At 33.5% G+C, this 57,671-nt stretch carries 57 protein-coding genes (2 of these 57 cut by a window edge); 33 read left to right on the plus strand and 24 right to left on the minus strand.

Going from position 1 to position 57,671, the window contains the following annotated elements; genetic code table 11:
* Nucleotides 1-828 carry the 5' portion of an OmpA family protein gene (locus tag OZP10_RS08160; RefSeq protein ID WP_281634230.1) on the minus strand. It extends 117 nt beyond the left edge of the window, so only the first 828 of its 945 coding nucleotides appear in the window; it begins with the start codon at nucleotides 826-828; the stop codon falls past the left edge of the window.
* A gap of 110 nt (nucleotides 829-938) precedes the next feature.
* Nucleotides 939-1,700, minus strand: coding sequence for an exodeoxyribonuclease III (locus tag OZP10_RS08165; protein WP_281634231.1), 762 nt, complete (start codon nucleotides 1,698-1,700; stop codon nucleotides 939-941).
* 118 nt (nucleotides 1,701-1,818) lie between these two features.
* Between OZP10_RS08165 and OZP10_RS08170 the strand changes: the two genes are divergently transcribed.
* Nucleotides 1,819-3,621 (plus strand): GNAT family N-acyltransferase, encoded by a 1,803-nt coding sequence (locus OZP10_RS08170; protein ID WP_095930306.1) that lies wholly within the window; start codon nucleotides 1,819-1,821, stop codon nucleotides 3,619-3,621.
* An 86-nt stretch (nucleotides 3,622-3,707) separates the two neighbouring features.
* Here the strand turns inward: OZP10_RS08170 and OZP10_RS08175 are convergent, their stop codons facing one another.
* The 4 genes from OZP10_RS08175 to OZP10_RS08190 form a co-directional block, all read right to left on the minus strand.
* Nucleotides 3,708-4,073, minus strand: a complete 366-nt coding sequence (locus OZP10_RS08175) for a DUF805 domain-containing protein (protein ID WP_281634232.1) — start codon at nucleotides 4,071-4,073, stop codon at nucleotides 3,708-3,710.
* A 197-nt stretch (nucleotides 4,074-4,270) separates the two neighbouring features.
* Entirely contained in the window at nucleotides 4,271-4,549 is a 279-nt protein-coding gene (locus OZP10_RS08180; RefSeq protein ID WP_095930301.1) for a TM2 domain-containing protein, read from the minus strand.
* A gap of 15 nt (nucleotides 4,550-4,564) precedes the next feature.
* On the minus strand, nucleotides 4,565-4,981 hold the full coding sequence (locus OZP10_RS08185) for a DUF805 domain-containing protein (RefSeq protein WP_281634233.1): 417 nt from the start codon (nucleotides 4,979-4,981) through the stop codon (nucleotides 4,565-4,567).
* 190 nt (nucleotides 4,982-5,171) lie between these two features.
* Complete coding sequence (locus OZP10_RS08190) at nucleotides 5,172-6,122, minus strand: 2-hydroxyacid dehydrogenase (RefSeq protein WP_281634234.1); 951 nt, start codon at nucleotides 6,120-6,122, stop codon at nucleotides 5,172-5,174.
* Between the two features lie 211 nt (nucleotides 6,123-6,333).
* On the opposite strand from OZP10_RS08190, the gene nhaA reads away from it, so the two are divergent.
* Nucleotides 6,334-7,473, plus strand: coding sequence for a Na+/H+ antiporter NhaA (gene nhaA / locus OZP10_RS08195; RefSeq protein ID WP_281634235.1), 1,140 nt, complete (start codon nucleotides 6,334-6,336; stop codon nucleotides 7,471-7,473).
* A 78-nt stretch (nucleotides 7,474-7,551) separates the two neighbouring features.
* Here nhaA and proC read toward each other — a convergent pair whose 3' ends face one another.
* The 10 genes from proC to OZP10_RS08245 form a co-directional block, all read right to left on the minus strand.
* Nucleotides 7,552-8,328 carry a pyrroline-5-carboxylate reductase gene (gene proC / locus OZP10_RS08200; protein ID WP_111425314.1) on the minus strand — a complete coding sequence of 259 codons (777 nt, stop codon included), beginning with the start codon at nucleotides 8,326-8,328 and terminating at the stop codon, nucleotides 7,552-7,554.
* A 110-nt stretch (nucleotides 8,329-8,438) separates the two neighbouring features.
* Nucleotides 8,439-9,788 (minus strand): magnesium transporter, encoded by a 1,350-nt coding sequence (gene mgtE / locus OZP10_RS08205; RefSeq protein ID WP_095930296.1) that lies wholly within the window; start codon nucleotides 9,786-9,788, stop codon nucleotides 8,439-8,441.
* Nucleotides 9,772-10,557: a 16S rRNA (adenine(1518)-N(6)/adenine(1519)-N(6))-dimethyltransferase RsmA gene (rsmA, locus tag OZP10_RS08210; protein WP_177211655.1), complete on the minus strand. Its 786-nt coding sequence runs from the start codon at nucleotides 10,555-10,557 to the stop codon at nucleotides 9,772-9,774. The genes mgtE and rsmA overlap by 17 nt, the downstream gene beginning before the upstream one ends.
* A 22-nt stretch (nucleotides 10,558-10,579) precedes the next feature.
* Entirely contained in the window at nucleotides 10,580-11,230 is a 651-nt protein-coding gene (locus OZP10_RS08215; RefSeq protein ID WP_281634236.1) for a hypothetical protein, read from the minus strand.
* A 179-nt stretch (nucleotides 11,231-11,409) separates the two neighbouring features.
* Nucleotides 11,410-11,721 carry a DUF4286 family protein gene (locus OZP10_RS08220; RefSeq protein WP_008465514.1) on the minus strand — a complete coding sequence of 104 codons (312 nt, stop codon included), beginning with the start codon at nucleotides 11,719-11,721 and terminating at the stop codon, nucleotides 11,410-11,412.
* A 132-nt stretch (nucleotides 11,722-11,853) separates the two neighbouring features.
* The gene (locus OZP10_RS08225) at nucleotides 11,854-13,635 is read right to left on the minus strand and encodes a tetratricopeptide repeat protein (RefSeq protein WP_281634237.1); all 1,782 of its coding nucleotides are present in this window, start codon (nucleotides 13,633-13,635) and stop codon (nucleotides 11,854-11,856) included.
* Nucleotides 13,636-13,712: 77 nt separating this feature from the next.
* Nucleotides 13,713-14,555, minus strand: coding sequence for a prolipoprotein diacylglyceryl transferase (gene lgt / locus OZP10_RS08230; RefSeq protein ID WP_281634238.1), 843 nt, complete (start codon nucleotides 14,553-14,555; stop codon nucleotides 13,713-13,715).
* 84 nt (nucleotides 14,556-14,639) lie between these two features.
* Nucleotides 14,640-15,911 carry a serine--tRNA ligase gene (serS, locus tag OZP10_RS08235; protein WP_281634239.1) on the minus strand — a complete coding sequence of 424 codons (1,272 nt, stop codon included), beginning with the start codon at nucleotides 15,909-15,911 and terminating at the stop codon, nucleotides 14,640-14,642.
* A gap of 160 nt (nucleotides 15,912-16,071) precedes the next feature.
* Complete coding sequence (locus tag OZP10_RS08240; RefSeq protein ID WP_281634240.1) at nucleotides 16,072-16,989, minus strand: hypothetical protein; 918 nt, start codon at nucleotides 16,987-16,989, stop codon at nucleotides 16,072-16,074.
* Between the two features lie 76 nt (nucleotides 16,990-17,065).
* Nucleotides 17,066-17,605, minus strand: coding sequence for a DMP19 family protein (locus tag OZP10_RS08245; protein ID WP_281634241.1), 540 nt, complete (start codon nucleotides 17,603-17,605; stop codon nucleotides 17,066-17,068).
* 307 nt (nucleotides 17,606-17,912) lie between these two features.
* Between OZP10_RS08245 and OZP10_RS08250 the strand changes: the two genes are divergently transcribed.
* Nucleotides 17,913-18,362, plus strand: coding sequence for a protease complex subunit PrcB family protein (locus tag OZP10_RS08250; RefSeq protein WP_281634242.1), 450 nt, complete (start codon nucleotides 17,913-17,915; stop codon nucleotides 18,360-18,362).
* 40 nt (nucleotides 18,363-18,402) lie between these two features.
* Here OZP10_RS08250 and OZP10_RS08255 read toward each other — a convergent pair whose 3' ends face one another.
* Nucleotides 18,403-19,959, minus strand: coding sequence for a patatin-like phospholipase family protein (locus OZP10_RS08255; RefSeq protein ID WP_281634243.1), 1,557 nt, complete (start codon nucleotides 19,957-19,959; stop codon nucleotides 18,403-18,405).
* Nucleotides 19,960-19,981: 22 nt separating this feature from the next.
* Entirely contained in the window at nucleotides 19,982-20,548 is a 567-nt protein-coding gene (locus OZP10_RS08260) for a hypothetical protein (RefSeq protein ID WP_281634244.1), read from the minus strand.
* A gap of 227 nt (nucleotides 20,549-20,775) precedes the next feature.
* Here OZP10_RS08260 and OZP10_RS08265 point away from each other — a divergent pair, with 227 nt between their 5' ends.
* The gene (locus OZP10_RS08265) at nucleotides 20,776-21,678 is read left to right on the plus strand and encodes a PhzF family phenazine biosynthesis protein (RefSeq protein ID WP_281634245.1); all 903 of its coding nucleotides are present in this window, start codon (nucleotides 20,776-20,778) and stop codon (nucleotides 21,676-21,678) included.
* 56 nt (nucleotides 21,679-21,734) lie between these two features.
* Here the strand turns inward: OZP10_RS08265 and OZP10_RS08270 are convergent, their stop codons facing one another.
* A complete protein-coding gene (locus tag OZP10_RS08270; protein ID WP_111377641.1) occupies nucleotides 21,735-21,962 on the minus strand; it encodes a CDGSH iron-sulfur domain-containing protein in 228 nt (75 codons plus the stop codon).
* 251 nt (nucleotides 21,963-22,213) lie between these two features.
* A complete protein-coding gene (locus tag OZP10_RS08275) occupies nucleotides 22,214-23,713 on the minus strand; it encodes a family 43 glycosylhydrolase (RefSeq protein ID WP_281634246.1) in 1,500 nt (499 codons plus the stop codon).
* Nucleotides 23,714-24,120: 407 nt separating this feature from the next.
* Here OZP10_RS08275 and metG point away from each other — a divergent pair, with 407 nt between their 5' ends.
* The 14 genes from metG to OZP10_RS08345 all read left to right on the plus strand — a co-directional run bounded on the left by metG (nucleotide 24,121) and on the right by OZP10_RS08345 (nucleotide 38,774).
* Entirely contained in the window at nucleotides 24,121-26,256 is a 2,136-nt protein-coding gene (metG, locus tag OZP10_RS08280; RefSeq protein ID WP_281634247.1) for a methionine--tRNA ligase, read from the plus strand.
* A 35-nt stretch (nucleotides 26,257-26,291) separates the two neighbouring features.
* Entirely contained in the window at nucleotides 26,292-27,614 is a 1,323-nt protein-coding gene (locus OZP10_RS08285) for an AAA family ATPase (protein ID WP_281634248.1), read from the plus strand.
* Nucleotides 27,604-28,152 (plus strand): hypothetical protein, encoded by a 549-nt coding sequence (locus tag OZP10_RS08290; RefSeq protein WP_281634249.1) that lies wholly within the window; start codon nucleotides 27,604-27,606, stop codon nucleotides 28,150-28,152. The genes OZP10_RS08285 and OZP10_RS08290 overlap by 11 nt, the downstream gene beginning before the upstream one ends.
* Nucleotides 28,153-28,361: 209 nt before the next feature.
* Nucleotides 28,362-28,640 (plus strand): hypothetical protein, encoded by a 279-nt coding sequence (locus OZP10_RS08295; RefSeq protein ID WP_281634250.1) that lies wholly within the window; start codon nucleotides 28,362-28,364, stop codon nucleotides 28,638-28,640.
* A 144-nt stretch (nucleotides 28,641-28,784) separates the two neighbouring features.
* Nucleotides 28,785-30,221, plus strand: a complete 1,437-nt coding sequence (locus tag OZP10_RS08300; protein WP_281634251.1) for a hypothetical protein — start codon at nucleotides 28,785-28,787, stop codon at nucleotides 30,219-30,221.
* A gap of 128 nt (nucleotides 30,222-30,349) precedes the next feature.
* On the plus strand, nucleotides 30,350-31,234 hold the full coding sequence (locus OZP10_RS08305) for a DMT family transporter (RefSeq protein WP_281634252.1): 885 nt from the start codon (nucleotides 30,350-30,352) through the stop codon (nucleotides 31,232-31,234).
* Nucleotides 31,235-31,477: 243 nt separating this feature from the next.
* Nucleotides 31,478-32,185, plus strand: coding sequence for an HAD family hydrolase (locus OZP10_RS08310; RefSeq protein WP_281634253.1), 708 nt, complete (start codon nucleotides 31,478-31,480; stop codon nucleotides 32,183-32,185).
* Nucleotides 32,185-32,814 (plus strand): chloramphenicol acetyltransferase, encoded by a 630-nt coding sequence (locus tag OZP10_RS08315; protein WP_281634254.1) that lies wholly within the window; start codon nucleotides 32,185-32,187, stop codon nucleotides 32,812-32,814. Before OZP10_RS08310 ends, OZP10_RS08315 begins: the two co-directional genes overlap by 1 nt.
* Nucleotides 32,815-32,845: 31 nt before the next feature.
* Nucleotides 32,846-34,240 carry a hypothetical protein gene (locus OZP10_RS08320; protein ID WP_281634255.1) on the plus strand — a complete coding sequence of 465 codons (1,395 nt, stop codon included), beginning with the start codon at nucleotides 32,846-32,848 and terminating at the stop codon, nucleotides 34,238-34,240.
* Between the two features lie 166 nt (nucleotides 34,241-34,406).
* Nucleotides 34,407-35,537, plus strand: a complete 1,131-nt coding sequence (locus tag OZP10_RS08325) for an OmpA family protein (RefSeq protein WP_281634256.1) — start codon at nucleotides 34,407-34,409, stop codon at nucleotides 35,535-35,537.
* Between the two features lie 137 nt (nucleotides 35,538-35,674).
* A complete protein-coding gene (locus OZP10_RS08330; protein WP_281634257.1) occupies nucleotides 35,675-37,132 on the plus strand; it encodes a hypothetical protein in 1,458 nt (485 codons plus the stop codon).
* Between the two features lie 79 nt (nucleotides 37,133-37,211).
* Nucleotides 37,212-37,730, plus strand: coding sequence for a ferritin (locus tag OZP10_RS08335; RefSeq protein ID WP_008465537.1), 519 nt, complete (start codon nucleotides 37,212-37,214; stop codon nucleotides 37,728-37,730).
* Nucleotides 37,731-37,812: 82 nt separating this feature from the next.
* Nucleotides 37,813-37,998, plus strand: coding sequence for a hypothetical protein (locus OZP10_RS08340; protein ID WP_177211633.1), 186 nt, complete (start codon nucleotides 37,813-37,815; stop codon nucleotides 37,996-37,998).
* Between the two features lie 83 nt (nucleotides 37,999-38,081).
* The gene (locus OZP10_RS08345) at nucleotides 38,082-38,774 is read left to right on the plus strand and encodes a DUF2461 domain-containing protein (RefSeq protein ID WP_281634258.1); all 693 of its coding nucleotides are present in this window, start codon (nucleotides 38,082-38,084) and stop codon (nucleotides 38,772-38,774) included.
* A gap of 79 nt (nucleotides 38,775-38,853) precedes the next feature.
* Here OZP10_RS08345 and OZP10_RS08350 read toward each other — a convergent pair whose 3' ends face one another.
* Nucleotides 38,854-39,186 (minus strand): single-stranded DNA-binding protein, encoded by a 333-nt coding sequence (locus OZP10_RS08350; protein WP_281634259.1) that lies wholly within the window; start codon nucleotides 39,184-39,186, stop codon nucleotides 38,854-38,856.
* Between the two features lie 177 nt (nucleotides 39,187-39,363).
* Here OZP10_RS08350 and OZP10_RS08355 point away from each other — a divergent pair, with 177 nt between their 5' ends.
* The 8 genes from OZP10_RS08355 to OZP10_RS08390 all read left to right on the plus strand — a co-directional run bounded on the left by OZP10_RS08355 (nucleotide 39,364) and on the right by OZP10_RS08390 (nucleotide 48,400).
* Nucleotides 39,364-40,893, plus strand: coding sequence for a bifunctional GNAT family N-acetyltransferase/carbon-nitrogen hydrolase family protein (locus OZP10_RS08355; RefSeq protein ID WP_281634260.1), 1,530 nt, complete (start codon nucleotides 39,364-39,366; stop codon nucleotides 40,891-40,893).
* Nucleotides 40,890-41,237, plus strand: a complete 348-nt coding sequence (locus tag OZP10_RS08360) for a hypothetical protein (RefSeq protein ID WP_008465546.1) — start codon at nucleotides 40,890-40,892, stop codon at nucleotides 41,235-41,237. Before OZP10_RS08355 ends, OZP10_RS08360 begins: the two co-directional genes overlap by 4 nt.
* A gap of 15 nt (nucleotides 41,238-41,252) precedes the next feature.
* Nucleotides 41,253-43,649, plus strand: a complete 2,397-nt coding sequence (locus tag OZP10_RS08365) for a M28 family peptidase (RefSeq protein WP_281634261.1) — start codon at nucleotides 41,253-41,255, stop codon at nucleotides 43,647-43,649.
* Between the two features lie 32 nt (nucleotides 43,650-43,681).
* The gene (locus OZP10_RS08370) at nucleotides 43,682-44,551 is read left to right on the plus strand and encodes a tetratricopeptide repeat protein (protein WP_281634262.1); all 870 of its coding nucleotides are present in this window, start codon (nucleotides 43,682-43,684) and stop codon (nucleotides 44,549-44,551) included.
* Nucleotides 44,552-44,579: 28 nt separating this feature from the next.
* The gene (locus tag OZP10_RS08375; RefSeq protein ID WP_281634263.1) at nucleotides 44,580-44,972 is read left to right on the plus strand and encodes an SRPBCC family protein; all 393 of its coding nucleotides are present in this window, start codon (nucleotides 44,580-44,582) and stop codon (nucleotides 44,970-44,972) included.
* A 96-nt stretch (nucleotides 44,973-45,068) separates the two neighbouring features.
* The gene (locus OZP10_RS08380; RefSeq protein ID WP_281634264.1) at nucleotides 45,069-45,884 is read left to right on the plus strand and encodes an NAD-dependent epimerase/dehydratase family protein; all 816 of its coding nucleotides are present in this window, start codon (nucleotides 45,069-45,071) and stop codon (nucleotides 45,882-45,884) included.
* 67 nt (nucleotides 45,885-45,951) lie between these two features.
* Nucleotides 45,952-47,832, plus strand: a complete 1,881-nt coding sequence (locus OZP10_RS08385; RefSeq protein ID WP_281634265.1) for a DUF2207 domain-containing protein — start codon at nucleotides 45,952-45,954, stop codon at nucleotides 47,830-47,832.
* Between the two features lie 91 nt (nucleotides 47,833-47,923).
* Nucleotides 47,924-48,400, plus strand: coding sequence for a methylated-DNA--[protein]-cysteine S-methyltransferase (locus tag OZP10_RS08390; protein WP_281634266.1), 477 nt, complete (start codon nucleotides 47,924-47,926; stop codon nucleotides 48,398-48,400).
* A 3-nt stretch (nucleotides 48,401-48,403) separates the two neighbouring features.
* Here the strand turns inward: OZP10_RS08390 and OZP10_RS08395 are convergent, their stop codons facing one another.
* Nucleotides 48,404-48,760 (minus strand): winged helix-turn-helix transcriptional regulator, encoded by a 357-nt coding sequence (locus OZP10_RS08395; RefSeq protein ID WP_281634267.1) that lies wholly within the window; start codon nucleotides 48,758-48,760, stop codon nucleotides 48,404-48,406.
* Between the two features lie 115 nt (nucleotides 48,761-48,875).
* On the opposite strand from OZP10_RS08395, the gene OZP10_RS08400 reads away from it, so the two are divergent.
* The 7 genes from OZP10_RS08400 to OZP10_RS08430 all read left to right on the plus strand — a co-directional run bounded on the left by OZP10_RS08400 (nucleotide 48,876) and on the right by OZP10_RS08430 (nucleotide 56,051).
* Nucleotides 48,876-49,292, plus strand: coding sequence for a carboxymuconolactone decarboxylase family protein (locus OZP10_RS08400; protein WP_281634268.1), 417 nt, complete (start codon nucleotides 48,876-48,878; stop codon nucleotides 49,290-49,292).
* 38 nt (nucleotides 49,293-49,330) lie between these two features.
* Entirely contained in the window at nucleotides 49,331-50,044 is a 714-nt protein-coding gene (locus tag OZP10_RS08405) for a 3'-5' exonuclease (protein ID WP_281634269.1), read from the plus strand.
* 64 nt (nucleotides 50,045-50,108) lie between these two features.
* Nucleotides 50,109-51,182 carry a winged helix DNA-binding domain-containing protein gene (locus OZP10_RS08410; RefSeq protein WP_281634270.1) on the plus strand — a complete coding sequence of 358 codons (1,074 nt, stop codon included), beginning with the start codon at nucleotides 50,109-50,111 and terminating at the stop codon, nucleotides 51,180-51,182.
* A 108-nt stretch (nucleotides 51,183-51,290) separates the two neighbouring features.
* Nucleotides 51,291-52,730 (plus strand): nucleoside recognition domain-containing protein, encoded by a 1,440-nt coding sequence (locus OZP10_RS08415; RefSeq protein ID WP_281634271.1) that lies wholly within the window; start codon nucleotides 51,291-51,293, stop codon nucleotides 52,728-52,730.
* 216 nt (nucleotides 52,731-52,946) lie between these two features.
* On the plus strand, nucleotides 52,947-53,603 hold the full coding sequence (locus tag OZP10_RS08420) for a hypothetical protein (RefSeq protein ID WP_281634272.1): 657 nt from the start codon (nucleotides 52,947-52,949) through the stop codon (nucleotides 53,601-53,603).
* 21 nt (nucleotides 53,604-53,624) lie between these two features.
* Nucleotides 53,625-54,365, plus strand: a complete 741-nt coding sequence (locus tag OZP10_RS08425; protein WP_281634273.1) for a hypothetical protein — start codon at nucleotides 53,625-53,627, stop codon at nucleotides 54,363-54,365.
* Between the two features lie 81 nt (nucleotides 54,366-54,446).
* The gene (locus OZP10_RS08430) at nucleotides 54,447-56,051 is read left to right on the plus strand and encodes a fumarate hydratase (protein WP_177211619.1); all 1,605 of its coding nucleotides are present in this window, start codon (nucleotides 54,447-54,449) and stop codon (nucleotides 56,049-56,051) included.
* Nucleotides 56,052-56,197: 146 nt separating this feature from the next.
* On the opposite strand, the gene OZP10_RS08435 is transcribed toward OZP10_RS08430, so the two are convergent.
* Together OZP10_RS08435 and dinB are read right to left on the minus strand one after the other, a co-directional pair.
* Complete coding sequence (locus OZP10_RS08435) at nucleotides 56,198-56,698, minus strand: PAS domain-containing protein (RefSeq protein ID WP_281634274.1); 501 nt, start codon at nucleotides 56,696-56,698, stop codon at nucleotides 56,198-56,200.
* A 103-nt stretch (nucleotides 56,699-56,801) separates the two neighbouring features.
* Nucleotides 56,802-57,671 carry the 3' portion of a DNA polymerase IV gene (gene dinB, locus OZP10_RS08440; protein WP_281634275.1) on the minus strand. Its footprint extends 213 nt past the window's final position, so the window shows 870 of its 1,083 coding nt (coding positions 214-1,083); its start codon lies beyond the right edge, outside the window; it ends in the stop codon at nucleotides 56,802-56,804.

The following is a 57,671-nucleotide window of genomic DNA, read 5'->3' on the forward strand; positions in this document are numbered from 1 at the left end:
TTCACTTCTTCCAGCAGCAGTTAATTTTTGTTTGTTGATTTTTGGATTTTCGCTTAAAATAGCTACAATTGCAGTTGCTCTTTTAGTCGATAAATCCCAGTTGTTTGCAATTGGCCCAGAACCTGCGTATGGATCGTCGTCTGTATGTCCTTCGATTAAAACAGAAAGATCTGGATTATCGCCTAAAACTTTTCCAAGTTCTACAACGGCTTTTCTACCTTCTGCACCAACAGCCCAGCTTCCTGAATTGAAAAGCAATTTGTTTTCCATAGAAACATATACTTTTCCATTTTTCTGCTCCACCGTTAAACCTTTACCTTCAAAACCATTTAAGGCTTTAGATAATGTTTCTTTTAGTTTGCGCATTGCCTCTTCTTTCGCTGCAATCATATTTTCCAATTCTTTCAAACGATTAGCCGTTTTATCCAAACGTGCTTGTTCATCTGCAAGAGCTTTTCCTTTTGCCTCTAATTGCGCTAAAAGCTCACGGTTCTTAGCCATGTTTTTCTCTAAAGCATCATTGCTGTTTTTCTCCAATGCATTATACGAATCCTGAAGCACTTTATATTTCTTTTGTTCAGCAGCTAGATCGGCTTTTTGTTTTGCCAAATCATCATTAGCATTTGCTAAATCTTTAGTCAATTTATCACGATCGGTTTCTAACTGATTCTTCGCTTTCTTTAAACTTTCGTTTTCATCAGCGATAGAACGGTTTTCTTTTTTTAAATCTGAATATTTTGTTTCCAGATCATTGTAAATTTTCTTAGAAACGCATGACGTTGTGGACAAGGCTAATGCCAATAATCCGATGGAGGCTTTTTTAATCATCTTACTTTAATTGGTTTTTATTTTAGGCGTTTAAAATCTCACAATTTCAAAATTCAAAATCAATTCTTGAATTTAAACCACCTTTCTCTCAACAAGAACAATACCAAAAATTAGTCAATTTCGACTAAAATAGGGCAATGATCTGAATGCATAGCGTCTGGAAGTATAACGGCTCTTTTTAATCTATTTTCTAACGCATTGCTTACCAAATTATAATCGATACGCCAACCTTTGTTATTTCCTCTTGCCCCCGCACGGTAACTCCACCAAGAATAATGGTGCGGATCTTTATTAAAATGACGGAAACTGTCAATAAAACCAGATTTCATAAATGCATCCAGCCAAGCACGTTCTGCAGGAAGAAATCCTGAAACCGTTTTATTACGAACTGGGTCGTGAATATCAATCGCTTCATGACAGATATTATAATCTCCGCATATTATCAGATTTGGAACCGTAAGTTTCAATTCATTAATATAATTTTGAAAATCATCCATGAACATGAATTTGTGATCCAATCTTTCAATATTTGTTCCAGACGGAAGGTATAAACTCATTACAGAAACATCATCAAAATCTGCACGAAGATTTCTTCCTTCAAAATCCATGTGGTGAATTCCTGTTCCGTAAACAATATTGTTTGGCTTTGTTTTAGAAAGAATCGCCACTCCGCTGTACCCTTTTTTTGTTGCAGGATAGTAATATTGAAACGGATAGCCTGCTGCTGTAATATCATCAACTGGTATCTGATCTTGTGTCGCTTTTATTTCCTGAAGGCATATTACATCAGGATTTGCTTGTTGCAGCCACTCGATAAACCCTTTGTTTATTGCCGCTCTAATTCCATTTACATTATAAGAAATAATTTTCATCAGTGATTTTTTTAGGATTTCAAATGTAATAAAAAAGTGCAAAGTTTGTCTTGGAAACAGCGAAAAGTAGACTTTTTTGTTATCTTTGTTCGCTGTTCTAATAATTTAAAAGTAGTAGATGGGTTTAGTTACCGCGAAAGAAGTTGCAAAGGCAATAAATGTTGAAAAGTACGGAGTTTTCGGTACCTTTTCTGGCTGGATTCTTATGAAGGTTCTTAAGATCTCGACCCTTAATAAAATTTACGATCGTAATAAACATTTGGAAGACCTTGACTTTTTGAATGGAATTTTGGATGAAATGGAAATTAAATTCGAAATCCCAGAAGAAGATTTAAAACGTCTGCCAAAAGATGGTGCGTATATAACCATTTCAAATCATCCGCTTGGAGGAATTGATGGAATTTTGCTTTTGAAATTAATGCTCGAAAGAGAGCCAAATTTCAAAATCATCGCCAATTTCTTGTTACACAGAATTGTTCCGATGAAAAAATATATCATGCCGGTTAATCCTTTTGAGAATCATAAGGACGCAAAATCGAGCGTAATTGGAATTAAAGAAACATTGCGCCATTTAAGCGACGGAAAACCGTTGGGTATTTTTCCTGCCGGTGAAGTTTCTACTTATAAAGATGGCAAATTAGTAGTGGATAAACCTTGGGAAGAAGGCGCGCTGAAATTAATCAGAAAAGCAAAAGTTCCTGTAGTTCCAATTTACTTTCATGCAAAAAACAGTAAATTATTCTACTGGCTTTCTAAAATTGATGATACTTTGCGTACCGCTAAATTACCTTCAGAATTGCTTACGCAAAAAGATCGTGTAATTAAAGTTCGTATTGGAAAACCAATTTCTGTAAGTGAGCAAAATGAAATAGAATCTTTTGAAGAATATTCAGAATTCTTGAGAAAGAAAACCTATATGCTGGCTAATCCGTTTGAGAAAGACACCAAACTGATTGACACGGCAAGTCTTAAAATACCAAAAGCACCTAAAAAAATCGTAACCGCTGCAAGTGAATCAAAATTGATTGATGAAGTGCAAGCATTACGCGATAGTGACAGCAGGTTTTTACAAAGCAAAAACTACGAGGTTTTCTTTGCAAGCGCAAAAGAGATTCCGAACATTTTGCATGAAATCGGTCGTTTACGCGAAATCACTTTCCGTGAAGTTGGAGAAGGAACAAATGAATCTATCGATTTAGACGAATACGACCAATATTATCACCATATGTTTTTATGGGATGATGAAACCAAGAAAATCGCTGGAGCATATCGTATGGGATTAGGTTCTGAGATTTATCCAAAATACGGAATTGAAGGTTTTTATTTGACTGATCTATTTAGGTTTGAACCAGAATTGCACGATATGATGCATAAGTCAATCGAAATGGGACGTGCTTTTATCGTGAAAGAATATCAGCAAAAACCAATGCCTTTGTTCTTATTGTGGAAAGGTATTATTCACACCACTTTACGTCATCCTGAACACAAATATTTAGTTGGCGGTGTAAGTATCAGTAATCAGTTTTCAGATTTCTCTAAATCATTGATGATTGAGTTTATGAAATCAAACTACTACGATCCGTATATTGCACAATACATTCATCCGAAAAAAGCGTACAAAGTAAAACTGAAAGACGCTGACAAAGATTTTATCTTCGATGAAGCAGAATCTGATTTGAATAAGTTTGACAAAATTATTGACGAACTAGAACCAGGAAACTTACGTTTGCCTGTTTTAATTAAGAAATACATCAAACAAAACGCAAGAGTTGTAGCTTTTAACGTTGACCCGTTATTTAATAACGCTATCGACGGTTTAATGTACATTAGAATCGCAGATATTCCAGAAAGCACTATGAAACCCGTCATCGAAGAGTTTCAGATTGAATTGGAAAAGAAATTGTCTGAAAAGGAAGATTAAGCTTACTCTATCGAAATAAAAAAATCCCATTTGCATTGCAAATGGGATTTTTTAGTTACAACAGTTATTTAAAAACCAAATTGGAATTATTCTTTTCCAATTTCATCAAGCTCTTCCAATTGATTTTTAGGATCTGTACCATACTGATTTGGTCCTTTTTCACCCTCTGTACATGCTAAAACCAGATTATAGATAGGGAAAATAATATACCAGCCACTTTTTCCTACATCGTGCATTCTTCTAACTCCTACTGCAATCGAAGGAATTAAAACTGCTAAATTATACAGGCTGCTTAACAATGCTAGTTTTTCAGAAATAATTCCTAATCCAAACAATAAACCATAACCAATAATAGCATTAACCAAAACGAATAACCAATATTCTTTTCTTCTTGCTCTGCCGTTAAAATTTGCATAGTTTTCAAAAACTACCTTTTTGTACATTTCAATCATAATAAAATCATTTAAATTCTCTTACTCTTAAGGATTTTCAGTTACTCCATCACTCTTTAACAAAGCGCAAGATTAACTACTATCGATTTAATTTTCAGGAACTAAAAGTCATAATTGTATTACAAAAAGACATTATTAGCACAAAAAAAATCCCATTCATTTCTGAATGGGATCTTAAGTAAATATTTGTTTTTCTTTTAAAACCAGCCTTTTTTACCAACTTGATAAGTTTGGTAAAAATCTTCATCTGATTTTGTTAAGTAGATGATTCCTTCAATAAATCCAATAATACTACCAACACCGCAAGTTACGATTGTAATTACAATTTGGATGATTCCTTCTTGAGTGTATCCTAAGATGAATTTATGAATACCTAAGTATCCAAAAATAATTCCCATAATTCCTGCTAATACCTTTTTATTCTCTTGTCTAGGTTGAGATGGTGTATTCCAGCTTTCTGGTTTTGTAGTTTCCATTTTTATATTATTTAGTTAATTATTAATTCCGATTTCATCAATTTCTTCAATGGTACTTTTAGGATCTGGACCATAGTAATTTTCCCCGTGTTCTCCTTCTGTTGCTAACAAAACAAGAAACCAGATAGGACCAACCAACGGAATGAAAGAAATTAAAACATTCCATCCACTTTTACCCAAATCGTGCATTCTTCTAACCGTTACAGCCAATGATGGGATTAAAGCAATAAGAGAGTACAAAGCGATTAACCCTATTGCAACTGGAAAACCTAAAAATCCTCCTCCAATTATTGATACTATTATCGCTAAAGCAATAAACACAAAAAAGATTACAGCGGTTGCCAAACGAAAATACCAATATTCACTTCTTCTAGCTCTTCCGCTAAAATTCGAATAGTTCTCGAACATTGCAATTTTATACCATTCAATCATAATTTTTAAATCGGTTATTTTTGGCCTACTCTTGGGATTTTCGGTTTTCTCCTTACTTTAAAAAAGAACCTATTTAGACTCATTCTTTTAAAATTCGGAAACAATATTATTAAAAATTAACAAATAAAACTAATCTCACTAAATAAAATTTACAAGAAAAAACTCGTTATTAAATTCTAAAGGCTGTAGGCTAGTTTTTATGGTACACCGCTTTAATTTTATCTACAATTACCTGAGCCAGACGTTCATGACTTTCAAATGTCCAACCCGCAATATGAGGCGTCAGTAAGACATTTTTTGCTTCCATAAGATATTGAAGCGCTTCTGGCGTATTGTTTTCTTGAAATAGGGTTTCAAACGAAAGTTTTTCATATTCCAAAACATCCAAACCTGCTCCTAGAACTTTTTTCTCTTTCATTGCCTCAACCAAATCGGCTGTTACGATGTTTTTGCCACGCGATGTATTAATTATCCAAAATGGCTTTTTAAATGCATTTATAAAGTCCTTGTTGACCATTTTATCTGTTTCTGGTGTCCAAGGAAGGTGAAGGCTTAAAACATCCGCTTTTTCGCGTAATTCTTCCAAAGAAACTTGTTTTGCATTTTCGTCGCCAACATTATCCAAAATATCATAGCATAAAACTTCTGTTTCAAAACCTCTCAGTTTTTTTGCAAAAGCTTTTCCCATATTTCCGTAACCAATAATTCCGACTGTTTTTAAATCCAATTCATGACCACGGTTGCTTTCGCGATTCCATTGTCCTGCTTTTACTTCAGCATCAGCTTGATTTAGATTATTGAATAAAGAAAGAATCACGCCTAAAGAATGTTCTGCAACAGCATTGCGATTTCCTTCGGGTGCGGCGATTAGATGAATTCCTTTTGAAGAAGCATACTCACAATCAATGCTTTCCAAACCAGCACCAACTCTCGCAATAAACTGCAACTTTGTTGCTTTATCCAAAAAACCCTTATCAATCTTGAATCGGCTACGAATTACGATTCCGTTATAGTCATGAATTTTTGCTTCAATTTCTTCTTTTGAAGATTTGAAATCAGCGTGATTTTCAAAACCCGCTTCTTCCAATTGGTTCCATAGAATTGGATTATTACTGTCGATATGAAGAATTTTTATACTCATTTTTTCTAAATTTTATAAAAAACAAAAATACGGTTAATTTAATCTCGCAAAACCACAAAGCCACAAAGTTTTTCCCATTGCAATGCACTTTGAACTTCTGGAATCTTTGCAGCTTTGCTTCTAAACTTTTTATTGGTCGGATTTTTTTTTAACTTTGAAAGAATAAGGATTTCGCAATCCATCATATAAATCTTCAGAAAATCTTCCCATAATGAAACTAACCAAGACTTTTAAAGCCTTTTTTGAAAACGAAAAATCGGGAGGAATTATCTTGCTCTGTGTTACGATTTTATCTCTATATCTTGCCAACTCTTCAGTTCAAATTCCGTATGTTGCTTTTTGGGAAAAAGAAATTTCAGGGCATTCTATTACACACTGGATCAATGACGGATTGATGACAATTTTCTTCCTTTTGATCGGATTGGAGCTCGAACGCGAAATTTATCACGGTGAATTATCAAATATTAAGAACGCTTCTTTGCCTATAATGGCCGCTTTTGGCGGAATGCTGGTTCCTGCAGCAATCTTTTTGGCTTTAAATTACGGAACAACGACACAAAACGGAGCTGGAATCCCAATGGCGACCGATATTGCCTTTGCAATCGGAATTTTATCCCTTCTAGGAAAAAGAGTTCCTACATCTTTAAAAGTTTTCTTAACTGCTTTAGCTGTTATTGATGATTTAGGCGCTATTATCGTTATTGCAGTTTTTTACACCACATCAATCTCTTTTTTAAATCTAGGAATTGCACTAGGAATTTGGGGCTTATTATTCATCTTAAATCGAATGAAAATCCATAATCTAATTCCATATCTTGTTGGTGGAGCTATTATGTGGTATTTTATGCTTAATTCTGGCGTTCATGCAACCATTACAGGAGTTATTTTAGCATTTGTAATTCCGTTTGGAGATGGCGGAGAAAAAACTTCTTCGTATAGACTACAACATTTTTTGCATCAGCCCGTTGCCTTTCTAATATTGCCTCTCTTTGCAATTGCAAATACCGCTATAACCATTACAGAAAACTGGCACGAAGGTCTTAATCATGTTAATACATACGGAATCATTCTTGGTCTTGTGGTCGGTAAACCACTTGGAATTTTGCTTTTCTCTTCTGTCGGCGTGACGTCTGGCTTGTGCATGTTACCTAAAAACTTAAAATGGACACATATTTTAGGTGCAGGAATGCTGGGCGGAATTGGTTTTACCATGTCAATATTCATTACTGTTCTTGCTTTCAAAAATCCCGAAGTTATTGTTTTTTCTAAAATAGCAATTCTTATTGCCTCTTTCTTGGCTGGACTTATGGGATTTGTTTATTTGAAATACATACTAAACAGATCGAAATAAAATCCCAACAAAAAAATCCCAAACTCCAGTTTGAAAATTGGAATTTGGGATTTTTAATATTTGAAATTTCTTTAAAACCTAACCTTTGATTTGTTTTAAAGAAGTTTTGATTCCTTTAATTAATGATGAGCTAAATCCATTGTGTTCCATTTCATTTAAACCGACAATTGTACAGCCTTGAGGCGTCGTTACACGGTCGATTAATTGTTCTGGGTGCACTCGTTCTTCTAAAAGCATTTTTGCCGCCCCTTTTACCGTTTGTGCCGCGATTGCTAGAGCAGTATTAGAATCAAATCCAATTTCGATTCCTGCTTGCATAGAAGCGCGAATATAACGCAATGCGTATGCAGTTCCGCACGCACCTAAAACTGTTGCTGCATCCATTAGTTTTTCATCTATTACAGGAGCAGTTCCTAAATCTTGAAACAAATCAACAACTGGTGAAGCATTTGCTGCATATTTTTCAGGGAAAGAAATACAAGTTGCCGATTCTCCAAACTGTGCCGCAATATTTGGCATAATGCGAACAACTGGATATTCAAAATTTGTTTTGGTTTGAAGCATATCCAAAGACAATCCGCTAACCGCCGAAGCAATTGTTTTATTTTGGATAACTGGCAGAATTTCGGCCAAAACAGTATCTACCTGATAGGGTTTTATAGTCAAAATTACAACATCAGCTTCCTCAATGTTGTGTTTATTATCGTTAGAAACAGTAATTCCGTACTCAGATAAATATTGAATACTTGCTGTGTTTCTTCTTGTGACAGTAACTTGGTTGTTTTTCGAGAATTTAGCAATTCCTAAGGCAATAGAAACCCCAAGGTTTCCTCCTCCAATAATGTGTACTTTCATTTTGGTTTGGCTTTAATTTATTTCTGCTGGTAAACAGCATTTTCCGCCTGCAAATTACGCAGATTTTAGAGATTTTAAATCACTGAAAACGGCTAATTTGTGGCAAAAATCTAGAATCCAAGAATCAGATTTGCTACTCCGAAGTATAACATGATTCCGAATACATCGTTGGTTGTTGTGATAAACGGACCAGTCGCAATTGCGGGATCAATTTTGTTTTTGTTCAAGAAAAGCGGCACTAAAGTTCCTAAAGTAGCAGCAAATAAAATCACGACAATCATCGAAATTGAAATGGCAAACCCAACTAAATACTGTTGGTACATGATAGAATGGTAACACAATAAAAGGAATGAAATAATACTTCCCGAAATCATCGAAACCGTAATTTCTTTAGTAAAATAAGCACGGCTGAAATCTTTTAATGTTCCATTTGCTAAACCTTGCACTACGATTGCCGAAGCCTGAACTCCAATATTTCCAGCAGTTGCAGAAAGTAAAGGCACAAAAATGATTAATGTTGAATATTTTTGGAAAGTAGCTTCATTGCCTTTTAAAACAAAAGACGCAACAATTTCGATCACCATTCCAATCAGAAGCCAAGGCAAACGTGCTTTGGTCAACTCGTAAACGCTGTCATTCGATTCAACATCTTGGGTAATACCGGCAGCTAACTGGTAATCTTTATCGGCTTCTTCTTTGATTACGTCTACGATATCATCGATGGTAATTCTTCCTACCAAACGACCTAACTCGTCAACAACTGGAATTGCCTCTAAATCGTATTTCTGCATGATACGAGCGACTTCAACATCTTCCGTATCAACATTTACAAAATTTAATTTTCGGATATAAACTTCACCAATCTGAGTTTTGGTAGAAGAAGTCAACAAATCTTTAAGAGAAAGTCTTCCTTTTAGTCTATTTTCATCATCCACTACATAAATAGAATGCACTCTGGATACATTTTCTGCCTGAATACGCATTTCTTTAACGCAGGTCAAAACATTCCAGTTTTCATTCACTTTTACAAGCTCTTTACCCATTAGACCACCAGCTGTGTTTTCGTCGTAACGCAAAAGATCTACAATGTCTTTGGCGTGTTCAACATCCAATATTTCAGAGATTACTTCCGCTTTAATTTCCTGCGAAAGTTCTGCGATAATATCGGCAGCATCATTGGTTTCAAGCTCATCAAGCTCTTCTGCGATTTCCTTTGGTGAAAGTCGGCTTAAGATATTTTCACGCAGATCTTCTTCCAATTCAAGAAGAATTTCGGCCGTTTTATCACTATCTAAAACCTTAAAGATGTAGGTTGCCTCATCGAAATCTAATTCGTCTAAAATTTCGGCAATATCAGCGTGGTGCAGATCATTAAGTAAAACTTCTAATTCGCTGTCGTTTTTCTTATTGATCAGTTCCTCTAACTGGTGTATAAATTCTTTACTAACTTTGAACTCCATCGGTTTCTATTTTTAGAGTTAGTTCAATAAATTCATCGACGCTAAGCTGCTCCGGACGTTTATCAAAGATAGTGTCTTCTCGCAATTTGTCTGATAAATTTAATGTTTTCAAACTGTTACGTAATGTTTTTCGTCTCTGCTGAAAAGCGGTTTTTACAACTGTAAAAAATAACTTTTCACTGCAAGGAAGACTGTAATCTTCCTTTCGGGTCATTCTCATCACACCCGATTTCACCTTGGGCGGAGGAATAAAAACGTTTTCATCAACCGTAAACAGATACTCTGTAGTATAGAAAGCCTGGGCTAAAACGGATAATATTCCGTAGGTTTTCGAGCCTTTCTTTTCGCAGATGCGCTCGGCTACTTCTTTCTGGAACATTCCTGAAAATTCAGGAATCTGATGTTTAAGATCTAATGTCCTAAAAACAATCTGAGAAGAAATATTGTACGGAAAGTTTCCAATTATGGCAAACTGTTTGTCTTGGTAAACTTCATTTATATTATACTTCAGGAAATCCTGAGAAATAATCTTGTCTTTTAATTTTGGATAATGTGCATCCAAATACGCTACCGATTCGGTATCGATCTCAATAACGTGTGTGGTAATTGGCTTTTCAAGTAAATATTTAGTAAGCACACCCATTCCTGGCCCTATTTCTAGAACCTCCTCATATCCTTTAAGACTCAAAGTATCTGCAATAGCCTTTGCGACACTTTCGTCTTTAAGAAAGTGCTGTCCTAAATGTTTTTTTGCTTTTACTTTTTCCATATTCCTTATTTACTTCCTGCTTTTAATGAGCAGATCCCATAAACGTATTCATAACCATATATTGAAAATGAATAACGTCAAATTGAATTCTTTCTAAACCCGTCAGCAGTCCAATATTGGCTTTGTAACCGAATCTATAGTTTAAAAAATCAACATTCTTATTTTCTTTACTTTTGAAAGTCTTATTTGTATTAAACTTCTCATTATCCTCTTTCAATGAGGCACAAGGACGTGAAGAAGATATGATTGCTTTATTTTGTTTGTAAAAATTGTCAATTTTACTTTTTAAAACAGCATATTTTTGATTTACGAATGTATCATAGAATGCCGTATCATTTGTGTCAAAATAATCTTCTTCAGGAATTTCTGCTTTAATTTCATCGATGTACTCAACAATCTCATTCCCCTTATCATAAACCTTTGCTGCAATTCCTGTTGCTTCTCCAAATGTTTCAGGAGATTCCTCATTTTTTATCTTTAAAACTTCATACTTAGAAATGATATAACCCTTTAAAATTTCCTTTGAAGTATATTCAATATCCCTAAATTCATTAAGTTGTAAAATAATAGATTTTGCAGTTTCTTGCTCATTTACCACCTCTTTATTGCTCTGACAAGAAACATTAAGACTTAGCAATAAAAATAAAACAAGCTTTATTGGTAGGTGTTTCATAAACAAGATGACTGGAGAGACACAATTTTTAGTTAGAAATTAATTTTTTTGCAAATATACCTTTTTTAGGTATTAAGCAGATAGACCTGTTACTTTTAATCTTTAATATTGTTAAATCCTGCAAAATTACTTTTAAAGACAAATTTTACTCGTTCCCAACTAGAAAATACAATTTAAAACTAGTGCTCTGAAATAACTTCCAATTCTGTTCTGAAAGAAAGCATTTTATCAGCAAATAAGCCTAATGCTTCTCTATGAAATTCTGGTTCATCTTCGATATAAAACTTCTCCAGAGTTTCTTTGCTGTCTGTTATATATTGTACAGAATAGGTGATTCCGCCCATTTCTTCTTCAACGAGAACTTTTACAATTCGTGCTGAAGAAAATTTATTAGTAGCCAGAATTTCTGGTATGTGTTTTTCCTGCATCCATTTTAACCATTGGTCATGAACGCTTTCGTGTATGTTTGTGGTAACGTTGTAAATAATCATTTTTTTTCTAAGGTTCTGAGATGCTATCCCGATAGCTATCGGGACTAAGGTTCTGAGGTTTCTCTCGAAACTCAAAACAATCTCATTATTAATTCTTTTCTCTTTGGAATTTGGAATTTAAAATATTGAAATTTATAGATTCTTATCCCCTCTTAACTCTCGGTATTTTTTTCTGGCATCAACAAAGTAAATACTGTCTTGATGATTAAAAATTACCTTTTCATATAAAGGCTTTGCCTTTTCTGGATCTTTTAGTTCGTCGTTGTAAATTTCTGCTGAGAAAAACAATGCTTCATCAACATAAATTCCGTCGCTGTGATTGTCAATGATTTGCTGATATTGGCTTAAAGCCGAAGCAAAATCTTTCTGACTTTCGTATACTTTTCCTAAACGAAGCAAAGTTACGGCTTCTATTTCTTGACCTTTAAAGGTTTTTAAAATATTCTGAAACTGCGTTATCGCTTCTTGTTTTTTATTCTGATAAATTAAGAAATCGCCCTTTGCAAACGCTTTTAAAGCAACTTGAGTTGAATCGGCGGCGGTATTATCATTAATTAAAAGAAAATATTCTAGAGCGTCATTGGCGATTAACTGCGTATTGGCCGCTTTTAATTCTTTGAATTGTTTATTTGCCCATTCAAAATCACCTTTGTAATAACTTGTTTTAGCTGATTTCAAACTGGCTTCGTGCGCCATTACATCATTTTTCAAATCCAATTGAATTTGCGAATAATAAATCAGCGCCTGATTGTACTTTTCTTCTAAAAGCAAAATATCGGCCAGCTCCATTTTAGCATCAGCTTTTTGATATTCGTTTAGATTTAATTCTAAAGCCTTTTTGATTACTGCCTTTCCTTCTTCAGTCTTTTTCAAATTAAAGGCCAAAAAATGCGCTTGAATGATTTGCAAAGATAAGGTAAAAGGACTGATTTCGTAAGTAGCCAGCAATTGCTTCAATTCCTGATCGATTAATGGATAGTCTTTTTCCTGTGCATTATCGATCTTTATTTGCATTAAATAAGCATTAGACTGAATCAGCAAACCTAAATCTTTGGTATTTTGAAGAATGAAATTCAGGATTTCAACAGCTGTTTCGTCATCGTTTTCATTCATCGCAAACTGACTCAAATTGACAATACTCATTAACGATTCCGGCTCGCGTTTGTAAATGGCTTTTTCCTGAATAAAGGCTTTTCCGAATTCTTTCTGCTGTACATAAAACCAGCTTAAATAATGATTCCAGAAAACATCTTGATCTTTTTGAGTTCTTAAGATTAATGCTTTTCGCATTGCATCTTTAAAAGCCGTATTATCGGTTTCGCCATTCATGAATCTTGACAATTGCGTCTGAATCAAATTGGTGTTTTGCGGATTTGCAAAAGATTCTGTCAACAACAAGTCAATCATTAAATCGGTTTTACCTAACTGTCCGTACAGCATTCCGATTTGAAAATTAAAATTGAAATTTGGCTGGATTTGCATTGCAGTCTGATACGCTTTTAAGGCATATTCTAGCAATACTTTTTTCTCAAACGAACTCGCAATTCCGTAAACATCATTCGGATTTACCTTTATTTTTTCAATTGCCTGTTCGTAGTAATTTTTGGCCTTAGAATCGTTTTTCTGCAACTGGAAATTGTATCCTAACTCCACCAAGAAAACACCTTGTTTGTAGCGGTTGTATCGATCTTGAATAGCTTTTTCGGCATTCGCGAATTGCTGTAACTGCTGATAACATTCGACAGTTCTTAAAAAATACTGCGTATTAGAGGGCGCATTTTTCAAAAGCTCTTCATAACTGATTTTAGCTTTATCAAAATCACCTTTATCGTAATAATATTGTGCCAGCTGCTCGTTTTGTGCAAACGCAAAACCAGAACATAACAAAACGATACCAATCAATATGTTTCTCATATTTTTTAAGTTTTCAGTCGCAATCGCAGTTTCAGTCAATACCTAAAATTATAAACTGGAAAAATTTAAGCTTTCAGTTACTGTAAACTGTCACTGTAAACTGAGACTTTTCTAGTTTTCCAAAAAATCAGAGCTAAACCAATTAAAATAAATGGAATGCTTAAAATCTGTCCCATATTAATTAGCATATTATTTTCAAAAGCTTCTTGATTTTCTTTGAAAAATTCAATTATAAAACGAGCTGTAAATAATAAAGTTAAGAAAGTTCCAAAGATTAATCCTTGTGCATTTCTAATTTTTTCTGATTTATACATGTAAAATAGAATTCCGAAAATCAGTAAATACGCAAAAGCTTCATACAATTGTGTTGGATGCCTCGGAATCAAATCATCTCTTTCAAAAACCACTCCCCAATTTCCATTAGTTGGTTTTCCATAGATTTCAGAATTCATAAAATTCCCCATTCTAATAAATGTACCCGTTACAGGAACTGCAACAGCCATTTTATCTAAAAGTCCTAAAAATTGCACTTTGTATTTTCGGCAGTATAAAATCATTGCCGTTAGTACTCCAATAGAACCTCCGTGACTTGCCAAACCTTGATAGCCCACAAATTGATAAACTCCTTTTATTTTCTGAATTGGCAAAAGGATTTCTATCGGATTTTTTAAGAAATACTCCGGTTCGTAAAAGAAACAATGCCCAAGTCTGGCTCCTAAAACGGTTCCGACAATTACATAAATCAATAATGTATCGAGATTATCTAGCGAAAGATTTTCTTTTTTATAAATATTTCTAACAATGTAAAAGCCTAAAAGAAGTCCGCAGGCAAAAAGAGCTCCGTAATATTTTAAAGGAAAACTATCTGTAATCCAGAAAATAACAGGATCTACGTTCCAGTTTAAAATTCCATTCATCATGCTCCGTTTTTTAATTTCTATAAATTAAGAAAACCTAACAGGTTTTTAAAGTCTGTTAGGTTTGTATCTTAAAAACTATCTTTTTTAGTTTATAATATCAAATCCACAGTAAGGACGTAAAACTTCTGGGATTACGATTCCTTCTGGAGTTTGGTAATTTTCAATAATTCCAGCTAAAACTCTCGGAAGCGCTAATGAACTTCCGTTAAGTGTATGTGCCAACTGGTTTTTTCCGTCTTTGTCTTTAAAACGTAATTTCAAACGGTTTGCCTGGAACGTTTCAAAGTTAGAAACAGAACTGATTTCTAACCAGCGATCTTGAGCAGTAGAAAATACTTCAAAATCGTAAGTCAAAGCAGATGTGAATCCCATATCACCACCACAAAGACGTAACACTCTGTAAGGCAATTTCAATTCTTTTAAAATGTCTTTCACATGTTCTACCATTCCGTCTAAAGCTGCATAAGAATTATCAGGATGTTCGATACGAACAATTTCTACTTTATCAAATTGGTGTAAACGGTTTAATCCGCGAACGTGTGCTCCATAAGAACCTGCTTCACGACGGAAACATGGCGTATAGGCTGTCTGTAAAACAGGCAATTCGCTTTCGTTTAAAATCACATCGCGGAATAAATTGGTTACTGGAACCTCAGCCGTTGGAATTAGATATAAATCGTCAATTCCAGCGTGGTACATCTGCCCTTCTTTATCTGGCAATTGACCTGTTCCGTAACCAGAAGCTTCGTTTACCAAATGCGGCACCTGAACTTCATTGTATCCTGCAGCGGTGTTTTTGTCTAAAAAGTAGTTGATCAAAGCACGCTGTAACTTTGCTCCTTTTCCTTTATAAACAGGGAATCCTGCTCCAGTAATTTTTACACCCAATTCAAAATCAATGATATCGTATTTCTTTACCAATTCCCAGTGAGGCTGTGCGCCATCGTGCAAAGCTGGAATATTTCCTTCTTGGAAAACATTCAAATTGTCATCTGGAGTTTTTCCTTCAGGAACAATATCGGCTGGAAGGTTTGGTAATGTGTATAATTTATTGGTTAACTCAACAGCCAAAGCTTCCGCTTTTTCGCTCAGTTCTTTACTTTTTTCTTTTAGTGAAACTGTTTTTTCTTTTAAGATTGCTGCTTTAGCTTTCTCACCAGCTTTCATCAATTCACCAATATCTTTGGACAATTTATTAGATTCTGATAAAGTATTGTCTAATTCCACCTGTGCAGCACGACGATTTTCGTCTAATTGAACCACCTCTTCAACAACGCTTTTAGCATCGATATTTCGTTTTGCTAAAGCTTTGATTACTTTCTCTTGATTTTCTCTAATAAATGCAATTTGTAACATAGCTTGATTTTTATAACTATTGTATTTTTTATAACGGAAGCAAATTTAAGGAAATGTTTGTTAACAATAGGTCAAAGTTTTGCAGTAAAACAGAAATCCCCTATAAACAGCAAAAGCACCGTAAAAGTGCTCTTGATGTTATTTGATTTTTTTTTGAATTTTATTCTAAAAAACGGAGTCTGTCATCTCTATGAAAAGCATACTCTCGTCCGTTATACTTTATTTTTTCTAATTCTCTCTTAATTTTCAAGTCACTTTTTTCTTCAATTCCATTTTCTAAATCACTTTCTATTGCTTCTTCATAAGAAAAGTTTTTAGATATGATCAAATCAAAATAACCATTAGTTTTATGATCAGAAAAGCTCATTCCGGTTTCTAAAGTTTCTATCTGAAAAGTTCCATTTCCGTTAGAATCACCATTGCTTAATCGAATTGGATATTCGTATAAAACCTTTTTTATTTCTTTATCGGCTAGAGTTACTAGCGTAAATTTCTTTTCTGAATATAAAACAATTCGACTGCTCGCATTGGCTTCGGTATAAAAAGCAATTGCTGGAGTAGTTTCGTTTAAGAAAACCAGATCTTTCAAAATGTGCGATTTCGAAAACTGAATAGCTTCATTATCATAATAACCTAAATTATCATCAAACTCTTCGGCAATTACGCTTCCGTCTTCACGGTTTACAAATAAGTATTTACGCTGAAAATAATTCCCCAGTTCATTGTCGTTATCATTAGTTCTGAATGCTTTTTTATCGTGCGAAACTGTTGTCAGGACAAAAAAAGCAGTTTGGTCGTCGTAATTGATAGAACTTGTTTCTTTAATTTTAATATCTGAATATTTGATTTTGAGGTTGGATGCCACTTTAGAAAGCAGCTCCAGATTCATTTCTTTTGAATCTTCAATTTCGTCCAGATTTTTAAAAATGAGTTTTTTTATCTGTCTTTTGCTAAAACCAAGTTCCGTTTGCGAAAGAAGTTCTTGATCTTGAACTTGAGCATTGTCTTGAATTTTTTCATGTTTCGCACAGGAAAATAAAAACATCAAAACGCCGCTTAAAAGAATCGTTTTTTTCATAGGCTTTGATTTGTTAGAAATTTAGGGCATTTCAAATATATAATTTTCTTACAAACCTCAGCAGGAAAATTAAAATTTAATCTCTCTTAATTTCGTGTCCTACAAACTCTTCCAGTGTTTTAAACATTTCGTCGACCGAAAGTACTTCTGTATCCGGATGCGATTTTAAAAATGCAGCATTCAATTCGGTCAGATTTTCGTCCAATTCAAAATAAACATTGTTATTTAGCAAGTCTTTAAAAGCGTTCGGAGCATCATATTTATCTTTTAGAAATTTTCCTAATTTAATATTACTCTGCAAACGCAATTTGCGGCTTTGTTCTTTAAACAATTCCAAATGCTTTTCGGCACCAATTAAAGCTAAGCCTTCTTCGATTAATTCGTTCAGTTCTTTATTCCAGCCCGAATCATGAACAAACTTCGAAAAATTTCCTTCAGCATATTTCGACGCATAAAAATCTAAATAATAACTCATTAAAGCATCTTCGTGAATTAAATCGTCGTCTATTTTTTCTTCGCGCATTAAATTGATTACCGAAATATTCGAATTTACAACGTCTTGAGGATTTTCGCTATTTGCAGCCGTTTCTGAAATAATGATTTTACCGAATTCCATTTGAATGTTTATTTAAAAGATTGTTTTGCAAAGTTGAGGGAAATAATTGAATGTTGCTTTTCAAACTTATTTATTTTGCGTTATTTTTTATGCCGTTTAACGTAAAAAACAGTCTTTTTGACAAGAAATACAATTTTTCTGCTTTTTCTTCGTTTGTCCTTACAATCTTTAACACAAATTCCCGTTATCAATATAAATTAAAAAGTTTGTCAAAAATTGATTACCTTTAAGCAACCATTTATAAAAAACCACATCTGTTTAATAAACAAGACTTTACACCAAAGTTTTCCTAGCTAAAACCAAAAACGTGAAACAGATTTTATTAATATTTAGCATCCTGCTTTTGCTGGTTGGCTGTGACAATGATGATTTGCCACAGTCCGACGTTCCTTTTGCGCTAGTAGGTAAAGGAGATTCTTTTGCAAACGACCAAAGCCTCGCTCAAAGACATTTGGTTATTAAAGATGCTAAAACGTGGAATAATTTTTTGAAAGAAATGAATATTTCAAGTGCTAAAATAAAAGGTTTTAAAGAAACTAATATTGATTTTAGCCAATATCAGGTTATTGCCGTTATTGATAAAACACAACCCAATGACGGGCATTCGATCGATATTGTAGAAATGACCGAAAACCGCAATACTATAATCGTAAAGGTAGAGAAATTAAAAAACGGAAATCTCACCAAGAAATCTTCTAGACCTTATGACATTGTAAAAACAGCAAAAACAGATAAAAAAGTGGTTTTTGAGCAGTAATAAATCTTCTCAAAGTTTTATACTGATAAAAAACTTACTGTTAATTTCCTGTATTTTCTGTTAGCAAGGCTTTCAATTCATTCGTTTTCACATACGCTGCAAAACGTCCAGACAAAAGCAACATCTCTTTTTCTTCGGGAGTTATTTTTAACTTGGTTTCGATATGTGATGTATACTCGTAAAGCATCAAAAGTTCTTTTGCATCAAAATCTTTAAACTTTTCTTTGTCCAGACTAGAAAGCTGTAGCTGACTGTATTTGTCCTTTTGAAAACTATCTTCCCCAAACTTTTCAATCAATTCTGCTTTAAAATTATCATGAATTTTTAGCCAACTTGCGGCTTCGTCATCAGTATTTTTCAGTTCTGTTACCAAATCTTCATAAGCCTTGTTTTTATTTAACTTTTGAAGATATTCTTTTAAAGTTGTAAAACCAATAATCTGATAATTTGAAACCGGTATCTTGTATCGTTCCAAAACATTTTCGACATCTTTTTCAAAAGTCATATATCTGGTTTGAACCGTGTACAAAGAAGCAGTTTCTAACAACGAAATAAGTCTGATTTTTTCATCATTTATAAAAGGAGCTTTTTTTCCTTGTCCTAAACAATCAATAAAAAGTGCTTTTTTGTTTTTGTCTTTAACTTTTGTATCGTTATGAAGAAGTTCAATCAACGTTTCATAACCCATATTATCAGACGCCCCACCGTCAATTACACACAAAATTTTATCCTGATTTTTAATTCCGAATTTGGTTTTAGGAAGAACTCCAGGAAAAGCCGAACTTGCTGTAATAGCATACGTCAGCGGAAAATCATAACCGTTGTTAATCTGATTTTCGTCAAGCGAAAGCGGTGCTTTATTAGGAGCAAGAGACGAATTGATTTTCAAAGCCCGAATAATATGTGGCATAAACGGAAATCGTTCTCCGTTGTTATAAGCCGTTCCGTTGGCAACCATTATGGGTAATTGCGGATTTTGCTTGCTGTCTTTCGGAATAAAAAAATCAGACAAAAGCATTTGTGTTCTAAATTTATTCTGATTCTCTGGATTTGTGCTGTCGTATTGCAAAACCTCCAAATCTAATCGCTGCGCCATCGAGATTTTTTCTCCTTTTTCGTTTCGGCTGTTGTTCAAAAGAGAAAAAAGCGAAGCCGATTTACTAACATCAGCTTTGAATGCATCGGCTTTAGAAAAATAAAATTCGTTGAACGAACAATTATCGTATTGCAATTTGTTTTTAAAAATGGTCAAATAGTATCCCGCAGCGTAACAGCCTCCAGAAACAGTAGAGAAATAATCAATTTCATTCAAGAAATTACGATTCGTGTTTTCTTCCTTAATTTCTTCTAAACCCAAAAGAACACCCATACCAAAAAACTGCGCTCTTGATCCACCACCTGAAATTCCGACACCTAAAGCAATATTTGGATTCTGAAGTCGGCTATCACGATCCTGAACCGATTTATATTCGCTTAAATCAACCACAGGGATTGAGTTATAATTGATTTCTGAAAAGAGATTTATTTTGTTTTGGGCGATTCCTTCGTTTATTATAAAAAGGAAAAAGAATCCTAGAGAAAGACCTTTAATTTTCATCCTAATTCCATTTAATTACTATCTATTCAACATTAAATAATCGCAATATATACGAGAGTTCGTAAACAATAAAAAGCACAGCTAAAATAGCATGAAACTTTTTATTATTTATTTTTATTGCGATTAAACACAACACAATATGACTTATAACCCGAACAAAATATTCGCTTTGATTATATAAAAAATAATCGCCGCCTTTGATTGCCGTGTCGACTATATCGGCTCCAAAACTTAGTGCCAAAACCGAAAAAAACCATTTTTTTCTGGAATAAAAATAATCTTCATATCCTGAATAATCTACTAAATCGTCGGGATAAAGAATTGCACATAGCAAATAATAAATCAAGATATAGCATATGATAAAGAAATAATCTGCAAAATACCATTCGTGGATTAATTTCAGATTAAACTCCCACCACCAAAAGTGAATAAGCATCAAGAACACATAAAATACCCATAAAGCATGCACAAAATAAAATTTCTTGCGTCCGGGATGCTGGATAAAAATTACAGAACCTTTTATAAGATGCGTTAAACTCAAACCTAAAATGATTCCGATAATTGATTTAACATGCGTAAGTTCTTCCATAAAACATTATTTACAACGAAATAAAATTAATTGAATTAATCCAAAATGAAATGTTTACTAATTGATTTTTAACTTTTTCTGATTCTAATTTTTGATTTATAAAGCAAATTTTTAATGAAAAAGTAATATTAAAATAACCACGAAAAGCAAAACCGATTCCTGAAATACAAGAATAAACAGTAAATTTATTGCATTCAAACTCCGTTTAGCAGTAAAAACAGAAAAGTATGAGTCAAAGAAAAGTATTAGAATATTACGTTTTAGACGTATTCTCAAACGAGAGCTATAAAGGGAATCCGCTTTCTGTAGTTTTTACAGATGGAAATCTAAAACTAGAAACTTATCAGGATATTTCTAGAGAATTTCGCTATTCTGAAACCTCCTTTGTTTATTATTCTACAAAAGAAAAATCGCTTGTAGTACGTTCGTTTACTCCAACAGGAATCGAAATCGATGGTGCAGGACATAATTTATTGGGCGCAGTCTGCGGTGCTTTGCTAAAAGGACTTCCTATTTTTGATGAGCAAAATGAAAGTGAGCCTTTTGTAATTATGAAACATTCGGCAATTCCAGTAACGGTTAGTTTTGATCTGGATAATTTTTCTCCCGTTGTTCAAATGCATCAGAAATCGGCGGTTATCAAGCAAGAAATTCCAACGTACAAAATTGCAGTAGCATTAGGTTTAAAAATTGAAGATTTGGATGTAAATGCTTTTGTGCCAACAATAGTTAAAACAGAAGTTGCACATACCATGGTTCCTATAAAAAACAGTCAGATCCTTAACAGTTTTGTTCCCGACAGTCAGCTTTTAATCGAAATTTCGAAAGAATATAATTTTGAAGGATTTTATTGTTTCACCCCAGCTGAAGAAGGTTTAGATCACATAGTTGAAACTAGATTTTTTAATCCCATAATCGGTATAAACGAAGATCCTGCAACAGGAACCGCAGCAGGACCTTTAATTGGTTTTTTAACGCAAAAGAAATTCACTAAATCGGACAAAGAATATAAAATTCTTCAAGGCGTAAAATTAAAACAGCCCTCAATGATTGAAGTTATGAATCGTGAGGAAGATATTCTGGTAGGCGGTTCGTCGATTATAACGATGAAAGGAGAACTTTATATATAAAAAAAGCTGCATCTAGAAAATGCAGCTTTTTTTATATTCAAAACCAAATACAAGATTTAGTTTGTTTTCATTGGCGGTAAATCGAACGCTTTTGAATCGTGTTCGAAATTATTACGGTGCGCTCCATCGCAAAATGGTTTGTTTGCAGAATGTCCGCAACGGCAAAGTCCTAATGCTTGTCTTCCTTGTAAACCGTAAAGTGTTCCTTCTGGATCCATGATTTCAAAATCGCCTTCAATTTTGATTGATCCGTTTTTATTGATGATTAATTTTGTCTTGCTCATAAACTTGTTTTTTTTCGGATGCAAAGATTGCGAAATATATCTTTATTTATAAGCGCGAAACGTAGTTTAAACTGGTTCTATTTTATGTTGGTTTTGCCACAAAGACGCTAAGCCGCAAAGTTTATTATTTCAAGCTCCCAATAGCTATCGGGATTAAAAGATTTAAGTTGATCAACATAGATGACTTTTTTAAGAAACTTCGATTCTTAAGAAAAGAACTTTGTGTCTTCGCGTCTTCGTGGCAAAAAAAACTAAAGCATCTTGTAAACAAAATTCTTAAACTTCACACTTCCCTTTCCAATCGAACAAAGGCCAATTCTTAATCCCAAAAATCCGCTTAAGACATTATGATTATATCCTGAAACTTCTACCGAGTTTTCGATTTTTTTCCAGTCTTTTCCGTCTAAACTATAAAACATATCTACGGTATTTTTTATGTTTTTAAGTTTTAAAAATACTTTTCTATTATGTGTATTTTTTTCTGTTGGAAACTGCCATCCTCTCAAATTTGCCAAAATATTGTTTTGATCGGCTAGTATTCCTGAGTAATATCTATTATCGTAAAAAAGCGTTAATCCACCTACTGCATTGCCTTCGATTTCCATTTCAACTTCGGCGGAATAAGAATGTCCGCCTGGAACAATTACTAGAGGAGAACTGTTTCCTACTCCGTTGCCTTTTCCTTCAATAGTCAAAGTGTTATTAGCAACTTTAAATCTTGAAGCTTCTACTCCACTATAAAATTTCCATTGCGGTTTAAGAGCTGAGCCTGAGAAATTATCACTTAAAGAAAATTCAGGAAGTGTTTTACCTTCAGGTTTTAAAATTGGTTTATCGGTTTCGATATGATCTGGAACTTTATACCAACCGTCTTTTGTCCATTCTACTGGCTGCAATAAAGTTTGACGTCCTAAGTTGTAATAATCCTTTTCGTAACCGTGAAAAATCATCCACCATTTTCCGTTGGCATCTTCAAAAATAGTGCTGTGTCCTTTTGACCACCAAGTTTCAGAACTGCTGTTGGTTCTCACAATTGGATTATGTGGTGAGTTTTCCCAAGGGCCAAAAGGCGATTTTGATCGAGCCGAAATCACCATATGACTTGTCGCTGGGCCAGCTGTTCCGCCCTCAGCAACTGTCAGATAATAATATTCTCCTCGCTTGAATAATTTTGGTCCTTCCATACAAAAACACTCGATGCTCCATTCACGCGGAATTTTCCACCCATCGTAAACATGTTTCAATTCGCTTGTTACCGAAAGTCCGTCTTTTGATAAGGCAACGTAACCTCCATTACTGAAATATAAAAATCGATTTCCTTTGTCATCCGTAACATGTCCCGGATCAATATTTCCGATTTTTAAATCTACCGGTTCGCTCCACGGACCATTGATAGAATCTGCCGTAACGACAAAATTGGTGTTATTAGCAGGAAAATAGATGTAATATTTATTGTTGTACTTTATTAAATCGGGCGCCCAAACGGCTCCAACATATTTATGAAGCGCATTGGTTACAGGTTCCCAATTCATCAAATCGGTCGAATGCCAAATTAAAAGTCCAGGATAATAATCGAACGAAGAATGCGCAACATAATAATCTTTTCCGTCTCTTAACAAACTTGGATCTGGATAATCGCCCGCAAAAATTGGGTTTGAATATTGTCCTTGCTTTAAATTCTTTTCGGATTGTGATTGAGAATAACCATAATATGTAAACAATACTAAAATGGCTAAATATATTTTATTCATGTTTTTGATATTTTTTTTCAAATATAGTCAAAAAGACCATAAGGTTTTGATAGAGTAAAATTTTGTTAGGTTTTTACACAGCGATACACGAAGAATTTCGCAGAGATTCGCAAAGTTTTTTACTCTAGTTTGTCATTTCGAGGAACGAGAAATCTCCACAAGAAGCTCGACAAAGATTGGCTCTTCTAGGAACGGAGTTACTCGCGGAGATTTCTCGTTCCTCGAAATGACAAACTGCTTGGTTAATCCTTAACTTAAAAATAAAAAACTATGCGACTCTACTTCCGATAGCTATCGGGATTGCGAGATTAAAACATCACAATTCTCAGTAAAAACTCCAGTGAATCTCCACGTAATATTAAAATCTCAATTCTATTGCTTATTTTTGCACTCAATAAAATTGAGTTATGACACAGAATCCAAAGAGATATACGATCACGGCGGCATTACCTTACACCAACGGACCTATTCATATTGGTCACTTGGCTGGGGTTTACGTGCCTGCGGATATATATTCGAGATATTTAAGATTGCAAGGAAAAGATGTAGCATTTATCTGCGGAAGCGATGAACACGGAGTTGCAATTTCGATGAAAGCCAAAAAAGAAGGAGTTACACCACAAGAAGTTATTGATAAATATGATGGAATTATTCGTAAATCGTTTGCTGATTTCGGAATTTCATTCAATAATTATTCTAGAACTTCTGCTAAAATCCATCACGATACCGCTTCAGAATTCTTTAGGACTTTGTATGATAAAGGCGATTTTATTGAAGAAGTTACTGAGCAATTGTACGATGCAAAAGCAAATCAGTTTTTAGCAGACCGTTTTGTGGTTGGAACTTGTCCAAAATGTGACAATCCAGAAGCTTACGGAGATCAGTGCGAAAAATGCGGATCTACTTTGAACGCGACTGATTTGATCAATCCAAAATCGACAATTACAGGAGAAACTCCTATTCTTAAAGAAACAAAACACTGGTTTTTACCTTTAGATAGATATTCTGATTTCTTAACAGAATGGATTTTAGTCGGACATAAAAACGACTGGAAACCTAACGTTTACGGACAAGTAAAATCTTGGATCGACGGCGGACTTGAGCCTCGTGCTGTAACGCGTGACCTTGATTGGGGAATTGATGTTCCTGTTGAAGGTGCTGAAGGAAAAAAACTATATGTTTGGTTTGATGCGCCTATCGGTTACATTTCTTCTACAAAAGAATGGGCAGCGCGCGAAGGAAAAGATTGGGAACCGTATTGGAAAGATGAAGAAACCAAATTGGTTCACTTTATCGGAAAAGATAATATTGTTTTCCACTGTATCATTTTCCCAGCGATGCTTAAAGCTGAAGGAAGCTATATTTTACCAGACAACGTTCCGGCAAATGAGTTTTTGAACTTGGAAGGAAACAAACTTTCGACTTCTAAAAACTGGGCGGTTTGGTTACACGAATATTTAGAAGAGTTTCCAGATAAGCAAGATGTTTTGCGTTATGCGTTAACATCAAATGCGCCTGAAACAAAAGATAACGATTTTACTTGGAAAGATTTCCAAGCTAGAAATAACAACGAATTGGTTGCTATTTTTGGAAACTTCGTAAACCGTGTTGTGGTTCTAACTAACAAATATTATGACGGAGTTATTCCAACGCCAAACGAATTTACAGAAGTTGACGAACAAACTTTAGCAGAATTAAAAGCGTATCCAGCCGTGATTTCAAGTTCGGTGGAACGTTACAGATTCCGTGAAGCTTTGGGCGAATTGATGAATGTGGCTCGTTTAGGAAATAAATATCTTGCAGACGAAGAGCCTTGGAAAGTAATGAAAGACAATCCAGAACGCGTAAAAACTCAAATGTATGTGGCGTTGCAAATTGCTGCTGCGTTGAGCGTTTTGGCAGAACCATTTTTACCTTTTACAGCTGCTAAATTGTCAAGAATATTAAATTTAGGCGATTTGAAAGAACACTTTAAAGGATTCAGCAAATTCTTAAAAGAAAACCATCCTGGAGCTACAGATGTTATTTTAGACAAAACATTAGGTTGGAATGACATTTCTGAAAACTCAGATTTAATTCCGGCAGGACACAAAATTGGCGAAGCAGAATTACTTTTCGCTAAAATTGAAGACGAAGAAATACAAAAACAAATAGACAAATTGGAAGCGACAAAAACTGCAAATATTGCTGAAAACCAAAAAGCAGAACCACAAAAAGATTTAATTCAGTTTGAGGATTTTGCAAAAATGGATATTCGTATCGGAACTATTTTGGAGGCTGAAAAAATGCCAAAAGCAAACAAACTTTTGGTTCTAAAAGTAGATACAGGAATCGATGTTCGTACGATTGTTTCAGGAATTGCTGAAAGTTTTTCGCCAGAAGAAATCATCGGAAAACGTGTTTCTGTATTAGCAAACCTTGCGCCAAGAGCTTTACGCGGTGTTGAAAGCCAAGGAATGATCTTGATGACAACAAACGCTGAAGGAAAACTGGTTTTTGTAAATCCAGATGCTGATGCGCCAAATGGAGCTACAGTAAACTAATTATAACTATATTTACATCTATAAACTTATAAAATATGTCAAGTTTTTTCAACAAACTTACAATTGAAAATTTTGGGCCAATTAAAAAAGCAAGTATTGAAGTTAAAGACATGCTTGTCTTTATTGGTCCTCAGGCTAGTGGAAAGAGTACACTTGCAAAACTTATAACAATTCTAAATGATGTAAATTTTAAAAAAAGAAGTACCGCAACCCTAATCAAAGAACTTGAAAAATATAATATTGATTCGTTTTTAAAATCCAATACCCTTATTCAATTCCATACCCCTTCTTTTACCTTCGAATACAAAAACAATAGTGAATACAAATTTAACATCTATGATATTATTAATAGTCTTCACAAAGCTATAAATATAGGAGACAAAGAATTAATAAAACAAACAGCTGATTTAATGATTCTTGGAATTGTTATTGATGAAAAACAAGATATTTTAATACGAGAATTACAAAAACACAAAAACTATGGCTTAAACAATAATGTTGATAAGCTTTTAGGATCTCTTACAACAGATCGCAAATATGCCGAAAAAATACTTTCAGTCTATAATAAAGACAGCAAAGATACTGAAGAATTACTAAGACTTTTAGATGTGGTTAAACAAGTGTTTTCTCTAATAACTCCTTTGGATTCCTTATATATACCTGCAGAACGAACTTTTTTTCCAATGATAGCACCTAATATTGCTGGACTAGTTAATAACAAAGTTTTAATTCCTCAAAACATACTTACTGCTGTTCAAAAGTTTCAAAATGCTAGTGTCAAAATTACTAATCTTAATCTAGATATAATAGGTTCATTAAAATATAAACATGTAGAAGGATTATCCTATATCTACCATAATAAAAACCAAAAAACATTACTTAAAGACTCTTCTTCAGGTATTCAAAGTTTTCTTCCAATAACTCTACTTGTCGAAAATTCCCTTAAAGATAATTTTATTAATTTAAATTATGTTGTTGAAGAACCTGAATTAAATTTATATCCTGAAGCTCAGTACAAATTAATTAAATATCTAGTTAAAAATTGTTTAGAGACAACACGTGATATCAAAACAAAAAATTTAATAATTACAACTCATAGTCCATATGTCTTGGCATCAATAAATAATTTATTATTTGCACATAATAAAAGTAAAATAGACAAAGATCAAACGTTAAAAATAATTAGTGAATGCTCTTGGATTGACACTAATCATTTTAATGCATATGAAGTTAAAAAAGGTACTGTAAAAAGAATTTTTAATAAGAAATCTAAATTAATTGAAGATAATATTATTGATGAAGTATCTGAAATTATAATGCAAGATTTTAAATCTTTAGCTATAATCAATGATAAATAAAATTAAAGTTTCATATCCACATTGTGATGGCTCCGTTTGTCACACACGCGTTAATACTTCTTTTTATTGTAAAGATGACGCGCCTAATAAATGTATCATAGTTAATGATCCCAATATCGCAACTTGCTATATCGAAAATAAAAACAATTTAAATATAGATTTTTTATGTATCGATGCTTGTTTGATAAACTCTGACACCACAAAAAAATGTGATTTAGTTTTAATTTCAGATAATATAATGTGGTTTATTGAATTAAAAGAAGTTATTTTTAATGGTAATATAAAAGCTGATTTAAATAGAAAAAAGAAACATGCCAAAAAAGCTGTTCAACAATTAGCCACTACTATTAACCATTTTAAAGCCAACGGAGTTGACTTAAGCTCACATTCTGTTTTTTCATTAATTTCATTTCCTCCCTACATTAATGAATCTAATCCTATTTCTATTCCGACAACATCAAGTCAATTAAGAATAAGTGAGTACTCAAGTCTATGTGGTTATGTTGATCTTTATGAAGGCAATCATATAGTTTTTTAGCTTTTTTCTTACTTTTTTTAATTTATTTTTTGTAAGTTTGTTCTGCAAAAAATACACTATAGGATTTATTTAGGAACTTTCAAACAAAGTTAACATAAGCGAATCCCTCGTCATGATGTCCCTGCGGAAACAATGGGAAAACCTATCCCTATGGGGTATTTTTTGCACATCTAAAACGAGGGATTCGTGCGTTTAATATTTTCAGGTTTATGCAAAAAAGAGAAAATGAAAAACCGACACATCAAGATGTAATGCCATCGATGGCAAAATTCCTTTCAGACTTATGGTTTGAAGGAGATTTTAGAGAACAGCCCCATTATTTGTCTGAAATTTTCAAGCGAATTCTTGAAACAGAATTGGGAGATGACAAAGAGCTAAGATCAAAAATGATGGAATGCATCAAAACTAGTGAAATGCTTGCCGAAACACTCGAACCGTTTTCGGATAAACAAATTCAGAAAGCCTGCAGTAAAATTTTAGCTGCTTAAAACAACAAAACGCATGAAATTGTATAATCTTCATGCGTTTTTTTATGCGCTACAATTCAAAGCTATAGATTTAAAAAAAGTATTTACTTTCAAAAAAAAATAAGATATTCGCCAACCAAAATAAATCAAAAACAAATCAGATCAATGTTCAAAAAAATAATCTATTTCTGCTTATTTCTAAACACTTTACAATCGTTTTCGCAAGAAATCGTAAATTCTGTTCCTGTTGAATTAAAGAAAAACCGCTCTATTTTTCAGGTCGTAAATAATGAAAAAAACGATGTTACATTGTTTGTTAGCGATAAAATAAAAGTAAAAGCAATTCATCTTGACCAAGAATTAAAAATTGTCGATAGTGTTTCTATCGAAAGACCAAACATTAAAACTTACGATATGATGATTGGTTACAATATTAGTGACAATAACACGCGTCTATTTTGGTCATCTAATGATTACGAAGAAATTTTTACTCAATTGTATGACATTCCAAATCATAAAGTCGTAACACAACAGTATACTCTTGCTTTGAAAGATCAAAAGGTTTTACAAAAATTTAGTGAAAACGATAATTTCTACATTTTGTCTTTTGTTAAAAAAAGCAATAATTTAAAACTTCATATTTTTGACAAAAATGGAAATTACCGTGAAAGAATAATTTCATTAGCAGGTTTTCACTTTTTAACTCACAACTACGAGAAAACAGATCTAGATGGCGTTTTAAGCGAAAACTTACTTCCTTTTGAGTTTCCTTACACTTTAAAATATATAAATCCTGAAGATCCAACTTCTATAACCGAAGGAGCAAAACAAAGAAAATGCTACTTCAATAAGAAGCAAATTACAATAACACTTGATACGAATGTAGATTATACTCAAATGTTTATTATTGATTTAGCAACATTTACTGCTAAAGAAAAAATGGTAAAAAAACATGCAATAACAGGAGACCGTACTTTTTTTAATTCCAACTCTTTCTATTTTGACAATAAATTATATCAGATAAAAACTTCTTCAACTCTTTTTTATTTTACAGTCAATGACTTAGATGATAATATATTAAAGGAATATTCTGTAAGCGCAGATAAACCTATCGATTTTAAAAATTCAGAAATTTATCAGGAAGGTGGCGATTTTGGAGGCAAAAGAATTTTAGAGACGTCTACGCAGTTTATTAGAAAAGTAAACAATCTTCATTCTGGTCTTTCTTGTTATCATATTGGCCAAAATACCCTAATTACTTTTGGAGGTGTTTCAGCACAAGGGCAATCTGCCGGTCAAACTGCAGCAAATCAGTTTGGATTAATTGGAGCTTTGGTTGGAGCTGCATTTTTTAGTCCCACAATGGATAATTTCAATTCGTATGCCAACAGAAAAGTGGTAAAAATCGAAGGTCTTTTTGATAATCAAGACAATCACGTACAAGGAGATTTGAAGCCATTAGCTTTTGATAAAATCCGTACTTTTTTTGACGACCATAAGGATGTATCTTCTCAGACATTATTTAAAATGAATGCTGCTTATTATTTAGGATACTATGATAATAAAACGAAAGAATATACAATTAGAAAATTTGTAGATTAATCTGTAATCAAAAAAATAAAAAAAAGCGTGAATCGATTTATATTTTTAATCAATTCGCGCTTTTTCCTTTCAAAATATTCGCTTTGTAAGTTATCTTTGAAAAATAATACACGATTAAAATTCATTCAATGAAACTCACAAAACCAAGATTAGCCCTAATCTGCGGTATACTCTGCATATCTATTTTCCCGATATTGGTAAAATTACGTTTAACACCAGGATTGATTTCGGCTTTTTACCGAATGTTTTTTGCTGTGGTGCTGCTTTTGCCTTATGTTATTTTCAGCGGAAACTTTAAACTTCCAAAGCTAAAATTTGCTCTTTTGGCAATACTTTGCGGTGTTTTATTCTCGTCTGATGTTGCCGTTTGGAATATCGCCATTCAGGAATCAAGCGCGACTCAGGCTTCGTTGCTGACCAATTTATCTCCAGTTTGGGTTGGAGTTGGTTCTTTCTTTTTTCTGAAAGCAAAACCTGCCACAAATTTCTGGATCGGAACATTGGTCGCTTTATTCGGAATGGTAACTTTGGTCGGTTTTGAGTTTTTTATCGATTTAAACTTCGATAAAGCATTTCTATTTGCTGTTCTATCTGGCATTCTGTATTCCATTTATCTTTTGGTCAGCAAAAATGTACTTTCAGAAGTCGATGTTCTTTCGTTTATGACCATTAGTTTATTTGCTTCAAGTATCTATTTAGGAATTTTATGTTACACATTAGGCGAACCTTTCACCGGATTTTCAAATACCGGATGGTTTGTTCTCGTGCTTCAAGCGGTTATTTGCCAATTATGCGCTTGGCTTTCGATTAGTTATGCGACTCAGCACATGCGCGCAACGAGGGTTTCGCTAAGTTTATTGAGTCAAGCTGTAATTACCTCAATTTTAGCTTGGTTGTTTTTGGAAGAACAAATAACTTTACAGATGGTTTTTGGCGGAATCATTCTGCTTTTCGGAATCCGAATTACATTTTACGATAAAACGATTTCTTTGAAAGGGCTTTTTTCTAAGTAAAGAACAGCTCACAGATTTCCACAGATTTAAAGGATTAACACAGATTATTAATTAATTTTTAAAAAAAAAATCTTTTTAATCCCAATAATCTGTGGCAAAAAAATCTCTCGCAGATTCTGCAGATCGGACTGATTTATTTTCTATATTAACAGAAGGCATTAGAAAAAAAATTAGTGATAATCCGTGAAATTCGTGGCAAAAAACCTTAAACAAAGAAAACCTTAAACTTGAAACAAAAACACCATGTTACATAAAACTAAAATACCAAACTTAAAAGTAATCGCATTTGATGCCGATGATACTTTGTTTGTAAACGAACCTTATTTCCAAGAAACCGAACATAAATTTTGCGCTTTGATGGAAGATTACCTTTCACATCAAGGCATTTCGCAGGAATTATTCAAAATAGAAATTGCCAATCTGCCTTTGTACGGTTACGGAATTAAAGGTTACATTCTTTCGATGATTGAAGCGGCGATGAATATTTCCAACAATACCATTCCGATGGAAGTCATTCAAAAGATCATTCAATACGGAAAAGAATTACTAGAAAAACCAATTGAGCTTTTGGACGGAATTGAAGAAACGCTTGCTGCTTTAAAAGGCAAATACAAATTGGTTGTTGCCACGAAAGGCGATTTAAAAGATCAGCATAGCAAATTGCATCGCTCTGGTTTGGGGCATTATTTTCATCATATCGAAGTAATGTCAGACAAACAAGAAATCGATTATCAGAAACTTTTAGGGCGATTAGATATTGAGCCACACGAATTTTTGATGATCGGAAATTCATTAAAATCAGATGTTCTTCCAGTTTTAGGAATTGGCGGTTATGCTGTTCATATTCCGTTTCACACTACTTGGGAACACGAAAAAATTAATCACACTATAGAACACGAACACTTTAGTTCATTTGAAACTATTGCAGAAGTGGTTCCGAATTTATTATAATGAAAACACTTTTAGACCTAGAAAATTGGAATAGAAAAGAGCATTTTGCCCATTTTAAACAAATTGAAGAACCTTTTTTTGGTGTCACCGTAGAAATCGATTGTACCAAAGCGTATCAAACCGCAAAAAGCATCGGTGCTTCTTTTTTCATTTTCTATTTGCATAAAACTTTGGCAGCTGTAAACGCCATTGAAAATTTTAGATACCGAATTTCGGAAGACAAAATATACATTAACGACCAAATAGATGCATCGGCAACTATTGGTCGCGAAGATGGCACTTTCGGGTTTTCTTTAATTGAATATCATCCTGATTTTAAAACATTTGAGCAAATTGCCTTAACCGAAATCGAACGCATTCAAAATACAACCGGACTTTTCACGAGATCTTTTGATGATGACAATCTGATTCATTTTTCGGCAATTCCGTGGTTGAATTTTAGTTCGATAACCCATGCACGCAGTTTTACGTATCCTGACAGCTGTCCAAAAATTTCGTTTGGTAAAATGATGGTTTCCGAAACTGGAAAAAGAACCATGTCGATGGCTGTTTATGTGCATCACGGTTTGATGGACGGAATGCATGTTGGCCAGTTTGTAGATCTTTTTCAAGAGCTTATGAATCAATAATAAGCGGAATGATTTTTGCGCCCAAAAACTTATGAAACGAATTGTCCTTTTTCTGTTTTTAATTTCTAGTACTGTTGTGTTAAGTCAAACAGTGTTGACTTCTTATTCCATAGATTTAAAAAACAAATTAGGCCAGTCCGAAATCATGACAGGAGAAAATACAACAACTCACGATGTATTTGTTTTTGCCGCAAGCGCAGACAGTCTTTCGATATTAAAATACAATAGCGCTTTATTCTTAAGAGACAAATTTGTTACTTCTCGCCAATACACTGAAAACAGATCTTTGATGGGATATAGCATTAGCGAAGACGGAAATCCGACTTTATATTGGTTTTCTCAAGAAGAAAAAACAATCATTTTGATTAAATATTATCTGGAAAACAAAACTTCGAGAGCATTAAAATTTCAAATTCCGCTTGAAGACAACTATCTCTTAACGCAATATCAAAAAGATAACAATTTCTATTTATTGCTGCAAAGCAAAACAAAACAGGCATTGACTGCTTTTGTTTTTAAAAACGGAATGGCAGAGGAAAGATTTCTCGACTTCAGTTCATTCAAATTTATAGATCGAAAAACACAACCTAAAACATTCAATCAGATTTTGAACGAAAATCCAATCGAGAAGATGGATGCTGGCGAGTATAATCCGTTGTATAAAGTTAGCGCTAAAAGTAAACTCTACACGCTTCCAAACCGTTTGATTCTAACTTTGGACCAAGGTTTCAGAAAGACACAATTGTTTGATATTAATTTAGACAATCAGGAAATAAAAGAGAAAACATTTGTGAAACCAGTTGGAGCTAAAAATCCAAAAACGTCCAACTCTTATTACCACGAAAACAAATTATATCAAATCAATGTAAATGCTGACGAACTTTTGTTTGACATAAAAGATTATGAATCTGGCGAATCTATAAAATCATTTACAGTCTCAAAACAAGATACTATTCGTTTTAGCAATTCGCCTTTATTGATGCAAATTGAAGATCGAGCGCCCAAACAATTAAAGAATACAGCAAAGTTTTTAAAAATATTATCTTCTCTTGATGCTGGAATTTCGGTTTATAAAAACCAAAAAAATCTCTTTATCACTTTAGGAGGATCGGGAAGCGATTTAAAATCGTTTTCAATGAACGGTTTTAATTTTAATGATCCTTTCGGAGATTTTCCCTCAAACAATTATTATAATGTTGAAACCAATTATTCTGCTTTTTTCGAAAGCATTTGGACAAAAAAATTGGAGTTAACCAAAGAAACGCATGAACCTTTTGCTGCCGATCAAGTTTATTATTTTTTAAATTCTCATAAAGAAGCCACACTTTTTAGTACTCTTAAACTAAATAACTACACCATTTTAAGTTATTATGACATGGTTGCTAAACAAATTGTTTTGCGCAAATTTGCCGACGGCTTTAATTAAACAAATTCGTTATCAACAACTTACTTCAAAAACCCTGCATTTACGGGGCATTCCTTATTCTTTAATTTTTTGCCAATAGTCTTATTTTATTACTTTTTTGACTTTTAAAGAAAGTTTTTACCTACAATTTAATGTTGTTTTGGGCAAAAATTTAAAATTAAAAACAATGAAAAAAATTGTAATGACTCTTGCATTAGCTTTAGCGTTAACAGGAGTACGTGCACAAACAGAAAACAATAAAGGGTATAATAAATGGTCTGTAGATTTAGGAGCAGGTTTAAATAAGCCTCAACGGCCATTTAGCGATGGATATTCTACAAATACTGTAAGCCCATGGACTGGAGATCTAGGAGTTCGTTATATGTTTAACAACAAATTTGGTTTAAAAGCAGATTTTGGATACAACAGTTTTACAGCAAAAGGAAACTCTATTGATTTTGACTCAAAATACTACAGAGTAGATTTACAAGCTGTTGCCAATTTAGGACGTATCATGGATTTTGAAACTTGGACTAATACTTTTGGTTTATTAGGACATGCTGGTTTTGGCTATGCTCAATTAAGAAGTGATAATTTTAAAGGTGCAGATGAAATGGGTAATTTTATTGCTGGAGTAACCGGACAAATAAGATTATCAAACAGAATCGCATTAACTGGTGATTTCTCAACTATTCTAAACGCATCTCAAGATCGTACTTTTGAGGGAGCATATGCTGCTGGCAACAGAGGTTTTTCTGGATTGGTTTTTAACGGAACTGTTGGTTTAAATGTTTACTTGGGTAAAAACACAAAACATGCAGACTGGACAGTAATTTCTAATGAAGATAGTGATATTTCTGCTTTAGAAAGCAAAGTAGCAGATCTTGAATCACAAATCAAAAACAGACCTTCACAAAAAGAAGTGGTTATTGAAAAACAAGTAAGCGCGCCACAACCAAATGATAATGAATTGATCAGAAAAATGATTAATGACAAGTATTTCAGTGTTTATTTCGATTTTAATAAAACAACTCCGATTGAGAACTCAACAGCTGCGATTGATATTGTTTTAAACTACTTAAGAAAAAACCCTTCTGCTACTCTTGACCTTATAGGTTATGCGGATCAAGTTGGAAAAACTGAATACAACGAAAAACTATCTAACATTAGAGCAACAAACGTAAAAACAATTTTCGAAAAAGCTGGAATTGCTTCTTCTCGTTTAAATGTTATTTCAAATGGTGCAGATACCTCAATTCAAAAAGACTCTGAGGAAGCGAGAAGATTAGCTAGAAGAGTTACTTTTATTGTAAAATAACTTCTTTTTAAGAATTGATTAAAAGTCCTTAAGATTTTTTCTTAAGGGCTTTTTTATTTTTCACAAATTTAAAATGATGTAAATACGGCATAAAATTTGAACAAATTTCTACTCAATATATTTTAAGAAGCACATTTATGAAAAAACGACTACTTTTTTTTCTTTTGTTTTCTAAAACAGTTTCGTTTAGCCAAACAGTATTAAATTCTTTACCATTAAATATAAACTTCTTATCAAAAACTCAGATTTTAAATATTGAAGACAAGAAAAACAAAGAAATCTATGCCTTTGCCTGGGACAAACAGAGCATAAATATTTTAAAATACAATCAATCTTTATTTCTAACGAGTCAGTTTACAGATTTAATTAAAAAAGAAGCAAATCGAAATCTAATTGGCAGCACTATTAGTGCCGAACAAAGGCCAACCTTGTACTGGATTTCAGGAAATAATAAAAATATTTTAATTACCACTTACAATCTTGACCGCAAAACATCAGAATCTGTAAATTTTGATTTTCCAAGAAATCATGATTATATAATAAATTCTTTTCAAGATAATAATGCCTTTTACATTCTTGCCAAAGAGATAGATTTCGAGCATCTTCTTTTGTATAGATTTGAAAATCAAAAGTGTGAAATTAAAATGCTTGATTTTTCTACTTTCACTTTCAAAAATAAAGAGAAAGTGAACATTTCTTTCAATGCGCTCATCAAACAATTTCCGATTAAAAAGATGGAATTGGATATTCTTAATCCCATTGATTTTACATCACAAATAAGTAAAATGTATGTGTTCAATGATTATCTTATTTTAACATTCGATAATCGTTTAGAACGAACACAAGTTTTTGAGGTTAATTTAAATACTGGCGCTATGAAAGAAAGAACTTTTGATCAGCCTGTTTCCAAAAATCCATTGCGAACATCAAATTCATTTTACAATGATGGAAAACTATTTCAAGTTTCGGCCAATAAAGAGGAATTATTGTTTCAAATAAAAGATTTTGATTCAAAAAATACCATTAAAAAATTTTCTTTTTCAAAAAATGATAGCATTCCATTTAAAAACTCACCTTTCTTTGTTCAAATTAATGACAAGAAACCGCAGCAATTAAAAACTACTGCAAAATTCCTTAAAGATTTAGATGGACTTACTGCTGGCATTTCCGTAGTTAAAAATCAAAAAAACAGTTTTGTCACCTTTAGTGGTTTTGGAGAATCTATAGATTATTATTTTAAATCTGATTCTCCTGATACTTTTGGAGTGCGTGAATATTATTCATTAAGCAAAGTAGTCTATTTTGATGCTGCCTTAAATGAAAATTTAGATTTCGTAGGCAACAAACATTCAGAGCCATTAGCAATTGAAAATTTATTTTACTTTTTAAACAACAACAAAGGCATTCAATTATACGATACGCTAAGATTAAAGAATTATTACATCTTAAGCTATTACGACAAAGCTTCTCAACAATTTGTCATGCGAAAATTTACGGATGGTTTCATGATGGAAGAAAATAGAAACCCAATCATAAACAAATCTATATTTTCAAATCCTGCTGCGTTTGAGAAAATTAATTTTAAGAAGAATTAATCTTAAAGTCTAATGTTTTCGAGGTTTCTAAAAAGTGTAATGGATAATTTTTCTTAATTTTACAAAAAAGACACTTATTATGTTAGCAAAAAATATCGAATCGGCTTTAAACAAGCAAATCCGCATAGAAGCAGAATCTTCGCAAACTTATCTTTCTATGGCTTGTTGGGCTGAAGTACAAGGATTAGAGGGAATCTCTCAATTTATGTACACACAGTCAGATGAAGAGCGCGCACATATGCTTAAACTAGTTAAGTATGTAAACGAACGCGGAGGACACGCTCAGGTAACAGATCTTAAAGCACCAAAAACAACTTATACTACTTTCAAAGAGATGTTTGAAGAGCTTTACAATCACGAACTTTTTGTTTCGAAATCTATCAACGAATTGGTTCATATTACTTTTGAAGAAAGAGATTACGCGACACACAATTTCTTGCAATGGTACGTTTCTGAACAAATTGAAGAAGAAGCTACTGCTAAGTCTATCTTAGATAAAATCAACTTAATTGGTGATGATAAAGGCGGACTTTATTTGTTTGATCGTGATATTCAGCAATTAACAGTTACGAGTTCAATCGCTATCAATCCTAAATAAAAAAGTTAAAGTTTATTTAGAATATTTAAAAATAACTTTTTTGGTTTATATTTGTCTCTGTTTTTAAAATTCAGAGGAAAAAGTGAGCAAGAAAGAAAAAGACAAGGACAAAAAAAAGGATAAAAAGAAAAAGAAAAACGCTGCTATCCTTGATAAAATTAAGAAGATTGAAAACTGTAAATCTTCTTGCTGTGAGAAATATAAAAAGAGCGAAAAGAAACGCTGCTCACGCTGTCCTATGTTTGATTTATTCAAAAAAACTGCTTAACGCGATATAGAAAAACCCATCAGATTTCTCTGGTGGGTTTTTTAGTTTTAAATTGCAGTCACTTTCTACTTTTAAATTCTATTATGGAAAACGCTATTACAATTCCCAAATCTAGTCTCGACTTTTTGGTTGAGCTAAAACAAAATAACAACAAACCCTGGTTTGAAGAACATAAACCGCAATATTTAATAGAACTTAATCATATTGAAAATTTTGCAGGCGCACTGCTTAAGGAACTTTCTAAAACCGATGTTTTAGAAAACGCTTCGGGTAAAAAAAGTGTGTATAGAATCTATCGTGATATTCGTTTTTCTAAAGATAAAACACCTTTTAAACATTATTGGGGCGGAAGTTACACACGTGCAACTGCAGCACGACGCGGCGGTTATTACTTTCATTTGGAAAAAGGAAACAGCTTTTTTGCAGGTGGCTTTTGGGGTCCAAATGCCTCAGATTTAAAACGAATAAGAACTGAATTTGCACACGATCCAGAAACTTTTCAAGAAATATTAAACTCAGATTCCTTCAAAAACAATTTTGGCACTTTGCAAGGAGAACAGCTCAAAACAAAGCCAAAAGGTTTTGATGTTGATCATCCAGCTATTGATTTGCTTCGTTTCAAACAATTTTTGGTCATAAAACGTTTTACTGATGAAGAAGTATTGAGTCCGCAATTTTTAGAACTGGCTTTGGATGCTTTCAAAAACATGAGACCTTTTTTTGACTACATGAGCGAAGTACTTACAACTGATGCTAATGGCGTCTCAATTTTATAAAAACAATTTTCCGTAAAGTATAAAACCCGACAGATTTTAAAAACCTGTCGGGTTTAACCAACGATATTCTTTAAAATTATTATTTACTCAGCAGTAAAATTTCATCTATAACAACCTCCGTTATATAGCGCTTTTCGCCGTTTTTGTCATCGTAGCTTCTGTGCGTTAGTTTTCCTTCAACAGCGATTTCTCTCCCTTTTACAACATACTTTTCAATAATTTCTGCTGTTTTCCCCCAAGCAGTTATGCGATGCCATTCTGTTTGCTCTACTTTTTCGCCTTTATCATTTCTATAAATCTCATTTGTTGCGATTGTAAGATGAGCAAGTTTTCTACCGCTTTCTAATGTTTTAATTTCTGGATCATTACCAACATTCCCGATTAATTGTACTTTGTTTCTAATTGCACTCATGGCGTATACTGTTTTAATGTTATTATTAAATTGAATCGTTTATCGAATTCAACACTGCAAAGATGCCAAACCTCAACATTGACAGTCGGTTATTAACTATTTACTATCGACTGTAACTATTTGTAACCGTTTGTAAATGGAATTTGTTTTTTGTATATTTGAGATAAATCTTACGATATGCAGGCAAAAATTAAAAAAGTAGAGTTAAGAAATCTTGAAATAGAAGACTATAAACAATTAAAGAAATCAATGATCGAATCGTATCCAGAAATGGCAGATTCTTATTGGAGATCTGAGGATATAGAAAGACTTCTTTCAATTTTTCCAGAAGGACAGCTGGTGATTTTGGTTGACGGAAAAGTTGTTGGCTCTGCCCTATCTCTTATTGTTGACGAAAAATTAGTAGAAAAAAGACATAATTATCAGCAGATTAGTGGTGATTATACCTTTTCGACACACAATCCAAATGCTGAAATTTTATACGGAATAGATGTTTTTATTCACCCCAATTATAGAGGCTTGCGTTTAGGGCGCCGATTATATGATGCAAGAAAGGAACTTTGTGAACAATTAAACCTCAAGGCGATTGTTTTTGCAGGAAGAATTCCGAACTATAGAGAACATGCCAAAAAAATGTCTCCAAAAACGTATATCGAAAAAGTGCGTACCAAAGAATTGTACGATCCAGTTCTTTCTTTTCAATTAAGCAACGATTTTCACGTTTTGAGAATCATCAAAAATTATCTGGAAGGCGACGAAGAATCGAAAGAATTTGCGGTTTTACTCGAATGGAATAATATTTATTATGATGATAGTCCGAAACTGATTAATTTAAAGAAAAACATTATTCGTTTAGGATTAATTCAGTGGCAGATGCGTCCGCTGAATAATGTCGAAGCACTTTTTGAACAAGCTGAATTTTTTATTGATGCCGTTTCGGGTTATGGTTCTGATTTTGCTTTGTTTCCAGAATTGTTTATTGCGCCATTAATGGCCGATTATAATCATCTGTCTGAAGCAGAAGCCATTCGTGAACTTGCTCGTCACTCTGACCCTATTAGAAAAAAGTTTCAGGAATTTGCCATTTCATATAACATCAACATTATTACCGGAAGCATGCCTTATTTAGAAGGCGGAAATCTTTGCAATGTTGGTTTCTTATGCAAAAGAGACGGAACTTCAGAAATGTATACCAAAATTCATATCACGCCAAATGAAGTTATACATTGGGGAATGAAAGGCGGATCGGAATTTAAAACCTTTGATACAGATTGTGGTAAAATTGGAATATTAATTTGTTACGATGTCGAATTTCCTGAAATTTCTAGACTTCTGGCTGATGAAGGAATGAACATTTTGTTTGTACCATTTTTAACCGATACACAAAACGGATATACTCGCGTAAAACATTGTTCGCAAGCTCGCGCCATCGAAAATGAATGTTATGTAGCCATAGCAGGTTGCGTTGGAAATCTTCCGAAAGTGAACAATATGGATATACAATATGCGCAGTCTTCTGTATTTACGCCATCCGATTTTGCTTTTCCAAGCAACGGAATCAAAGCAGAAGCCACTCCAAACACAGAAATGACGCTTATTGTTGATGTTGATTTAAATTTATTGAAAGAGCTTCACGAACATGGAAGCGTAAAAACATTAAAAGACCGAAGAACAGATCTTTACGAAATTAAAAAATTGAATTCATGAAAACATGCCTCGAATGTTCTGCTAAAATTTTTGGTCGCGAAGACAAGAAATTCTGCTCAGACAGCTGTCGAAATGCCTACAATAACAAAATAAATAAAGATAGCACGAATTTCATGCGAAATATAAACAACAAGTTACGCAAAAATTACCGTATTTTGGCAGAGTTAAATGTAGACGGAAAATCCAAAGCCTCTAGAGACAAATTGCTTACAAAAGGCTTTGATTTTGAGTTCTTTACAAACATTTTACAAACCAAAACAGGAAACACATATTATTTCTTGTATGATCAAGGATACCGTTCCTTGGACAATGATTATTTTATGCTTGTTAAAAAAGAAATATAGTTAGTATTATTTACCATGAGAAAAAACCAAACCTCAATTCTAGCCATAGTCTGCATTTTAGCGTTACTTGGCATTATATATGCCACGATGATGCCACAAGGAATCTCTAGGGATGATGAAGCGCTTGCTGAGTTTTCGACCGAAAGAGCTTTTAACCAGGTTGAGATTATAGCGCAGAAACCGCACTATGTCGGATCGACCAATCACGAACTGGTTGCTAATTATCTTAAACTAGAATTAAACAGAATTGGGTTAGAAACGAGTGTTCAAGAAGGTTTTACTCTAAATGACAAAGGGCTTTTGGTAAAGTCAAAAAATATTTTGGCTCGAATTAAAGGAACAAACAATACAAAAGCACTTTTACTTCTTTCTCATTATGATAGCGCACCGCATTCTTTCTCAAAAGGAGCAAGCGATGATGCTTCTGGAGTTGCAACAATTTTAGAAGGTGTACGTGCCTTTTTATACTCCAAACATCCTCAAAAAAACGATATAATTATATTATTCTCTGATGCCGAAGAATTAGGATTAAACGGAGCTGCTTTATTTGTAAACCAGCATCCTTGGGCAAAAGACGTTGGTTTGGTTTTAAACTTTGAAGCAAGAGGAACTTCTGGTCCAAGCTATATGTTAATGGAAACCAACAAAGGAAATCAGGCATTGGTTGAAGAATTTACTAAAGCAAAACCTTCTCATCCTGTTTCTAATTCTTTGATGTACAGCATTTACAAAATGCTTCCTAATGATACCGATTTGACTGTTTTTAGAGAACAAGGAAATATTCAAGGATTTAATTTTGCATTTATCGATGGTCATTTCAATTATCACACGCAGCAGGATGATATTCAGCATTTAAACAAAACTACCTTAACGCATCAAGGCACCTATATTATGCCTTTGCTAAAATATTTTACAAACATCGATTTGAATCAAACAGAGTCTACCGAAGACAATGTTTATTTCAGCGCTCCATTTTCATTTATTAGTTATCCGTTTACTTGGGTAATGCCAATGACTATAATTGCTTTCGGATTATTGTTTTTGTTGATTTTTGTCGGAAGAGTAAAAAGAATCATCACTTTCACAGAAATTTTCAAAGGTTTTGTTCCGCTTTTAGGCTCTCTTATAATTTCAGGATTAGTAACCTTTTTAGGTTGGAAACTTATTCTCGAAATTTATCCGCAATACTCTGATCTTCTAAACGGATTTACTTATAATGGACATGCTTATATTGGCGCTTTTGTTACGTTGAGCATCGCTATTTGTTTTGCTTTCTATCATCATTTCTCTGAAGCCAAAACTACCATGAACCATTTTGTTGCTCCTTTATTGGTTTGGATTATCATTAATGCATTTTTAGCCAATAGCCTAACGGGAGCTGGTTTCTTAATAATTCCTGTTTATTTCGGAATATTATTATTCGGAATTTTTGTGTTTACACAGCATTACAGTTTAGGAATGAATTTAATATTCTCTATCCCTGCCTTGGCAATTGTTGCACCTTTTATCATAATGTTTCCAATTGGTCTTGGCCTTAAAATCTTATACGGAAGCGCCATTTTAACCGTTTTATTATTCGGATTATTACTTCCAATTTTCGGTGCATTTGCTAAGAAAGGTGCTTGGATCGTGGTTTTCTTTATTGCTTCTATTTCATTTTTCGTTTACGCAGGATATCATTCAGGTTACGAATATGGCAAAGCCAAATCAAACAGTTTATTATACGTTTACAATGCCGACAACAATTCTGCTGTATGGACCACTTATGACACAAATTTAGACGAATGGACTAAATCGTATTTAGGCGAGAAAAATCAAAAAGCTGTTGGTTTAAATACCTTGCCTCTTTCAAGCAAATACAACACTACTTTTACTTACAGCGCTATCGCACCTGTTGTCGATGTTCCGAAACCTACAATTCAATTTTTAAGAGATAGCGTTATTGGAAACAATAGATATTTAAAAATCAGGATTACTCCAAATAGAAAAGTAAACCGTTACGATATTTATGCTAATCCAAAAATGACATTTTATAACTTTAAAGCAAATGGAGTGTCAACTTCTGGCGAAAAAGGAAATCGTCTGGAAAGAGAAGACAGCAAAATTTTGTGCTATTATGTAGTAGGCAACGAACCGCTGGAAATGGATTTCTACATTAACAAATCTTCTGTTTTTGATATGGATTTAATTGAAAGTTCATTCGATTTGATGACCAATCCGCTTTTAAAAGTTAAGCCTAGAGATAATTGGATGATGCCAACACCATTTGTATTGAATGATGCCGTATTGATTCAGCAGAAAATCAAAAGATATACACCGCCAATAAAACCACTTGAACCTGTTGTAGTACCAAGTGATAGTTTGGCTGTTCCAAAAGATAGCTTAAAACCTATCGTTAGCAAACCAGAATAGTAATAAATTACAATAAACCTTAATCATTTAAAATGAAGAAAAACTTCTTGTTATTTTTGACTTTTAGCAACTTTTTAGCATTGAATGCACAAACTGTAGAAGAAAAAATCGCTGCAAAAGCATGTGAGTGTTTAGAGAAAAGTTCAAAAATTACAGAAGATGTTTTCAGAGAATGTTTAACAAACCCAATGGGTGAGTTAATTTTAACAGACAAAGATCCAAAAGTCAGAGAATCTATAAATACCGTTGATGGAATTCAAAATATGGTTCTGAAAGTTCAAGCTGTAATTTCAAAGAAATGTCCAAACTTGATGCCTGAATTAATTGAAAACAAAGACAATGTTTTTTATAGCGAATCAAAAAACAAAAATGCACAGAATTCTTATGTCATCGCAAAAGATTTTATGCGACAGAACAATTACAAAATGGCTATTGAAAGCTTTCAACTGGCTTTAAAAGAAGACCCAAACTTTGTTCTTGCACTTGATGACATAGCAGTTTCCTACAGACAATTGAACGATTATGATAATGCAATTAAATATTATAAGAAATCGCTTGAAGTTTATCCCGAAGGAAATTTTGCATTAATGAACATTGGTGTTGTGTATACTTTTAAATCTGATTATAAAACGGCCATAAGTTATTATGAAAAACTAATTCAATACCATCCCAACAATGCTGAAGGCTATTTTGGTGCTGGAAAAAACTATTTCATGATGAAAGATGATGAAAAAGCATTGGATAATCTTTTTTTGGCCCATATAATCTACACCAATGAAAATTCAGAATATGCAAAAGATTCTGAACAGCTTATTGGTGCTCTTTACCAGAAAATGAAATCAGAAAATAAGGAAGCTTTATTCAAAAAAATTGCTGAGAAAAACAACATTAAAATAGAATAAATATGGCACAAATATTTCTAAAATCGTTTTGAATGCCCCAGTTGAAAAAGTATGGAACGCACTAACACAGCCGGAATTAGTCAAGCAATGGCAGTATGGAAGTGATTTAATTACAGATTGGAAAATCGGCAATGAAATACGCTTTAGAAATGAATGGGAAGGCCAAGTTTTTGAGCAATGGGGAACTGTTTTAGAAGTTGTTTCAAATCAAAAAATAAAATATTCTTTGTTTTTCCCAAGACCTGGATTGGAAGATAAACCCGAGAATTATTTCATAATGAATTATGTTTTATCTGAAGAAAATCAGAAAACAAAACTCGAAATAATTCAGGAAGATAATCGTCCCGGAGCAGTTCAGGAGAAACCGCAAGGAGAAGAAAATCCAATTCTACAGGCCTTAAAAGCCGTAATAGAATCTTAAATAATAGAGCAGATTTGTTAATCTGCTCTTTTTATTTGATTCATAGTCAAAAAACCTTTCTGACTCTGTAACTTTGTTCCTTTGAATCTCAAAAAAATGACAAAAATTAGCATACTTGGCTGCGGCTGGCTGGGATTTCCTTTAGCGAAAGCATTACTAAAAAAAGGAATTTCAATAAACGGATCAACAACTTCAGAAAACAAACTTTCAATTTTAAAAGATGCAGGAATAAATTCGTTTTTAGTGAGTGTTGAAAGTGACGGAATTTCCGAAAACATCGATACTTTCTTAGCAGAAAGCGAAATCTTAATTATAGATATTCCACCAAAACTAAGAGCTGCCGATCCAAGTTCTGAGAAGAAAGCATTTGTAGAAAAAATCAAGAATCTAATTCCTTTTATAGAAAAATCAACGGTTAAAAAAGTACTTTTTGTAAGTTCAACCTCTGTTTATGGTGATGATAATGGTCTTGTAACCGAAGAAACCAATCCCAATCCGGAGACAGAAAGCGGTAAACAATTGCTTTTAGCCGAAAATCTCCTTCTTGAAAATCAAAACTTTGAAACCTCAATTCTACGTTTTGGCGGATTAATTGGCGAAGATCGTCATCCTATTAAGTTTTTAGCTGGAAAAGAAAACATTGAAAATCCAGATGCTCCCGTTAACCTAATTCATCAAAGTGATTGCATTGGTATTATTGAAGAAATCATAAACCAATCTAACTGGAATGAGGTTTTTAATGCTGTTGCGCCCTTTCACCCAACGAGAGAGGAATACTACACTCAAAAAGCGATCGAAATGAATTTGCCAGAACCAATATTTGGTTCCGAAAAATCAAATATTAAAAAGGTTATTTTGAGTAAAAAGGTGGAAACCTTTTTAAACTATAAATTTAACTTAGAAGAATATTAAAATTTTCGAACCACAGATTTAAATAAAAACACTATTTTTCCTTCATAAAAAATAACTGTTTTTCCAAATGAAAAAATTCAGGTTTCTGTTTTCACTCAGCATTTTACTGCTTTCATTCTTTCAAAGTTATGCTCAAGACGAAACATTTTCTTCTGTTGAAAATGAAAATCCCGAAAAAATAAAACAATTTCACACTGATATTGTTGTTAAGGAAAATGGAAATCTAATTGTGACCGAAACTATTAAAGTATATGCTAAAGGCATAAAAATAGACCACGGTATATTTAGAGAGCTTCCAATGAAGAGTAATTCTCCAAAAGTCTCTAAAAACAATTATTACACTGTCTTAAATGTTACCCGAAACGGTTTACAAGAACCGTATCATGTAATTGATGGATTTGATAAGTTCGAGATTTATATTGGCGACAAAAAATTTTCTATTGCAGAAGGAAATCACACTTATAAATTAACTTATGAAGTAGAAGCCCAAATACACTCTTATAATGACTTTGATGAAGTTTACTGGAACGTTACAGGTAATTATTGGGATTTTGAAATAGAGAATGTCACTGCAAAAATAACTCTACCCAAATCTGCAAAAGCATTCCAGACAGCTTGCTATACTGGTGTTTTTGGCTCAAAAGCACAAGAATGCAATTCAAAAATATCAGGAAACTCTATTTTCTTTACTTCTAAAAATCTAAAAAAAGAAGAAGGTTTTACCATTGCCGCTGGTTTTCCTAAAGGAATTGTCGATCAGCCTTTTTTCAGGCCGCATTATAAAATGGAGGAATTCTTAGAAGCCGACAAAATATTATTTGCAATCGCTGTTGTTCTCGCGTGCTTTGCATTTTATTATTTTTCATGGAAGAGATTTGGCAAAGATCCGAAGTTAAAAAGCGAAAGCAGAATTATTGATTTAAAAAACCGCTACTCGCCTACTTCGTTGAATTATATAACAGATCAAAGTGTTAATTCTCAAACACTTTTAGTTACTATAATCAATCTTTCATTAAAAGGCGCTCTTGTAATTTCAGATAATGGAAAAGAAACTTGGGCAGATGATTTTAAATATTCGCTTAAGATTGGAAATAAAATAGAAGGTTTGTCTAAAGAAGAAAATGCAGTTCTAAATACTTTATTTAGCGAAAAAGATTCTTTCGAATTGGATAAAGAAACGTATAAGATATTCACTAAAGCAAAAGAGGCACTCGAAAAACCTTTAAAACAGCAATATAATTTAAAAGATTATCATTCTAGCAATTCTAATCAAATCTTATTGGGCTTTGTAATTACAATTGGTGCTTTATTGGGTTATTGCCAATATTCAAAAGGAACTATATATTGGGCCGTAATTTTCGGATTTACAATGCTCGTGTTTACTTACTTATTACTCAAAGGCGCAGTACAAACATTTATTAAAAAAGATTATAAATCAACTGCTTTTTGTCTTTTCTTATCGCTATTTACAGGCATTTTTTCTGTTGGCTGGTATCTTGCAAGTAATGTTGACAAAAGTTATTCAGTCCTAACTTTGCTAGTACTCTTTTTAATAATTATCGGATTTAGCATCTATTTAAGTCTAATAGGCGCGTATACAGAACTTGGAGTTGAAACAAAAGCTGAAATCGAAAAGCTAAAAGAGTATCTATTAGAGTATAACCCAGAAGAAAGTTCTGCAATTAGCGTTTATGAAGAAAACCTGCCTTATGCCTTTGCATTAGGAATTGAAGATGAATGGAATTTGAAATTTATTGATATTTTAAAAAAATTAAATTATACCAATAATTGGATCAAAACGAATAGTAGCAACTATGTTTCTTCTCCAGCATTTTTCATGAGTTTTAGAACCTCTTACACTACTTATTCGACCTCATCCAGCAGCGGAAGTTCTGGTGGAGGAAGCTCTGGTGGAGGAGGCGGAGGCGGAGGCGGCGGTGGCTGGTAAAATCCTCGTATATTTAACTTATATAATTTATTGATTAAAAAAAACTTTGCGAACTTCGCGATAAACTATTGCCCTTTTGCGGTTAAAAATTATGGAAACAGTTTTCATCAACTCTCCTTTAGGAATCACCAAAATAATTGGAGATGAAAATGGTATTGCCGTAATTTCTGTTTCTGATGTTGGAACCAATGAAGTTTCTAAAGAAATTCCAGAAGTATTACAAGAAGTCGTTTCGCAGTTAAATGAATACTTTGAAGGCAAAAGAACTGATTTTGACTTAAAACTGAATCCGCAAGGAACCGAATTTCAGCAGAAAGTCTGGAAATCGCTTCTTGAAATTCCATACGGAAAAACGGTAAGCTATATGGATCAGACCAAAAAACTCGGAGATATAAAAGCAATTCGCGCTGTAGCTTCGGCAAATGGCAAAAATCCGCTTTGGATTGTGGTTCCTTGTCATCGCGTTATCGGCACAAACGGATCTTTAACTGGATATGCTGGAGGTTTATCCCGTAAAAAATGGCTTTTAGAACATGAAAGCCCGTCTTTACAGCAGAGTTTGTTTTAGTTTTTATTTTTTAGGAGGAAATTCGATACCCGCTTCTTTCACTAGTTCGTAACCATAATTCATAATTGTTTCAATAACAGGAATTGCTTTCATTCCCTTTTCAGTAATGGAGTATTCTACCTTTGAAGGCACAACAGGGTATACTTTTCTCCCAATCAAGCCTTTCACTTCTAATTCTTTTAACTGGCTTGCAAGCATTTTATCAGTTATGTGTGGAATATCCTTTTTCAACTCTCCATATCTGAGAACGTTTTTGTGAAGTCTCCACAAAATTGGCATTTTCCATGTTCCTCCAATATGATTTAATGCAAATTCAATTGGAGTATAATATAATTTATTGTCGTAAAAAAATTCCGGCATGATTCAAAGATTTGATTATGATATACTTTCAAAAAAGTGAGTATACTACATAAAAGTGAGTATTAAAATTTAAGGTTTTTTCTGATGTAAATTTGCAAAAAAATTAGATCACATTATGGATTACATTAAAATTTCGCAAGAAACAATTGGACATTTATACAAAGCTCACTCAAGTGTTAGAAAATCAGAAATAGATATTAAGCTTCTCGCACTTACAGACCTGAGAGTTTCCCAATTAAATGGATGTGCTTATTGTTGCAGTTTCCATTCTAACGAGTTAAGACAATTTGGAATTGAACAAAACGTACTTGATAAATTATCGGGATGGAAACTTTCTGATGTTTTTGATGAGAAACAAAAATTGGCTTTGGAATGGGCAGAGGTAATTACGAAAATGGAAACCGATTTATCTACCTGTAAAAAGAAATTAGAAATAGTCTTTACGGAAAAAGAATTAGTTGATTTAACAGCCAGCATTTCAATTATGAATACTTTAAATCGTTTACGAATTACATTAGGGGATAATCATTAAATATGTAACTTTATACGCACAATAATGTTCGCATAAATATGATTGAAAAAATAAACCTCAATAACATTTTATTTCTCGATATAGAAACCGTTCCCGAAGAAGAAAACTTCAATTCGCTTGACGCGGAAATGCAGTCACTTTGGGATTTGAAAACGCAATACCAGCGAAAAGACGAGTATTCTCCAGAAGAATTTTACGACCGTGCTGGGATCTGGGCCGAATTCGGAAAGATAATCTGTATTTCTGTTGGCTTTTTTATCATCAAGGGAGATGTTCGCAATTTTAGAGTGACTTCGTTTTTTGGCGAAGAAAAGAAAATCCTAAAAGACTTTTCGAATCTGATTAACAATCATTTTAATCAGCCTCAGCATTTGCTGTGTGGACATAATTCCAAAGAATTTGACATTCCGTTTATTGCCCGAAGAATGATTATCAACCAAATGCCAATTCCAGATAAACTGAATTTATTTGGTAAAAAGCCTTGGGAAGTTCCGCATTTAGATACTTTAGAATTATGGAAGTTTGGCGATTATAAACATTATACTTCTTTAAAATTATTGACTAAAATCTTAGGAGTTCCTTCTCCTAAAGGAGACATTGACGGAAGTCAGGTTGCTCATGTCTATTATGTCGAAAAAGATATTGACCGAATCATTACCTATTGCGAAAAAGACACAATAGCCGTAGCTCAGATTTTCTTGCGTTTGCGTCGAGAAGATTTGCTAATTGATGATGAAATAATTCATGTATAACTTCTTTAGATACTAGGGCTCTGAGAGCCTTTTGCATGAACTTATATAACTTATATGGTTTAAAATGATTCATTCCGAAATTTCACATTATCGTATGGCTTCTCAGAAGCTTTATCAAGAAAATCAATGTTCTCCTCAAGAAATTGTGCAGCATTTTGGTGCTATGCAGGCTCAGGATTATGCTATGGCAAAATGGGCAATTGGTTCACGTTGCAATTCCTCGGAAAAAGAAATTGAAGAAGCCGTTAATTCAGGAAAAATAATCAGAACTCATATTCTGCGTCCAACTTGGCATTTTGTTTCTGCTGATGATATTTATTGGATGCTTGATCTTTCTGCTCCACAGGTACAAAGATTTACTATTTCTGCCGCTAAAAAATTTGATTATGATTTGAAGAAATTAGATAAAATCAATAATAAAATTCAAAAGCTGTTATCAGGAAATAATCATTTGACTCGAGATGAAATCATGCTGGAACTTGATATTAAAAGAACTTCTAAAGAAGATTTTTTAAGCGCTGCCATTATGATGCATGCCGAACTGGATGGTTTGGTATGCAACGGAAGAATGAAAGGCAAACAAATTACGTATGCTTTACTTGAAGAGCGCGTAGAAAAGCCTAAAACCAAATTGAGCAAAGAAGAAAGTTTGGCCAAACTCGCTCTACGTTATTTTGAAAGTCATGGTCCGGCAACATTGCTCGATTTTTCGTGGTGGTCAGGTTTCGCGCCGACTTTTTGCAAAAATGCAATTAACGCAATAGAGTTGCAATTGAATTCTAGCACCATTGATAATCAGATATATTGGTTCGGAAAAAAGTATAATCAGGAGAATATCTTTCGCGAAAGCGTACATTTTTTGCCCGCATTTGATGAGATTTTAATTTCATACAAAACGCGCGAAGCTTCATTTACTGGAGATCATCAATCTAAAACTTTTACCAATAATGGCATTTTTAAACCCATCATTTTAGAAAATGGAAAAGTAATTGGAATCTGGAAACGAACCATTAAAAAAGATCACGTAAAAATTGAAACGGAATTCTTTAATGAAACTGAAAGTTCGAAAAAAGAGATTTTGTTTGAAGGAATTAAAGCCTTTGAAACCTATTTGGAAACCAAAATTGTGATTGAATAATTTTATTTCACTTCATTGGGCTACATCAAAAGCCAAATTCAGTCCTCATTAAACAAAATATTTATGCATTTTATTGCTAAATAATTACATTTACAAAAAAATGTAATTATGGTATTGAGCAGATTTTGGTTAGTTATTTTTATTTCTTCGATTCTTTTTATTGTAGTCAGTTTATTTACTGCCAATACTTATACCATTGATTCTGTTTTAAATGGAAAAAAAGACGATCCTGTTTTAGTTTCTGAAAAATACATCGAAGAGCTTCCTGCTTTCTTAAAAGACAGCATAAAAAAAGCGCCAGATCAGACGATGATTATCAATCGTGATACGCTAAATGCTGACACGACTTATGTTTACAAAAACAAAACCGTAAAAATTTATAGCGGACTTCAAAAATCTGATGGTTTATTGCCAACTTGTAAAAGCACTTTAGTCGATTTAATTTTGCCACTTATTGCCTATTTAGCTTTTTTCTGCGGATTAATGGAACTTCTAATCGTTTCTGGAGCTTCTGGAAACCTGGCAAAAGCTTTAAGTCCAGTATTTGTAAAGGTATTTCCAAGTATTCCTAAAAACCATCCTTCGATATCGTACATGACCTTAAACTTCGCTGCCAATTTCTTGGGATTAGATTCTGCTGCAACACCATTCGGATTGAAAGCCATGGAAAGTTTACAGGAAATAAACCCTGAAAAAGATAAAGCCAGCGATGCACAAATCATGTTTATGTGTCTTCATGCTTCTGGATTAACTTTAATTGCAACTTCAATTATCGGATATCGCGCTGCTGCAAATGCAAGTAATCCTGCCGACGTAATGCTGCCTTGTATTATCACTTCATTTATTGGAACTATTGCGGCTTTTTTAATTGTCGGAGTCAAACAGAAAATTAATTTCAAAAGCGCTTCTCTTTTAATTGGTTTAATGGGATTAATTGCAGCAATTGTTGGATTGCTGATGTATGTAAATCATTTGGATTTAATTGGAAAAAACTATTTTACCTCTAATCTTTCTGGATTAATTTTACTTGCCATCATAGTATTTACGCTGATTTTTTCTTTCAGACATGAGAAAAAATTCAGAGAAGCAGACACGACAGTTTTTGACACTTTTGTCGTAGGCGCCAATAACGGAGTGAAAACGGGAGTTACTATTTTTCCTTACGTTTTAGGGATGCTAGTTGCAATATCATTATTCAGAAACAGTGGTTTATTTGAAATCATCAGTGATGCAATCGGATTTGTTTTCTCAAATCTAGGTGTAAGCAAAGAAATTACAAATGCACTTCCTGTTGCGATGCTTCGTCCGTTTAGTTCTGCAGGTTCTAGAGGCTTCTTAATTGATTCTATGAATACATTTGGAGCCGATTCTTTAACCGCTAGATTGAGCAGTATTTTCCAATGCAGTGCCGAAAGCACATTTTATGTTATTGCCGTTTATTTTGGTTCTGTAAACATTAAAAACACTCGTTACGCGCTAGGCACAATGCTTTTGGTCGATTTGGTCTGCGTTATTACAGCTATTTTTGTGGCAACTTGGTTTTTCTAAAAGAAGCTAAAAACAATTAAATTAGTTACTTCTTATTTTTCGTAAATCTCTTTAAAACAACAAATAAAGCTTGTTGTTTTAAAGTTTTTATATAAGTTACCTGTATGAATTAGGCGCATTATCCTACATTATTTTTTCATTTTTTATAAAAAACCTCTTATAATTTTATACTTTAGCCTTCTAACATAAATAAAACAATTAAATATTCCCCCAAATATGTTTAAATGGTTTTTAAGTAAAAAAAAGGACTCTAAGAGTCCCGAAAAAATCGAATGCGCCAAAGAGCCAAAACCTACAGAAATACCTGTCGCGCAAAATAAATTCGATACGAACAAAATAGACTGGCTCATTAATGACTCGCTTCTTGCCTTAATGCCTCGCGAATTATTTATGCACTATTCTGATTCCACTACAATAAAAGATCCTCAGGATCCTTCTTGGCAAAATCAAGGATTATACTTTTGGAGAGAGAAAGAAGCATTTGAAAACAAATCTCTTCCAGAGTTTTTTGAAACTATGGAACAGAAATTGTTTATTATCAATGAAGTGCCAGATTATATTTCGTTAGTTTCAGGAAAAGCTATGCCGTGGTTTGGAATGCCTGGAGGTGGCGAAAAATTCTTTTTCAGATATGATGAGACCACTCCTGTCACTTTAGAAGAAGCCTACAAACTTAATATAATAAATTATGTTGAAATAGTGGAATTGAATAACGACAATCTTAGCGTTTTAAATGATCGCGATAATTATTGCTTTTTGATTGATCCATATGAAGTAAAATACGAAGACCAGCTTTTTTATCTTAACGGAGAAAAAATCTCATTAGCAGAACTTTATCAAAAAAAGAAACTTTTAGTTCTATCTGTTGAATAAAATCATATTTGAATTATAATTATGAAAATCCACACTCTTTTTTTCCTGCTTGTTTTAATAGGATGCCAAAAAACAAAACCAACAGATACCACATCAGTTGCAGAAATCATTGAGCCTCAAGAAACTTTAGAGGTGACAAACGATGAAAAAATCATCAAAACCGACACTGTGTCTATTTACACTGACGGAACAGAATCTTCTACAGATTATGTTTTAGCGCATTTAGTAGATCAGCAGGCAGATAAGGACAGTATTGTTACTGTAAAATATCGATTGGATTTTTATCAGAATAAAAATAAAACTGCATCTTCAAAAATCGCGATCAAAGGTTTTCAGAAAGGATCAGAATGGATGGCTTCGTACGGATTGACATCTGAAAGTTCAAAAAATTCTCCATTTATACAAATCTCACTCGGATATCCTGCATGCGGTTATTCTCATGACCACTATTTATATTACCTAAAAAACAAGGCATTACAATTAGTGCACCAATGGAGCACAATGACTGATAGCGGCTGGGGAAGCTGGGTAGAAATTGAAAATCCTTCCACCAATTCTGACCCAAAATCCTTTTATTGCAAGACTGTTGCGTTTGTACCTGCTGACGAAGATGAGAACGTAGACATGGGAATCCTTTCACACTCAGACTCAATATCTTTTGAACTAAAGGACAGCAAGTGGAAAAAAGTTTTACTTTCTGCTAAAGACAAACCTTACTTTGAAAAAAAGATGACGTTTGATCAATTCAATAGCGTCGAATAAAATCATGAAACTGTCAAATGAGTCCTTATTCAAATTCTTTCTTAGGTAAATAATTTCTAAATTTGTAAAAAAACAAAACTAATGATTGATTTTATATACCAAGATCCTTATCCGATCTTAAAGGACGATACGCAGTACCGCAAAATCACTTCTGATTTTGTGAAAGTTGAAAAATTTGGAGAACGCGAAGTTTTAACCGTTGACCCAAAAGGTTTGGAGTTATTGGCTGAAGAAGCTTTGACCGATGTTTCGTTTATGTTGAGAACTTCTCATTTGCAAAAATTGAGAAAAATTCTAGACGATCCAGAAGCAACGGACAATGACCGATTTGTAGCTTACAATTTACTTCAAAACGCATCTGTAGCTGCCGAAGGTCAGTTACCAAGCTGCCAGGATACTGGAACAGCGATCGTAATGGCAAAAAAAGGTGAAAGTATTTTTACAGGTGTTGATGATGCAGAATGGTTAAGCCGCGGTATTTTCAATACTTACCAAAAAAGAAATTTACGTTATTCTCAGATTGTTCCGATTTCGATGTTTGAAGAAAAGAATTCTGGTTCAAATCTTCCGGCACAAATTGATATTTATGCTAAAAAAGGAACTTCTTACGACTTTTTGTTTATGGCAAAAGGCGGAGGATCTGCAAACAAAACTTATTTATACCAGCAGACAAAATCTTTATTGAATGAAAAATCGATGGACGAATTCATTCGTACAAAGATCAAAGATTTAGGAACTTCTGCTTGTCCTCCGTACCATTTAGCTTTGGTAATTGGCGGAACATCTGCCGAAGCTAACTTAAGTGCTGTTAAAAAAGCTTCTGCTGGATATTACGACAATCTTCCAACTTCAGGAAACATGGCTGGTCAAGCTTTCCGTGATCTTGAATGGGAAGAAAGAGTTCAGAAAATCTGTCAGGAAAGTGCAATCGGTGCTCAATTTGGAGGAAAATATTTCACTCATGACGTACGTGTTATTCGTTTGCCACGACACGCGGCTTCTTGCCCAGTTGGATTAGGCGTTTCTTGTTCTGCCGACAGAAACATTAAAGGAAAAATCACTAAAGACGGAATCTTTGTTGAGCAATTGGAAACAAATCCGAAACAGTTTTTACCAGAAACAGCTCCACACTTGGAAGCTCCTGTAGAAATTGATTTAGATCAGCCAATGGCAGATATTTTGGCTAAATTGTCTCAATATCCTGTTAAAACTCGTTTAAAACTAAACGGAACCGTAATTGTTGCTAGAGATATCGCTCACGCAAAAATCAAAGAATTGTTAGACGCTGGAAAACCAATGCCTGACTATTTCAAAAATCACCCAGTGTATTATGCTGGCCCAGCAAAAACTCCAGACGGAATGGCTTCTGGAAGTTTCGGACCAACAACCGCAGGACGTATGGACGTTTATGTGGATGAATTCCAGAAAAATGGCGGAAGTATGATTATGCTTGCAAAAGGAAACCGTACTAAACAAGTTACTGATGCTTGCAACAAATACGGCGGATTCTATTTAGGTTCAATCGGAGGCCCTGCTGCTATTCTAGCTCAAGACAACATTTTAAAAGTTGAAGTTGTTGATTTTGAAGAATTAGGAATGGAAGCTGTTCGTAAAATTACAGTTAAAGATTTCCCTGCGTTCATTATTACCGACGATAAAGGAAATGATTTCTTTGCAAACTTGTAATTTTTCTTAACCGCAAAGAGCGCAAGGATTTACGCAAAGTTCGCAAAGAATTATATAAAAACAAAAACCGCCTTTTTTGGCGGTTTTTGTTTTTAATCTATAGCGTGCCTTGCGTAAATCCTTGCGCTCTTTGCGGTTTAAATTCATCACGCACTTAAATCCTGTTTTTCAAAAGCTATAAAATGAGATATTTCGCCTTTCAAGTTATAAACTGGCGAAGCATCTATTTTACATTTATAAGTCTGTCCGTTTTTTCTATAATTTTCGAGTGTTTTTGCAAACGGAATCTGCTTTTTTACCGCTTCTCTAATATCTTTTAAGTCTTTTTGCGAGGTTGCTGGCCCTTGAAACATTTTTGGAGTTTTCCCTAAGATTTCTTCTTCTTTGTAACCTGTCATTCTTTTTATTCCGCTTGACGCGAAAACTATTCTTAGATCCAAATCTGTTACTAAAACTACTTCATTTTTGATTCTTTCCTGGATATTCAGCTTTTTTTCATCCCAGATAAATTCATCTGAAATTTTGCTCATTCTTTTCAAATCAGCGCTTAGCCCTTTTAACTCATTTAGATACTCGTAATGAAAATCCCAAGATAGGATTGGGACTGAATTTCGCTGCAGTGAATCATCAGAATTTTTATTTTTCATATCAAAATTAATTCAGGATGTTGATGGATCTTTTTTCTCAAAGATACAAGAAAAATCTTGTTATTAAAAGACCTAAATCTTAATATAGCATTAAAAAGCATTATCAAAATGTAAATTTTAATTGGACTACAACTGCTTTCTTCACTTCTGTATTCAAGTTACTCAATGAAATTCCAAGCAATCTTACCGAATCTTTCATTTTTTCCTGATACAATAATTCTTCGACATTTTCCATAATCAAACTTTTATCAGAAATAAAATAAGGCAGGGTTTTACTTCTTGTCTGTTGCGAAAAATCGCTGTATTTAATCTTGAGTGTAATTGTTTTTCCAGAAACATTATGTCTTTTTAAACGTTTTTCTAACGAACCTGCAATCCGTTCTAATTGCTCCATCATAAAAATTTCGGAAGACAAGTTCACATCAAAAGTATGTTCTGCAGCTACAGATTTAGCAATTCGAGAAGATTTCACTTCACTATTGTGAATACCTCTCACGACATGGTAATAAAATGCTCCTGATTTTCCGAAATGTTTCTCTAAAAACTCTAAAGATTTGCTTTTCAAATCGGTTCCTGTAAAAATCCCGAGCTGATACATTTTTTCTGTCGTAACTTTCCCTACTCCATAAAATTTGCGAATGGGCAAATCTTCCAAAAAAGCTTCTACTTCATCAGGGTTAACCGTTTTTTGCCCGTTTGGTTTATTATAATCACTCGCAATTTTGGCAACAAATTTATTGACTGAAATACCTGCAGATGCGGTTAGTCCCACTTCATTAAAAATTCTTGCTCTAATTTCCTGTGCGAGAAGACTTGCACTTGGATTTCCTTTTTTGTTTTTAGTGACATCCAAATAAGCTTCGTCTAGCGAAAGAGGCTCAACCAAATCGGTATATTCATGGAAAATTTTATGGATTTTTGATGAAATCTCTTTGTAGCGGTCAAATCTTGGTCGAACAAAGATAATTTCTGG

Source organism: Flavobacterium luteolum, assembly GCF_027111275.1.
GTDB lineage: Bacteria > Bacteroidota > Bacteroidia > Flavobacteriales > Flavobacteriaceae > Flavobacterium > Flavobacterium luteolum.

What these genes read in the sequence shown, in the direction of transcription:
- OZP10_RS08165 (WP_281634231.1), bottom strand. Translation starts at nt 1,700, where the DNA reads ATGAAAATTATTTCTTATAATGTAAATGGAATTAGAGCGGCAATAAAC.
- OZP10_RS08170 (WP_095930306.1), top strand. Translation starts at nt 1,819, where the DNA reads ATGGGTTTAGTTACCGCGAAAGAAGTTGCAAAGGCAATAAATGTTGAA.
- OZP10_RS08175 (WP_281634232.1), bottom strand. Translation starts at nt 4,073, where the DNA reads ATGATTGAAATGTACAAAAAGGTAGTTTTTGAAAACTATGCAAATTTT.
- OZP10_RS08180 (WP_095930301.1), bottom strand. Translation starts at nt 4,549, where the DNA reads ATGGAAACTACAAAACCAGAAAGCTGGAATACACCATCTCAACCTAGA.
- OZP10_RS08185 (WP_281634233.1), bottom strand. Translation starts at nt 4,981, where the DNA reads ATGATTGAATGGTATAAAATTGCAATGTTCGAGAACTATTCGAATTTT.
- OZP10_RS08190 (WP_281634234.1), bottom strand. Translation starts at nt 6,122, where the DNA reads ATGAGTATAAAAATTCTTCATATCGACAGTAATAATCCAATTCTATGG.
- nhaA (WP_281634235.1), top strand. Translation starts at nt 6,334, where the DNA reads ATGAAACTAACCAAGACTTTTAAAGCCTTTTTTGAAAACGAAAAATCG.
- proC (WP_111425314.1), bottom strand. Translation starts at nt 8,328, where the DNA reads ATGAAAGTACACATTATTGGAGGAGGAAACCTTGGGGTTTCTATTGCC.
- mgtE (WP_095930296.1), bottom strand. Translation starts at nt 9,788, where the DNA reads ATGGAGTTCAAAGTTAGTAAAGAATTTATACACCAGTTAGAGGAACTG.
- rsmA (WP_177211655.1), bottom strand. Translation starts at nt 10,557, where the DNA reads ATGGAAAAAGTAAAAGCAAAAAAACATTTAGGACAGCACTTTCTTAAA.
- OZP10_RS08215 (WP_281634236.1), bottom strand. Translation starts at nt 11,230, where the DNA reads ATGAAACACCTACCAATAAAGCTTGTTTTATTTTTATTGCTAAGTCTT.
- OZP10_RS08220 (WP_008465514.1), bottom strand. Translation starts at nt 11,721, where the DNA reads ATGATTATTTACAACGTTACCACAAACATACACGAAAGCGTTCATGAC.
- OZP10_RS08225 (WP_281634237.1), bottom strand. Translation starts at nt 13,635, where the DNA reads ATGAGAAACATATTGATTGGTATCGTTTTGTTATGTTCTGGTTTTGCG.
- lgt (WP_281634238.1), bottom strand. Translation starts at nt 14,555, where the DNA reads ATGATGAATGGAATTTTAAACTGGAACGTAGATCCTGTTATTTTCTGG.
- serS (WP_281634239.1), bottom strand. Translation starts at nt 15,911, where the DNA reads ATGTTACAAATTGCATTTATTAGAGAAAATCAAGAGAAAGTAATCAAA.
- OZP10_RS08240 (WP_281634240.1), bottom strand. Translation starts at nt 16,989, where the DNA reads ATGAAAAAAACGATTCTTTTAAGCGGCGTTTTGATGTTTTTATTTTCC.
- OZP10_RS08245 (WP_281634241.1), bottom strand. Translation starts at nt 17,605, where the DNA reads ATGGAATTCGGTAAAATCATTATTTCAGAAACGGCTGCAAATAGCGAA.
- OZP10_RS08255 (WP_281634243.1), bottom strand. Translation starts at nt 19,959, where the DNA reads ATGAAAATTAAAGGTCTTTCTCTAGGATTCTTTTTCCTTTTTATAATA.
- OZP10_RS08260 (WP_281634244.1), bottom strand. Translation starts at nt 20,548, where the DNA reads ATGGAAGAACTTACGCATGTTAAATCAATTATCGGAATCATTTTAGGT.
- OZP10_RS08265 (WP_281634245.1), top strand. Translation starts at nt 20,776, where the DNA reads ATGAGTCAAAGAAAAGTATTAGAATATTACGTTTTAGACGTATTCTCA.
- OZP10_RS08270 (WP_111377641.1), bottom strand. Translation starts at nt 21,962, where the DNA reads ATGAGCAAGACAAAATTAATCATCAATAAAAACGGATCAATCAAAATT.
- OZP10_RS08275 (WP_281634246.1), bottom strand. Translation starts at nt 23,713, where the DNA reads ATGAATAAAATATATTTAGCCATTTTAGTATTGTTTACATATTATGGT.
- metG (WP_281634247.1), top strand. Translation starts at nt 24,121, where the DNA reads ATGACACAGAATCCAAAGAGATATACGATCACGGCGGCATTACCTTAC.
- OZP10_RS08285 (WP_281634248.1), top strand. Translation starts at nt 26,292, where the DNA reads ATGTCAAGTTTTTTCAACAAACTTACAATTGAAAATTTTGGGCCAATT.
- OZP10_RS08290 (WP_281634249.1), top strand. Translation starts at nt 27,604, where the DNA reads ATGATAAATAAAATTAAAGTTTCATATCCACATTGTGATGGCTCCGTT.
- OZP10_RS08295 (WP_281634250.1), top strand. Translation starts at nt 28,362, where the DNA reads ATGCAAAAAAGAGAAAATGAAAAACCGACACATCAAGATGTAATGCCA.
- OZP10_RS08300 (WP_281634251.1), top strand. Translation starts at nt 28,785, where the DNA reads ATGTTCAAAAAAATAATCTATTTCTGCTTATTTCTAAACACTTTACAA.
- OZP10_RS08305 (WP_281634252.1), top strand. Translation starts at nt 30,350, where the DNA reads ATGAAACTCACAAAACCAAGATTAGCCCTAATCTGCGGTATACTCTGC.
- OZP10_RS08310 (WP_281634253.1), top strand. Translation starts at nt 31,478, where the DNA reads ATGTTACATAAAACTAAAATACCAAACTTAAAAGTAATCGCATTTGAT.
- OZP10_RS08315 (WP_281634254.1), top strand. Translation starts at nt 32,185, where the DNA reads ATGAAAACACTTTTAGACCTAGAAAATTGGAATAGAAAAGAGCATTTT.
- OZP10_RS08320 (WP_281634255.1), top strand. Translation starts at nt 32,846, where the DNA reads ATGAAACGAATTGTCCTTTTTCTGTTTTTAATTTCTAGTACTGTTGTG.
- OZP10_RS08325 (WP_281634256.1), top strand. Translation starts at nt 34,407, where the DNA reads ATGAAAAAAATTGTAATGACTCTTGCATTAGCTTTAGCGTTAACAGGA.
- OZP10_RS08330 (WP_281634257.1), top strand. Translation starts at nt 35,675, where the DNA reads ATGAAAAAACGACTACTTTTTTTTCTTTTGTTTTCTAAAACAGTTTCG.
- OZP10_RS08335 (WP_008465537.1), top strand. Translation starts at nt 37,212, where the DNA reads ATGTTAGCAAAAAATATCGAATCGGCTTTAAACAAGCAAATCCGCATA.
- OZP10_RS08345 (WP_281634258.1), top strand. Translation starts at nt 38,082, where the DNA reads ATGGAAAACGCTATTACAATTCCCAAATCTAGTCTCGACTTTTTGGTT.
- OZP10_RS08350 (WP_281634259.1), bottom strand. Translation starts at nt 39,186, where the DNA reads ATGAGTGCAATTAGAAACAAAGTACAATTAATCGGGAATGTTGGTAAT.
- OZP10_RS08355 (WP_281634260.1), top strand. Translation starts at nt 39,364, where the DNA reads ATGCAGGCAAAAATTAAAAAAGTAGAGTTAAGAAATCTTGAAATAGAA.
- OZP10_RS08360 (WP_008465546.1), top strand. Translation starts at nt 40,890, where the DNA reads ATGAAAACATGCCTCGAATGTTCTGCTAAAATTTTTGGTCGCGAAGAC.
- OZP10_RS08365 (WP_281634261.1), top strand. Translation starts at nt 41,253, where the DNA reads ATGAGAAAAAACCAAACCTCAATTCTAGCCATAGTCTGCATTTTAGCG.
- OZP10_RS08370 (WP_281634262.1), top strand. Translation starts at nt 43,682, where the DNA reads ATGAAGAAAAACTTCTTGTTATTTTTGACTTTTAGCAACTTTTTAGCA.
- OZP10_RS08380 (WP_281634264.1), top strand. Translation starts at nt 45,069, where the DNA reads ATGACAAAAATTAGCATACTTGGCTGCGGCTGGCTGGGATTTCCTTTA.
- OZP10_RS08385 (WP_281634265.1), top strand. Translation starts at nt 45,952, where the DNA reads ATGAAAAAATTCAGGTTTCTGTTTTCACTCAGCATTTTACTGCTTTCA.
- OZP10_RS08390 (WP_281634266.1), top strand. Translation starts at nt 47,924, where the DNA reads ATGGAAACAGTTTTCATCAACTCTCCTTTAGGAATCACCAAAATAATT.
- OZP10_RS08395 (WP_281634267.1), bottom strand. Translation starts at nt 48,760, where the DNA reads ATGCCGGAATTTTTTTACGACAATAAATTATATTATACTCCAATTGAA.
- OZP10_RS08400 (WP_281634268.1), top strand. Translation starts at nt 48,876, where the DNA reads ATGGATTACATTAAAATTTCGCAAGAAACAATTGGACATTTATACAAA.
- OZP10_RS08405 (WP_281634269.1), top strand. Translation starts at nt 49,331, where the DNA reads ATGATTGAAAAAATAAACCTCAATAACATTTTATTTCTCGATATAGAA.
- OZP10_RS08410 (WP_281634270.1), top strand. Translation starts at nt 50,109, where the DNA reads ATGATTCATTCCGAAATTTCACATTATCGTATGGCTTCTCAGAAGCTT.
- OZP10_RS08415 (WP_281634271.1), top strand. Translation starts at nt 51,291, where the DNA reads ATGGTATTGAGCAGATTTTGGTTAGTTATTTTTATTTCTTCGATTCTT.
- OZP10_RS08420 (WP_281634272.1), top strand. Translation starts at nt 52,947, where the DNA reads ATGTTTAAATGGTTTTTAAGTAAAAAAAAGGACTCTAAGAGTCCCGAA.
- OZP10_RS08425 (WP_281634273.1), top strand. Translation starts at nt 53,625, where the DNA reads ATGAAAATCCACACTCTTTTTTTCCTGCTTGTTTTAATAGGATGCCAA.
- OZP10_RS08430 (WP_177211619.1), top strand. Translation starts at nt 54,447, where the DNA reads ATGATTGATTTTATATACCAAGATCCTTATCCGATCTTAAAGGACGAT.
- OZP10_RS08435 (WP_281634274.1), bottom strand. Translation starts at nt 56,698, where the DNA reads ATGAAAAATAAAAATTCTGATGATTCACTGCAGCGAAATTCAGTCCCA.